The organism is Petropleomorpha daqingensis (assembly GCF_013408985.1).
Taxonomy (GTDB): domain Bacteria; phylum Actinomycetota; class Actinomycetes; order Mycobacteriales; family Geodermatophilaceae; genus Petropleomorpha; species Petropleomorpha daqingensis.
In genome coordinates this window covers 1,298,024-1,351,686 of record NZ_JACBZT010000001.1, presented here as the reverse complement: position 1 = coordinate 1,351,686, position 53,663 = coordinate 1,298,024, and the positions used below count along the sequence as shown (strand labels likewise).

The 53,663-nt window shown below is 74.6% G+C and carries 63 protein-coding genes and 4 tRNA genes (2 of these 67 running past the window's edge); 29 read left to right on the top strand and 38 right to left on the bottom strand.

Annotated elements, in window-relative coordinates:
• The 3 genes in view from GGQ55_RS06715 to mftG are tightly spaced (each overlapping or abutting the next) and all read left to right on the top strand, a layout consistent with a single transcriptional unit that may run on beyond the window.
• Positions 1-755: the 3' portion of an MBL fold metallo-hydrolase gene (locus tag GGQ55_RS06715; protein ID WP_179715687.1), read on the top strand. The gene continues 112 nt to the left of window position 1, outside the view; 755 of the gene's 867 nt are visible here — the last part of the coding sequence; its start codon lies off the left edge, out of view; it ends in the stop codon at positions 753-755.
• Positions 752-2,053: a class I adenylate-forming enzyme family protein gene (locus GGQ55_RS06710; protein WP_179715686.1), complete on the top strand. Its 1,302-nt coding sequence runs from the start codon at positions 752-754 to the stop codon at positions 2,051-2,053. The genes GGQ55_RS06715 and GGQ55_RS06710 overlap by 4 nt, the downstream gene beginning before the upstream one ends.
• Positions 2,046-3,491 (top strand): mycofactocin dehydrogenase MftG, encoded by a 1,446-nt coding sequence (mftG, locus tag GGQ55_RS06705; RefSeq protein ID WP_179715685.1) that lies wholly within the window; start codon positions 2,046-2,048, stop codon positions 3,489-3,491. The genes GGQ55_RS06710 and mftG overlap by 8 nt, the downstream gene beginning before the upstream one ends.
• Before the next feature lie 2 nt (positions 3,492-3,493).
• Here the strand turns inward: mftG and GGQ55_RS06700 are convergent, their stop codons facing one another.
• From GGQ55_RS06700 to GGQ55_RS06690, 3 genes are all read right to left on the bottom strand, one after another.
• Complete coding sequence (locus GGQ55_RS06700) at positions 3,494-5,581, bottom strand: transglycosylase domain-containing protein (RefSeq protein ID WP_366488876.1); 2,088 nt, start codon at positions 5,579-5,581, stop codon at positions 3,494-3,496.
• A 222-nt stretch (positions 5,582-5,803) separates the two neighbouring features.
• Positions 5,804-6,013, bottom strand: coding sequence for a hypothetical protein (locus GGQ55_RS06695; protein ID WP_179715684.1), 210 nt, complete (start codon positions 6,011-6,013; stop codon positions 5,804-5,806).
• A gap of 109 nt (positions 6,014-6,122) precedes the next feature.
• Entirely contained in the window at positions 6,123-6,758 is a 636-nt protein-coding gene (locus GGQ55_RS06690; protein ID WP_179715683.1) for a TetR/AcrR family transcriptional regulator, read from the bottom strand.
• A 55-nt stretch (positions 6,759-6,813) separates the two neighbouring features.
• On the opposite strand from GGQ55_RS06690, the gene GGQ55_RS06685 reads away from it, so the two are divergent.
• The 4 genes from GGQ55_RS06685 (at position 6,814) to GGQ55_RS06670 (ending at position 9,367) form a co-directional block, all read left to right on the top strand.
• The gene (locus tag GGQ55_RS06685) at positions 6,814-7,884 is read left to right on the top strand and encodes an ABC-2 transporter permease (protein ID WP_179715682.1); all 1,071 of its coding nucleotides are present in this window, start codon (positions 6,814-6,816) and stop codon (positions 7,882-7,884) included.
• 20 nt (positions 7,885-7,904) lie between these two features.
• On the top strand, positions 7,905-8,441 hold the full coding sequence (locus GGQ55_RS06680) for a phosphodiesterase (protein ID WP_179715681.1): 537 nt from the start codon (positions 7,905-7,907) through the stop codon (positions 8,439-8,441).
• Positions 8,438-8,854, top strand: a complete 417-nt coding sequence (locus tag GGQ55_RS06675; RefSeq protein WP_179715680.1) for a helix-turn-helix transcriptional regulator — start codon at positions 8,438-8,440, stop codon at positions 8,852-8,854. Before GGQ55_RS06680 ends, GGQ55_RS06675 begins: the two co-directional genes overlap by 4 nt.
• 84 nt (positions 8,855-8,938) lie before the next feature.
• Positions 8,939-9,367 (top strand): VOC family protein, encoded by a 429-nt coding sequence (locus GGQ55_RS06670; RefSeq protein WP_179715679.1) that lies wholly within the window; start codon positions 8,939-8,941, stop codon positions 9,365-9,367.
• Between the two features lie 9 nt (positions 9,368-9,376).
• On the opposite strand, the gene GGQ55_RS06665 is transcribed toward GGQ55_RS06670, so the two are convergent.
• Positions 9,377-11,989, bottom strand: coding sequence for an ATP-binding protein (locus tag GGQ55_RS06665; protein ID WP_179715678.1), 2,613 nt, complete (start codon positions 11,987-11,989; stop codon positions 9,377-9,379).
• 161 nt (positions 11,990-12,150) lie between these two features.
• Between GGQ55_RS06665 and GGQ55_RS06660 the strand changes: the two genes are divergently transcribed.
• The 3 genes from GGQ55_RS06660 (at position 12,151) to GGQ55_RS06650 (ending at position 15,917) form a co-directional block, all read left to right on the top strand.
• Positions 12,151-13,029 (top strand): hypothetical protein, encoded by an 879-nt coding sequence (locus GGQ55_RS06660; protein WP_179715677.1) that lies wholly within the window; start codon positions 12,151-12,153, stop codon positions 13,027-13,029.
• Positions 13,026-14,726, top strand: a complete 1,701-nt coding sequence (locus tag GGQ55_RS06655; RefSeq protein ID WP_179715676.1) for an NAD(P)/FAD-dependent oxidoreductase — start codon at positions 13,026-13,028, stop codon at positions 14,724-14,726. The genes GGQ55_RS06660 and GGQ55_RS06655 overlap by 4 nt, the downstream gene beginning before the upstream one ends.
• 162 nt (positions 14,727-14,888) lie before the next feature.
• A complete protein-coding gene (locus GGQ55_RS06650; protein ID WP_366488875.1) occupies positions 14,889-15,917 on the top strand; it encodes a glycosyltransferase in 1,029 nt (342 codons plus the stop codon).
• Here the strand turns inward: GGQ55_RS06650 and GGQ55_RS06645 are convergent.
• The 8 genes from GGQ55_RS06645 to GGQ55_RS06610 all read right to left on the bottom strand — a co-directional run bounded on the left by GGQ55_RS06645 (position 15,881) and on the right by GGQ55_RS06610 (position 21,880).
• A complete protein-coding gene (locus GGQ55_RS06645; RefSeq protein WP_179715675.1) occupies positions 15,881-16,105 on the bottom strand; it encodes a ferredoxin in 225 nt (74 codons plus the stop codon). The two genes, GGQ55_RS06650 and GGQ55_RS06645, sit on opposite strands and share 37 nt — an antisense overlap.
• Entirely contained in the window at positions 16,102-17,304 is a 1,203-nt protein-coding gene (locus tag GGQ55_RS06640; RefSeq protein ID WP_179715674.1) for an NADH-ubiquinone oxidoreductase-F iron-sulfur binding region domain-containing protein, read from the bottom strand. The genes GGQ55_RS06645 and GGQ55_RS06640 overlap by 4 nt, the downstream gene beginning before the upstream one ends.
• 4 nt (positions 17,305-17,308) lie before the next feature.
• A complete protein-coding gene (locus GGQ55_RS06635; protein WP_179715673.1) occupies positions 17,309-17,923 on the bottom strand; it encodes a ferric reductase-like transmembrane domain-containing protein in 615 nt (204 codons plus the stop codon).
• Entirely contained in the window at positions 17,920-18,849 is a 930-nt protein-coding gene (locus tag GGQ55_RS06630) for an FAD:protein FMN transferase (RefSeq protein ID WP_179715672.1), read from the bottom strand. Before GGQ55_RS06630 ends, GGQ55_RS06635 begins: the two co-directional genes overlap by 4 nt.
• Positions 18,846-19,157, bottom strand: a complete 312-nt coding sequence (locus GGQ55_RS06625) for a hypothetical protein (protein WP_179715671.1) — start codon at positions 19,155-19,157, stop codon at positions 18,846-18,848. The genes GGQ55_RS06630 and GGQ55_RS06625 overlap by 4 nt, the downstream gene beginning before the upstream one ends.
• Positions 19,158-19,242: 85 nt before the next feature.
• Entirely contained in the window at positions 19,243-20,739 is a 1,497-nt protein-coding gene (locus GGQ55_RS06620; protein WP_179715670.1) for a sensor histidine kinase, read from the bottom strand.
• 44 nt (positions 20,740-20,783) lie between these two features.
• Positions 20,784-21,530: a response regulator transcription factor gene (locus GGQ55_RS06615; protein WP_179715669.1), complete on the bottom strand. Its 747-nt coding sequence runs from the start codon at positions 21,528-21,530 to the stop codon at positions 20,784-20,786.
• A 71-nt stretch (positions 21,531-21,601) separates the two neighbouring features.
• Positions 21,602-21,880, bottom strand: a complete 279-nt coding sequence (locus GGQ55_RS06610) for a hypothetical protein (protein WP_218859190.1) — start codon at positions 21,878-21,880, stop codon at positions 21,602-21,604.
• A gap of 134 nt (positions 21,881-22,014) precedes the next feature.
• Here GGQ55_RS06610 and GGQ55_RS06605 point away from each other — a divergent pair, with 134 nt between their 5' ends.
• Positions 22,015-22,302, top strand: coding sequence for a hypothetical protein (locus GGQ55_RS06605; protein WP_179715668.1), 288 nt, complete (start codon positions 22,015-22,017; stop codon positions 22,300-22,302).
• Between the two features lie 42 nt (positions 22,303-22,344).
• Here the strand turns inward: GGQ55_RS06605 and GGQ55_RS06600 are convergent.
• The 3 genes from GGQ55_RS06600 to GGQ55_RS06590 all read right to left on the bottom strand — a co-directional run bounded on the left by GGQ55_RS06600 (position 22,345) and on the right by GGQ55_RS06590 (position 22,604).
• A tRNA-Phe gene (locus GGQ55_RS06600) sits at positions 22,345-22,418 on the bottom strand.
• Positions 22,419-22,442: 24 nt separating this feature from the next.
• A tRNA-Asp gene (locus tag GGQ55_RS06595) sits at positions 22,443-22,516 on the bottom strand.
• Between the two features lie 15 nt (positions 22,517-22,531).
• Positions 22,532-22,604: transfer RNA gene (locus GGQ55_RS06590), tRNA-Glu, on the bottom strand.
• 143 nt (positions 22,605-22,747) lie between these two features.
• On the opposite strand from GGQ55_RS06590, the gene GGQ55_RS06585 reads away from it, so the two are divergent.
• Positions 22,748-23,374, top strand: coding sequence for an AMIN-like domain-containing (lipo)protein (locus GGQ55_RS06585; protein ID WP_179715667.1), 627 nt, complete (start codon positions 22,748-22,750; stop codon positions 23,372-23,374).
• Here the strand turns inward: GGQ55_RS06585 and GGQ55_RS06580 are convergent.
• Together GGQ55_RS06580 and GGQ55_RS06575 are read right to left on the bottom strand one after the other, a co-directional pair.
• Entirely contained in the window at positions 23,371-23,703 is a 333-nt protein-coding gene (locus GGQ55_RS06580; RefSeq protein WP_179715666.1) for a hypothetical protein, read from the bottom strand. The genes GGQ55_RS06585 and GGQ55_RS06580 overlap by 4 nt on opposite strands.
• A gap of 40 nt (positions 23,704-23,743) precedes the next feature.
• Positions 23,744-24,244: a GtrA family protein gene (locus GGQ55_RS06575; protein WP_179715665.1), complete on the bottom strand. Its 501-nt coding sequence runs from the start codon at positions 24,242-24,244 to the stop codon at positions 23,744-23,746.
• Between the two features lie 175 nt (positions 24,245-24,419).
• Between GGQ55_RS06575 and GGQ55_RS06570 the strand changes: the two genes are divergently transcribed.
• Both GGQ55_RS06570 and GGQ55_RS06565 read left to right on the top strand, forming a co-directional pair.
• Entirely contained in the window at positions 24,420-25,301 is an 882-nt protein-coding gene (locus GGQ55_RS06570; protein WP_179715664.1) for a Rieske (2Fe-2S) protein, read from the top strand.
• 36 nt (positions 25,302-25,337) lie between these two features.
• Positions 25,338-26,195 carry a hypothetical protein gene (locus GGQ55_RS06565; protein WP_179715663.1) on the top strand — a complete coding sequence of 286 codons (858 nt, stop codon included), beginning with the start codon at positions 25,338-25,340 and terminating at the stop codon, positions 26,193-26,195.
• 166 nt (positions 26,196-26,361) lie between these two features.
• On the opposite strand, the gene GGQ55_RS06560 is transcribed toward GGQ55_RS06565, so the two are convergent.
• Positions 26,362-26,853, bottom strand: coding sequence for a hypothetical protein (locus tag GGQ55_RS06560; RefSeq protein ID WP_179715662.1), 492 nt, complete (start codon positions 26,851-26,853; stop codon positions 26,362-26,364).
• A gap of 24 nt (positions 26,854-26,877) precedes the next feature.
• Positions 26,878-28,134, bottom strand: coding sequence for an MFS transporter (locus GGQ55_RS06555; RefSeq protein WP_179715661.1), 1,257 nt, complete (start codon positions 28,132-28,134; stop codon positions 26,878-26,880).
• An 84-nt stretch (positions 28,135-28,218) separates the two neighbouring features.
• Between GGQ55_RS06555 and GGQ55_RS06550 the strand changes: the two genes are divergently transcribed.
• From GGQ55_RS06550 to GGQ55_RS06525, 6 genes are all read left to right on the top strand, one after another.
• Positions 28,219-28,294 (top strand) — tRNA-Lys (locus GGQ55_RS06550).
• Between the two features lie 146 nt (positions 28,295-28,440).
• Positions 28,441-29,070 (top strand): class I SAM-dependent methyltransferase, encoded by a 630-nt coding sequence (locus GGQ55_RS06545; protein WP_179715660.1) that lies wholly within the window; start codon positions 28,441-28,443, stop codon positions 29,068-29,070.
• Positions 29,071-29,216: 146 nt separating this feature from the next.
• Positions 29,217-29,576, top strand: a complete 360-nt coding sequence (locus tag GGQ55_RS06540) for an MmcQ/YjbR family DNA-binding protein (protein ID WP_179715659.1) — start codon at positions 29,217-29,219, stop codon at positions 29,574-29,576.
• A gap of 67 nt (positions 29,577-29,643) precedes the next feature.
• Complete coding sequence (locus GGQ55_RS06535; protein WP_179715658.1) at positions 29,644-30,318, top strand: hypothetical protein; 675 nt, start codon at positions 29,644-29,646, stop codon at positions 30,316-30,318.
• Between the two features lie 12 nt (positions 30,319-30,330).
• Positions 30,331-30,882 carry a DUF6529 family protein gene (locus tag GGQ55_RS06530; RefSeq protein ID WP_179715657.1) on the top strand — a complete coding sequence of 184 codons (552 nt, stop codon included), beginning with the start codon at positions 30,331-30,333 and terminating at the stop codon, positions 30,880-30,882.
• 47 nt (positions 30,883-30,929) lie between these two features.
• Positions 30,930-31,319, top strand: coding sequence for a Rieske (2Fe-2S) protein (locus tag GGQ55_RS06525; protein ID WP_218859189.1), 390 nt, complete (start codon positions 30,930-30,932; stop codon positions 31,317-31,319).
• On the opposite strand, the gene GGQ55_RS06520 is transcribed toward GGQ55_RS06525, so the two are convergent.
• Positions 31,316-31,663 (bottom strand): ArsR/SmtB family transcription factor, encoded by a 348-nt coding sequence (locus GGQ55_RS06520; RefSeq protein ID WP_366488869.1) that lies wholly within the window; start codon positions 31,661-31,663, stop codon positions 31,316-31,318. The genes GGQ55_RS06525 and GGQ55_RS06520 overlap by 4 nt on opposite strands.
• A gap of 67 nt (positions 31,664-31,730) precedes the next feature.
• On the opposite strand from GGQ55_RS06520, the gene GGQ55_RS06515 reads away from it, so the two are divergent.
• Positions 31,731-33,683 carry a heavy metal translocating P-type ATPase gene (locus tag GGQ55_RS06515; RefSeq protein WP_366488867.1) on the top strand — a complete coding sequence of 651 codons (1,953 nt, stop codon included), beginning with the start codon at positions 31,731-31,733 and terminating at the stop codon, positions 33,681-33,683.
• A gap of 11 nt (positions 33,684-33,694) precedes the next feature.
• Here GGQ55_RS06515 and GGQ55_RS06510 read toward each other — a convergent pair whose 3' ends face one another.
• A complete protein-coding gene (locus GGQ55_RS06510) occupies positions 33,695-34,231 on the bottom strand; it encodes a hypothetical protein (protein WP_179715653.1) in 537 nt (178 codons plus the stop codon).
• Between the two features lie 39 nt (positions 34,232-34,270).
• Positions 34,271-34,717: a cupin domain-containing protein gene (locus tag GGQ55_RS06505; RefSeq protein ID WP_179715652.1), complete on the bottom strand. Its 447-nt coding sequence runs from the start codon at positions 34,715-34,717 to the stop codon at positions 34,271-34,273.
• A gap of 78 nt (positions 34,718-34,795) precedes the next feature.
• On the opposite strand from GGQ55_RS06505, the gene GGQ55_RS06500 reads away from it, so the two are divergent.
• Together GGQ55_RS06500 and GGQ55_RS06495 are read left to right on the top strand one after the other, a co-directional pair.
• A complete protein-coding gene (locus tag GGQ55_RS06500) occupies positions 34,796-35,377 on the top strand; it encodes a DinB family protein (protein WP_179715651.1) in 582 nt (193 codons plus the stop codon).
• Positions 35,378-35,660: 283 nt separating this feature from the next.
• Complete coding sequence (locus GGQ55_RS06495) at positions 35,661-36,275, top strand: hypothetical protein (RefSeq protein ID WP_179715650.1); 615 nt, start codon at positions 35,661-35,663, stop codon at positions 36,273-36,275.
• 1 nt (position 36,276) lies between these two features.
• Here GGQ55_RS06495 and GGQ55_RS06490 read toward each other — a convergent pair whose 3' ends face one another.
• From GGQ55_RS06490 to GGQ55_RS06475, 4 genes are all read right to left on the bottom strand, one after another.
• Positions 36,277-36,672, bottom strand: coding sequence for an arsenate reductase ArsC (locus GGQ55_RS06490; RefSeq protein ID WP_179715649.1), 396 nt, complete (start codon positions 36,670-36,672; stop codon positions 36,277-36,279).
• Positions 36,669-37,358 (bottom strand): aquaporin, encoded by a 690-nt coding sequence (locus tag GGQ55_RS06485; protein WP_179715648.1) that lies wholly within the window; start codon positions 37,356-37,358, stop codon positions 36,669-36,671. Before GGQ55_RS06485 ends, GGQ55_RS06490 begins: the two co-directional genes overlap by 4 nt.
• A complete protein-coding gene (locus GGQ55_RS06480) occupies positions 37,349-37,648 on the bottom strand; it encodes an ArsR/SmtB family transcription factor (protein WP_218859188.1) in 300 nt (99 codons plus the stop codon). The genes GGQ55_RS06485 and GGQ55_RS06480 overlap by 10 nt, the downstream gene beginning before the upstream one ends.
• Positions 37,649-37,717: 69 nt before the next feature.
• Positions 37,718-38,068, bottom strand: coding sequence for a metalloregulator ArsR/SmtB family transcription factor (locus GGQ55_RS06475; protein WP_366488864.1), 351 nt, complete (start codon positions 38,066-38,068; stop codon positions 37,718-37,720).
• Positions 38,069-38,155: 87 nt separating this feature from the next.
• Here GGQ55_RS06475 and GGQ55_RS06470 point away from each other — a divergent pair, with 87 nt between their 5' ends.
• From GGQ55_RS06470 to GGQ55_RS06455, 4 genes are read left to right on the top strand one after another with little or no spacing between them, the layout of a single operon-like run.
• Positions 38,156-38,596: an ArsI/CadI family heavy metal resistance metalloenzyme gene (locus GGQ55_RS06470; protein WP_179715646.1), complete on the top strand. Its 441-nt coding sequence runs from the start codon at positions 38,156-38,158 to the stop codon at positions 38,594-38,596.
• Positions 38,593-38,796, top strand: coding sequence for a hypothetical protein (locus tag GGQ55_RS06465; protein WP_179715645.1), 204 nt, complete (start codon positions 38,593-38,595; stop codon positions 38,794-38,796). Before GGQ55_RS06470 ends, GGQ55_RS06465 begins: the two co-directional genes overlap by 4 nt.
• Complete coding sequence (locus tag GGQ55_RS06460; protein ID WP_218859186.1) at positions 38,778-39,251, top strand: GNAT family N-acetyltransferase; 474 nt, start codon at positions 38,778-38,780, stop codon at positions 39,249-39,251. The genes GGQ55_RS06465 and GGQ55_RS06460 overlap by 19 nt, the downstream gene beginning before the upstream one ends.
• A 35-nt stretch (positions 39,252-39,286) precedes the next feature.
• On the top strand, positions 39,287-39,718 hold the full coding sequence (locus GGQ55_RS06455; RefSeq protein WP_179715644.1) for a MerR family transcriptional regulator: 432 nt from the start codon (positions 39,287-39,289) through the stop codon (positions 39,716-39,718).
• A gap of 91 nt (positions 39,719-39,809) precedes the next feature.
• Here GGQ55_RS06455 and GGQ55_RS06450 read toward each other — a convergent pair whose 3' ends face one another.
• The 4 genes from GGQ55_RS06450 to GGQ55_RS06435 form a co-directional block, all read right to left on the bottom strand.
• Positions 39,810-40,259: a DUF4383 domain-containing protein gene (locus GGQ55_RS06450; RefSeq protein ID WP_179715643.1), complete on the bottom strand. Its 450-nt coding sequence runs from the start codon at positions 40,257-40,259 to the stop codon at positions 39,810-39,812.
• A 69-nt stretch (positions 40,260-40,328) separates the two neighbouring features.
• Positions 40,329-42,695: a putative bifunctional diguanylate cyclase/phosphodiesterase gene (locus GGQ55_RS06445; RefSeq protein ID WP_179715642.1), complete on the bottom strand. Its 2,367-nt coding sequence runs from the start codon at positions 42,693-42,695 to the stop codon at positions 40,329-40,331.
• Positions 42,696-42,802: 107 nt separating this feature from the next.
• Entirely contained in the window at positions 42,803-43,231 is a 429-nt protein-coding gene (locus tag GGQ55_RS06440) for an STAS domain-containing protein (protein ID WP_179715641.1), read from the bottom strand.
• Between the two features lie 87 nt (positions 43,232-43,318).
• Complete coding sequence (locus GGQ55_RS06435) at positions 43,319-43,720, bottom strand: VOC family protein (protein WP_179715640.1); 402 nt, start codon at positions 43,718-43,720, stop codon at positions 43,319-43,321.
• A 57-nt stretch (positions 43,721-43,777) separates the two neighbouring features.
• On the opposite strand from GGQ55_RS06435, the gene GGQ55_RS06430 reads away from it, so the two are divergent.
• On the top strand, positions 43,778-44,278 hold the full coding sequence (locus GGQ55_RS06430; protein ID WP_218859185.1) for a DinB family protein: 501 nt from the start codon (positions 43,778-43,780) through the stop codon (positions 44,276-44,278).
• The gene (locus GGQ55_RS06425) at positions 44,278-45,039 is read left to right on the top strand and encodes a putative protein N(5)-glutamine methyltransferase (RefSeq protein WP_366488860.1); all 762 of its coding nucleotides are present in this window, start codon (positions 44,278-44,280) and stop codon (positions 45,037-45,039) included. The genes GGQ55_RS06430 and GGQ55_RS06425 overlap by 1 nt, the downstream gene beginning before the upstream one ends.
• Here GGQ55_RS06425 and GGQ55_RS06420 read toward each other — a convergent pair.
• The 8 genes from GGQ55_RS06420 to GGQ55_RS06385 form a co-directional block, all read right to left on the bottom strand.
• Complete coding sequence (locus GGQ55_RS06420) at positions 45,021-46,121, bottom strand: alkaline phosphatase family protein (RefSeq protein ID WP_179715639.1); 1,101 nt, start codon at positions 46,119-46,121, stop codon at positions 45,021-45,023. The two genes, GGQ55_RS06425 and GGQ55_RS06420, sit on opposite strands and share 19 nt — an antisense overlap.
• The gene (locus GGQ55_RS06415; protein ID WP_179722358.1) at positions 46,118-47,380 is read right to left on the bottom strand and encodes an alkaline phosphatase family protein; all 1,263 of its coding nucleotides are present in this window, start codon (positions 47,378-47,380) and stop codon (positions 46,118-46,120) included. The genes GGQ55_RS06420 and GGQ55_RS06415 overlap by 4 nt, the downstream gene beginning before the upstream one ends.
• Positions 47,381-47,453: 73 nt before the next feature.
• Complete coding sequence (gene phaZ, locus GGQ55_RS06410; RefSeq protein ID WP_179715638.1) at positions 47,454-48,293, bottom strand: poly(3-hydroxyalkanoate) depolymerase; 840 nt, start codon at positions 48,291-48,293, stop codon at positions 47,454-47,456.
• Positions 48,277-50,094 (bottom strand): PHA/PHB synthase family protein, encoded by a 1,818-nt coding sequence (locus GGQ55_RS06405; RefSeq protein ID WP_179715637.1) that lies wholly within the window; start codon positions 50,092-50,094, stop codon positions 48,277-48,279. The genes phaZ and GGQ55_RS06405 overlap by 17 nt, the downstream gene beginning before the upstream one ends.
• 37 nt (positions 50,095-50,131) lie before the next feature.
• Positions 50,132-50,767, bottom strand: coding sequence for a phosphatase PAP2 family protein (locus GGQ55_RS06400; RefSeq protein ID WP_179715636.1), 636 nt, complete (start codon positions 50,765-50,767; stop codon positions 50,132-50,134).
• On the bottom strand, positions 50,764-51,855 hold the full coding sequence (locus tag GGQ55_RS06395) for a lysylphosphatidylglycerol synthase transmembrane domain-containing protein (RefSeq protein ID WP_179715635.1): 1,092 nt from the start codon (positions 51,853-51,855) through the stop codon (positions 50,764-50,766). The genes GGQ55_RS06400 and GGQ55_RS06395 overlap by 4 nt, the downstream gene beginning before the upstream one ends.
• Positions 51,852-52,424 (bottom strand): hypothetical protein, encoded by a 573-nt coding sequence (locus GGQ55_RS06390; protein WP_179715634.1) that lies wholly within the window; start codon positions 52,422-52,424, stop codon positions 51,852-51,854. Before GGQ55_RS06390 ends, GGQ55_RS06395 begins: the two co-directional genes overlap by 4 nt.
• Positions 52,421-53,663: the 3' portion of a phosphatase PAP2 family protein gene (locus tag GGQ55_RS06385; protein WP_179715633.1), read on the bottom strand. The gene runs 455 nt beyond the window's last position; the window shows 1,243 of its 1,698 coding nt (coding positions 456-1,698); its start codon lies beyond the right edge, outside the window; it ends in the stop codon at positions 52,421-52,423. Before GGQ55_RS06385 ends, GGQ55_RS06390 begins: the two co-directional genes overlap by 4 nt.

Sequence of the window (53,663 nt, the reverse complement as noted above, 5' to 3'; positions counted from 1 at the left end):
CGGGCATGACCCTCGACGGCACCAACACCTACGTGGTCGGCGCGCCGGGCAGCGGGCAGGCCGTGCTCGTCGATCCCGGTCCGGACGACGCGGCGCACCTCGCGGCGGTCGAGGCGGCCCTCGCGGCGCGCGAGGCCCGCTGCGTCGCCGTCCTGGTCACCCACCACCACGGCGACCACGCCGAGGCGGCGCAGCCGTGGGGCGCGCACTTCGACGCGCAGGTGGCCGCCGCCCGTTCCGACGTCGCCGGGGCCCGCGGCCGCCTGCTGGAGCCGGGGGAGCGGCTGGCGCTGGCCGGCACGGCGGTGGACGTCGTCCCGACGCCGGGGCACACCGGTGACCACCTGGCCTTCCGGCTGGAGTCCGGCGCCGTCCTGGTCGGCGACCACGTCCTCGGGCGCGGCACCTCGGTGGTCACCCACCCCGAGGGGGACGTCGTCGCGTACCTGGAGTCGCTGCGCCGCGTGCACGACCTCGGCCCGAGCGCCCTCTACTGCGGCCACGGTCCCGAGCTGACCGAGGACCCGGCCGCCGTGCTCGAGTTCTACCTCGCGCACCGGGCCTACCGCGAGGAGCAGATCCTCGCCGCTCTCGGCGACGGCTCCGGCACCGTCGACGAGCTGGTGGCGACGATCTACGCGGCCTATCCCCGCGAGGTGTGGCCAGCCGCGTCCCAGTCGACCCGCGCGACGCTGGCGAAGCTGGTCGCCGAGGGCCGGGTCGAGGACGACGGCGCGGCGGTCCGCCGGGCATGACCGTCGTCCGCGCCGCCGACAGCCTGCGCGACCAGCGCCGGGCCGCCGCGGCACTGGCCGCCGGCGGCCTGCGGACCGGCGACCGCGTCCTGCTGAGCGCGGCCGGGTCGCCCGCGCTGCTGGCCGTGGTGCTCGGCGCGCTGCGCACCGGGGTCGTGCCCGTCGTCCTCGACCCGGGCCTGCCGCCCGGCGAGCGGGCCGACCTCGTCGAGGACGCCGACCCGGCCCTCGACCTCGGCGGGGACCCGGAGCGGCTGCTCGCGGGCGACGCCGAGGCCGACCTCGCCGACGTGCCGCTGGCCCGGCCGATGCACTACACCTCGGGCACGACCGGCCGGCGCAAGGGCGTCTGGTCCGGCGTCCTGGGCGAGGACGACGCCCGCGCCCTGGCCGGTGAGGAGCTGGAGCTCTGGGGCTTCGAGCCGGGCGACCGGCACCTGGTGCTCTCCCCGCTGCACCACTCCGCGCCGCTGCGCTTCGCCACGCACACGCTGCTGGCCGGCGGCGACGTCGTCCTGCCCGGGCCGTTCGACGCCGACCGGGCCGCGGCGGCGATCGCGGCGCACCGGCCGACCACCGCCTTCGCCGTCCCCACCCACCTGCAGCGGCTGCTGGGCCGCGGGATCGACTGGTCGTCGTTCCGGCTGCTCGCGCACGCCGGGGCGCCCTGCCCCGAACCGCTCAAGCGCGCGGTGCTCGACGCGCTGCCGGCCGACTCGGTGGTCGAGTTCTACGGCTCCACCGAGGCGCAGTTCACCGTCTGCCCGGCCGCCGAGTGGCTGGCCCGGCCCGGCTCGGTCGGCCGGGCGCGCCCGGGCAGGGAGATGTCCGCCGACGAGCGCGGCCAGCTGTGGTGCGCCGTGCCGCGGTGGGCGCGTTTCGAGTACTGGCGGGCGCCGGAGAAGACGGCGGCGGCCTGGCGCGGCGACCGGATCACCGTCGGCGACCTGGGCCGGGTGGACGACGACGGATTCGTCTGGCTCGACGGCCGCCGGGAGGACCTCGTCATCTCCGGCGGGGTGAACGTCTACCCCGCCGAGGTGGAGGCGGTGCTCGACGCGCACCCCGGCGTGGTGGAGAGCGCGGTCTTCGGCGTCCCCGACGAGCGCTGGGGCCAGCGGGTGGTCGCCGCCTACGTGGGCTCCGTGGTCTCCGCGGAGCTGGGGGACTGGGCTCGCGAGCGGCTGGCCGCCGCCAAGCGGCCCAAGGAGCTGCGCCCGGTCGAGGAGCTGCCCCGCACCTCCACCGGCAAGGTGCGCCGGCTCGACCTGCCGGCCGTGCTGGGCCTCGATGGCTGACGCCGAGGTCGTGGTCGTCGGCGCGGGCTCGGCCGGCTGCCCGCTCGCCGCCCGCCTCGCCGAGGCCGGCCGCCGGGTGCTGCTGCTCGAGGCCGGCGGCGACGTGCCGGCTGATCTGCGCGACGCCGGGTCGATGGCGCCCGTCCCGGGCTCCCCCGCGACCTGGGACGTGACGGCGGTGCTGCCCGAGGGGCGGTCGGTGCGGGTGCCGCGCGGCCGGGTCCTCGGCGGGTCCAGCGCGATCAACGGCGGCTACTTCGTCCGCGCGACGCCGGCCGACTGCGCCGGCTGGGCCGCGGCCGGCAACGACCTCTGGTCGTACGAGGCGGTGCTGCCCGCGTTCCGGCGGCTGGAGGACGACCGCGATGTCGGCGGCCGCCCCGGTCACGGCACGGGCGGGCCGGTGCCGGTGCAGCGGCCGGCGCAGGGCTCGGCGGTCGTCGACGCGTTCGCCGCCGCCGTCGACGCGCTCGGCTTCCCCGCCGAGCCGGACAAGAACGCCGGCGGCGAGCCCGGCTGGGGGCCGATCCCCATGAACGTGGCGGGCGGCCTGCGGGTCGACGCCGCGACCGCGTACCTGCGACCGCAGCCGGGACTGACCGTGCGCAGCGGCGTGCAGGTGCGGCGGGTGCTCGTCGAGCGCGGCCGGGCGGTGGGCGTGGCGACCGACGACGGCGTCGTCCGGGCCGACGAGGTGGTGCTCGCCGCGGGCGCCGTCGGCTCACCGCACCTGCTGCTGCTCTCCGGCATCGGGCCGGCGGCCCTGCTCCGCGCCGCCGGTCTCCCCGTCGTCGTCGACCTGCCCGGGGTCGGCACCGACGTCAGCGACCACCCCGACGTCTACCTGCCCTGGACGCCGTCCCGGCCGCTGCCCGCCGACGGCGGCCCCCTGCACAGCGCGCTGAACACCGGCGACCTCGAGCTGCAGCCGTGGCTGACGCCGTTCCCACCGGTCGGCACGGGCGACGACCTGGTGCTGCGGGTCGCGCTGCAGGCGGAGGAGAGCCGCGGCCGGCTGGTCCTGGACCCCGCCCACCCCACCGCGCTGCCGCGGATCGAGCAGCGCTACCTCACCGAGGAGGCCGACCGCCGCCGGCTGCGGGAGGGCGTCCGGCTGGCCGTCGAGCTGCTGCGGTCTGCACCGTTGGCACCGCTGGTCGCCCGCCGCGGCGGTCCGCCGGACGACGTCCTGACCGACGACGGCGCGCTGGACGACTGGCTGCGGCGCTCGATCGGCACCGCCGTGCACCTGGCCGGCAGCGCCCGGATGGGGCCCGACGGCGACGCCGGTGCGGTGGTCGACCAGCGCCTGCGGGTGCGCGGCGTCGAGGGGCTGCGCGTCGTCGACACCTCGGTGCTGCCGTGGACGCCCTCCCGCGGGCCGGCCGCGACCGCGGTGATGCTCGGCGAGCGCGCCGCCGAGCTGGTGCTCGGCTGAGCTCAGCGGCCGGGACGCTGCCGTCCGAACGGCGGGAACGGCCCGAACTGCGGCGGGCCCGGGGAGGAGACCACCGGCGGCGGTGCCGGCGGCGCGAGCTCCAGGCCCGCGGGCGGGAAGGGGTCGTCGGGGCCGGCCGAGATGATCGGCGCCATCGCGTCGTGCCAGATCTGCGCGGCGTACCCGCCGCCGTAGGTGCCGACGTCCTGGTTGTGCTTGGGGTTGAGCACCATGACGCTCGCCGTGAGGTGCGGCGTGTAGCCGATGAAGGCGATCGAGTAGCGGTTCTGGCTGGTGCCCGTCTTGCCGGCGATCTGGTGGCCCGGGATCCGGGCGCGCGTGCCGGTGCCGATCGGCAGGCCGACGTCGCCGGTCAGGATCTGGTTGAGCGTCGTGGCCACCGCCGGCGGCATCGCCCCGGGCGTGCAGTGGTCGCCGACGTCGACCGAGCGCCCGTCCACCTGCAGCCGCTTCCCCGTGGCGTCGAGGATCTCGGTCACCGGCGTCGGGTCGCACTGCGTTCCGCTCGCCGCCATCGTCGAGTAGGCGCTGGCCAGCGCGAGCGGGCTGGTGGCCTCGGCGCCGAGGGTGAACGAGCCGCGGTTCTCCGCGACCACCTGGTCGGCGACCGGATCGAGGGAGAACAGCCCCATCCGCTGGGCCATCCGCACCGGCCCCTCGACGCTGCCCAGCTGGTCCTCCAGCGCGACGAAGTAGGTGTTCGACGACCGGATCAGCGCCTCCACCATCGTCAGCGTCGGCGGGTACCGGCCGGCGTTCTGCACGGTGTAGGGCGCCAAGCCGTCCTTGTAGACGCGCGAGGTGTACGGGTCGCTGGTCGTGATCGTGTTCCACGGCGGGATGCCCCGCTCGAGCGCGGAGGCGGCCACGAACACCTTGTAGGTCGACCCGGCGCCCTGGCTGGCCGCGACGTTGAGGTTGACCGACTCCTGCGCCGGGTCGGTCACGTCGTAGCCGAAGCGCCGGTTGACGCTCATCGCCAGCACGTGCCCGGTGCCGGGCTCCACCGAGGTGAAGATCGCGGCCAGCGGCGCGCCCATCGGCTGGGTCTTGACGACGGCGGCGTCCCCGGAGGTCTGGATGTCCGGCCGCAGCGTCGTCCGGATGGTCAGCCCGCCGGTCTGCAGCACCTGCTGGGAGATGCCCAGCGCCTGGGTCAGGTGCTTCTGCAGGAAGTCGCAGAAGAACCCGCCGAGGACGGCGCCGACGCAGCCGTTCGGCGGGGGCGGGGTCGGCGCGGTCGTCATCGGCTGGGCGGTCAGGCTGGCCAGGTCGGCGTCGGACAGGTGGCCCTGCGCGTGCATGCGCTCGAGCACCTGGTTGCGCCGCACGGTCGCGCGGACCGGGTCGGTGATCGGGTTGTCGGCGGTCGGCGTCTGCACCAGCCCGGCCAGCGTGGCAGCCTGGAGCACGTCGAGGTCGGCGGCGGCGACGCCGAAGTAGCGCCGGGCGGCGGCCTCGACCCCGTAGGCGCCCTCGCCGAAGTAGACGAGGTTGAGGTAGCGGGTGAGGATCTCGTCCTTCGTGTACCGCTCCTCCATCGCCAGGGCCAGCCGCGCCTCCCGGAGCTTGCGGCCGACGCTCTGCTCGGTCGCGGCCTGCCGGTCCTCGGCCGTCTCCGCCGCCTGCAGCAGGGTCTGCTTGACCAGCTGCTGGGTGATCGTCGAGCCGCCCTCCCGCACGCCCCCGGCGAGCAGGTTGGAGACCAGCGCCCGCGCGGTGCCCTCCAGGTCGATGCCGTGGTGCTCGTAGAACCGCGCGTCCTCGATGTCGACCAGGGCCTGCTTCACCACCGGCGCGATCCGGTCCGACGACACGGGGGTCCGGTTCTGCCGGTAGAAGTACGTCAGCAGCGAGCCGTCCGCGGCCAGGACGACGGTGTTGCCGGTCAGCACCGAGTCGCCGAGAGCCGACGGCAGCGGGGTGAGCAGGTTCGCCGACGAGCGGGCGACCAACCCCGAGCCGACGACCCACGGGCTGACCATCGCCGCGATGAGCACGCCGGCGAGGGGGACGGCGACGAACAGCAGCAGGAAGGCCCGCAGCCGGGGGTGGCGCCGGTCGGACACCGCGGACCCCGCTTCCCCCCGGGGCTGCCCGTGACACCGGGCCCCGGCGCAGGTCGTCACTTCCGGTTCCGGACGGTCCCGGAGCCCCCGTGGCTGTGATCATGGCCGAGCGCGGGTCCTCCCGGAAGGGAGTCCTGCGCCGTGCGATCGGTTCGGGGCGTGACGAGGCCGGTCTGTCCCGGCGGCGCGCTCCTCGCAGCCGCCGGGACGCCGGAGCTCAGCTCACCGGATCGCGCGGATCTCGGTGCTCGTGGTGGACAGCGGCGACCACGCGTCGGGGTGCGGGCGGCCGGCGTCGGCGACCCAGGAGGGGTACTGCTGCGTGGTGTTGCCGCCGGTCGTGGACGGGCGGGCGCTCAGCGCGACGATGACGGCCAACAGCACGATGAGTCCGACGAGCACCCCACCGATGACCAGAAGCGTCGAGAGCATGTACTCAACGTAATGACCGGACTGTTCCGTGTCACCGGGCTGACCTGGGCAGATGTCTCCGAACCCGACCCGCTCGATTGCGCAGAATTCGACGGTTGACAGTCTCAAGTCACGAGTCGGTCTCGGCAGGATCCGTCGCCGAGCCGACCAGGGCGCCGAGCACGCGGGCCGCCAGGCCGGGCGGTACCGAGCCGGGATCGGCGAGCTCCTCGAAGGCCAGCCCGTGCGCCAGGGCGATCACGACGAGTGCGAGCGCCTCGGCGGTCCAGCCCGGGTCCTCCGGCAGGCCGGCGAGGAAGGCGGCCGCCGCGGCCACCACCTGGGCGCGCAGCCGCCGCCGCGACTCGGCGAACGCCGCCGCCACCGACGGGTCGCGGACGGCGCGCTGCCAGAACTCCACGGCCAGCAGCTGAGTCCGGGGGTCCGGGCGGGCGAGGTCGGCGCTGACGGCGGCCAGCGCCTCGGGCACGGTGCGGGCCGCGGCGAGGGTCTGCTCGACGTCGGCGACCCGGGCGGCCACCTGCGCCTCGAGCAGGGCCAGGAAGAGCTCGTCCTTGCTGGCGAAGTTCGAGTAGACGGCGCCCTTCGTGAAACCGGCTGCCGCGGCGACCTGGTCGAGCGTCGCGGCGGCCAGGCCGCGCTCGGCGACCACGGTCGCTGCGGCGTCGAGGATCCGGGTGCGGACCTCCGGGCGACGCGGGCGGGGCGTGCGCGAGGTCACCTTCGGCGGGGTTGTGCCGGTCACGGCCAGGAGCATACTGGTCGGTATCGGATACCAGTCAGTATCGAGGGGGACGACGATGGCGAGCACCACGGCCGCGGACGAGACCACGACGCCGCGCACCGGGCGCCAGGAGGCGCCGCGGCGCGAGCTGCTCCCGGGCGTGACCCGGCGTTCGGCGCTCCTCGTGGTCGGCGTGCTCCTGCTCCAGCTCGGTTTCGTGCTCAGCTACGTGGGCGCTTTCCACGCGCCGACGCCGCGGGAGATCCCGGTGGCCGTCGTCGCGCCCGCCGGTGCGCCGGCCGGCACCGCGCAGCAGGTGGCCCGGCAGCTGGACGCCCTGGACGGCGACCCGCTCGACGCACGGGTCGCGGCCGACGAGAGCGCCGCCCGTGCCCAGCTCGCCGACCGCGAGGTGGACGGCGTCCTGCTGCTCGGCACGGGCACGCAGGACACGCTGCTGGTCGCCGGCGCGGAGGGCGGCGCGGTCAGCTCGGCGCTGACGTCGCTGTTCACGCAAGTCGACGCGGCGCAGCAGCGGACGCTGGTTCCCGAGGACGCGATCCCGGCCGCGAGCGGGGACGCGCGCGGGCTCTCGGCGTTCTACCTTGCCGTCGGCTGGGTCGTCGGCGGCTACCTGGTCGCGGCGATCATCGGCGTCAGCAACGGCTCGGTGCCGCGGACCCGGGCGCGAACCGCCGTCCGCCTGGGCGCGCTGGCCGTCTACGCGCTGGTCTCCGGCATCGGCGGGGCGGTGCTCACCGGTCCGGTGCTGGGCGTGTTCTCCGGGCACTTCTGGGCCCTCGCGGGTTTCGGCGCGCTCGTCGTCTTCGCCGTCGGCGCGATCACGATGGCCCTGCAGGTGTGGACCGGGCTGATCGGCATCGGGCTGGCGATCCTGCTCTTCGTCGTCCTCGGCAACCCGAGCGCCGGCGGTGCCTACCCGGCACCATTGCTGCCCCCGTTCTGGGCGGCGATCGGCCCGTGGCTGCCGCCGGGCGCGGCCACCGGTGCGGTGCGCGGCATCGTCTACTTCGCCGGGGCCGGCGCGGGCTGGGCGGTGCTCGTCCTCGCGGTCTACGGCGTCGTCGGGCTGGCGGCCACGCTCGCCGGCGCGGGCCGCCGCGGCGCGGTTCCCGCGACCGCCTGAGCGCGGACACAATGGCCGGCGTGCTGGTCGACGGCGTCCTCGAGCGCGGCACCGGCCACGCGCCGTTCGGGGTGCCGTGGCTCGACGAGCCGGCGCGGGACGACGTCGTCGTCCGGATCTCCCGCAGCGCCGGGCTGCCGGCGCCGCTGCCCGACGTGTTCGGCCTCGCGGTGCGGATCCCCGACGGCCCGGTGGACCTGCTGCTGTGGGCCACGCCGATCGGGCCCGTGGTGCGGTTCGTGCCGGTGCCACGTCGGGACGCCGCCACGGCGTACACGTCGATCATGGGCTACCGGTCCGACGCCGGGACCCTGCGGCTGGCGGCGCTGCCCGACGACGGCAGCGCCCGCCGGTTCACCATGGCGGCCGCCCGCGGCCAGGGCCCGTGGCGGCCGTTCGGCCGGCTGGTTCTCGGTGCGGCGCGGGAGCCGGTCGATCCCGGTGTCCGCTTCGACGCCGTCGGCAACCCGCCGCACGGTCTCGTGCCCGACGGCCCGCTGGCGCGGTTCCGGGCACGCGCGTACGCCGCCGCGCGCCGCGGCCGCGCCGCGTCGTGACGGCGGGCGGGGACCTGCTGCGTCACCTGCGCCGGGCCCGTGACCACGTCGACCGCCGCTATGCCGAACCGCTCGACCTCGACCGCCTGGCCGCGGTCGCCGGCGTCTCGAAGTACCACTTCGTCCGCTGCTTCGAGGCGACCTACGGCGAGACGCCGATCCGGTACCTGACCCGCCGCCGGATCGAGCGGGCCCAGGATCTGCTGCGGCACGCCAACCTCACGGTCACCGAGATCTGCACCGCCGTGGGTTTCGCCAGCCTCGGCTCGTTCTCCTCGCGGTTCCGGCAGATGGTGGGGGAGAGCCCGACCGCCTACCGCGACCGGTGGGCCGCGCGCGGCGGCGCGCACGTCCCCGGCTGCTTCCTGTTCATGCGCGGCGTCCTCGACCCGACCGAGACCGGCCCGGCCTGACGCCGAAGTGGCGCAGTTGGCGGTGCGGCGGATCGAGCAATCTGAGAGAAGCCTGCGTCCGGCTCGCGGCCCTACCGTCGGCGCATGATCACGAACGTCTCGCTCATCACGCTGTACTGCCTCGACCAGGACGTCGCCCGCGACTTCTACGTCGACGTCCTCGGCTTCACCCCGCGCACCGACATCACGATGGGCGAGGGCTTCCGCTGGGTCACCGTCGGCCACCCCAGCCAGCCGGAGCTGGAGATCACCCTCATGACCCCCGGACCGCCGCTCGACGAGGAGGCGGCCGCGTTCACCCGCCGGCAGCTGGAGAAGGGCACCTCGGGCGGGCTCGGCCTGCACGTCGACGACTGCCGGAAGACGTTCGAGGAGCTCTCCGCCAAGGGTGTGCAGTTCCTGCAGGAGCCCTCCGACCGCCCGTACGGCGTCGAGGCGGTCATGCGCGACAACTCGGGCAACTGGCTGGTGCTGGTCGAGCGGCGCGACTTCTCGCCCGAGGACTTCGCCTAGGAGGGCAGCTCACGACGACGAGGTCTCCAGCCGGCCCGTGACCGCGGCGAGGCCTTGCTCCAGCGTCGTCCACGGGCCGGCGGCGGCGCCGGCGGACCGCTCGCGCCGGTCGTCGTCCTCGCCCAGGACCCGGCGCACGGTGGCGTCGAGCTGGTCGGCGAGCGGCTGCAGCAGCGGCCAGATGACCACCCCCAGCTCGGCGCGGGCGGCATCGGCGGCGCCGATCAGCCGGGCCGCGGTGCGGGCGTCACGGCGGCCCAGGGCGAGCGCCGCGAGCAGGTCGAGGCAGTACGCGAGCCCCTCCTGGTCGCGGATCTCCCGGTGCAGCCCGGCCGACTCGACCAGCCTTTCCTGCGCGCCGGTCAGGTCGTCGGCCAGCAGCGCGTCGAGACCGAGCTGGTCGAGCAGCGTTGCCATGAGGTGCTCGTCGCCGATGCCCCGGGCCAGGCCCAGCGCCTCCTCGTGGGTGCGCGCGGCCTTCGGCAGGTCGCCGGACAGCAGCGCCACGTTGCCCAGCGGCACGAGCGCGTAGGCGACCGACCAGTCGTCGCCGCTGCGCCGCAGCGCGTCGACCGCCTCGGCGAGCAGCGCCGGCTGCTCGGGGTCCTCCGGTGGCCGGGTCATGCCGAGCATCACGAGGCCGTGCCCGAGCAGCCAGGCGTCGTCCCGGGCGCGGGCGTCGGCGACCACCTCCGCGATGAACGGGGCGGCCTCCTCGATCGAGCCGTGGGCGACCCGGGTGGCACCGCGGGCCCAGCGCAGCAGCCCGGCCAGGTCCGGCGGCAGCGCGGCGGCCGACGGCAGCGCGGCGGTGCGCTCCGCCGACTCCGCCATCGGCGCGAGCAGCCCGCGGGCCCACCACCAGCGGGCCAGCGGCGCGGCGATCCGGACGGCGAGCTCCGCCTCGTCGTGCGCGATCGCCCAGTGCAACGCGACCTGCAGATCGACGGTCTCGGCGTCCAGCCGCACCCGCCAGAACCGGTGCTCCGGACCGGACAGCCCGGCCCCGGCCAGCGCGCTGATCGTGGCCAGGTGCTCGGCCAGCCGCTCCCGGGTCGCGTCCTCCTCGCCGCGCTCGCGCAGCCGCTCCGCGGCGAAGGCGCGGACCAGCTCGAGCATGCGGAACCGCGGCTCGCCCTCGCCGCCGGCGCGGGAGGTGACCAGGCTGTGACCGACCAGGACCGACAGCGACTCCAGGACGTCGACGTCGCCGTCCACCGACCCGACCGCCTCGGCGGTGTCGAGGGCGCAGCCGTCGGCGCACACCGACAGGCGGGCCAGCAGCGCGCGCTCGGGCTCGCCGAGCAGGTCGTAGCTCCAGGCCACGGTCGCGCGCAGGGTTCGTTGCCGGTCCGGGGCGTCGACGTCCGAGCCGGTGAGGTCCAGCGCCCGGTCCAGCCGGCGCAGCAGCATCGTGGGCGGCAGCGTGCGGACCCGGGCGGCGGCGAGCTCGATCGCCAGCGGCAGCCCGTCGAGGCGCCGCACCACCTCGGCGACCGCCCCGGCCGTGGCGTCGGTGACGTCGAAGCCCGGATCGGCGCGCCGGGCGCGGGCCTCGAACAGCTGCACGGCGGGGCTGGAGAGCACGCGGTCGACGGCGCGCTCGCCGGGCGACGGCATCGCCAGCGGCTCCAGCGGCACGTCCTGCTCGCCACGCAGGCCGAGCAGGGTGCGGCTGGTGACCAGCAGCTGGGTGCCGGGGCAACGGGTGAGCAGGGCCGCGAGGTCCGGCGCCGCGCCGAGCACCTGCTCGACGTTGTCGAGCACCAGCAGCGCCCGCCGCCCGGACAACCGGTCGCCGACGAGCTCCAGCAGCGGCCGCCGCCCCTCCGGGGTCACGCCGAGCACGCCGGAGACGGTGGCGGGCACCTGCTCCGGGTCGCGGACCGGCGCCAGGTCGACCCACCACACGCCGTCCCGGTCGGGCACCATCGCCTCGGCTGCGGCCAGCGCCAGCCGGGTCTTGCCCATGCCGCCCGGGCCGGTGAGCGTGACCATCCGGACCGTCTGGTCGCGCAGCAGGCCGGTCACCATCGCGAGCTCGTCGCGGCGGTCGACCAGCGGTGCCGGCGGGGTGGGCAGCCATCCGGCCGCGAGCCCGGGCGGGTGCCGCACGGGCGCGGCGAACCGTTCGGTGAGCAGGACGGCGAGGTCGTCGGACACCAGCTCGGCGAGGTGCTCGGGATCGCGGTAGGGCGTGGTCGAGACCCCGCCCTCGCTCCAGATCCGCTCGATGAGCGCGGACAGGCGCGGCTCGCGGCCCGGGGCGTCGCGGCGGACGTACATCAGCCGCGGCATGCCGGCCGACAGGTTGAACTCGTCCTCCAGGCCGGAGATGTCCATCGTCGGCGCGACCCAGCCGTAGCGCTCCCCGTAGACGCCGACGAAGACGTCGCTCTGCGTCAGGTACGCCCGGTAGAGGTCGCGCGGCGGGTGCGGGCGCGCGCCGAGCTCGAACAGCACGGGGGTCAGCCGCAGCCGGGTGATGGCGTCGCGGACGGCGCGGCGCTCGGCGGCGAGCTCCTCCATCGTCGAGGAGATGAACACGCGCAGCCGCCGGTCCGGGGTGCTGATCAGGGTGTCCGCCGGCGCTCCGACCCCCTCGGTCGCAGGAGCGGCCACCCGCGCACCTCCCACCCGGGCCGCCGGTCGCGGGGCACGGCCGGAGGAAGGGCAGTCTAGAAGAATGGAGTGACTACAAAACCCGTTGGCAGCGCCCCGGGACGGTGGTTCCCTGGACCCGCTCGACAAGTCGCACGGGGGTCCGACGAGCGGGAGCTGACGTGCACACCGCCACCCCCACCCGCGTCCGGTCGCACCGCATCCGCCGAGTGCTGCCCAGCATGCGCGCGCTGCTCGTGGTCTTCAGCGTCCTGACGGCCCTCGCCGTCGGCGCGCTGTACGTCCTGGCCGAGCGGACGCAGGACGTCTTCGCCTGGACCATCCAGCCGCCGCTGACCGCGGCGTTCCTCGGCGCGGGGTACGCCGCCGGGTTCGTCCTGGTGGTGCTGTCCCTGCGCGACCCGGTGTGGGCGCACAGCCGCGTCGCCGTCCTGACGATCCTGGTGTTCGTCGTGCTGACGACGATCGCGACGCTGATCCACATCGACCGCTTCCACTTCATGGACGAGTTCGCCGACAGCGGGTTCCTCGCCAAGGCGGCGGCCTGGTTCTGGCTCGGCGTCTACATCGTCGTGCCGGTGCTGATGCTGGCGCTGATCCTGCCGCAGGAACGCTCGCGCGGGATCGACCCGCCACCGCGGCACCCGGTGCCGGTGTGGCTGCGGCTGGCCCTGGCCGCCGAGTCGCTCGTCCTGAGCCTCACCGGCGCGGCGCTCTACGTCGTCCCGGCGACGTCGGAACGGCTCTGGCCGTGGACGCTCACCCCGCTGACCGCCCGGGTGGTCGCCGCCTGGCTGCTCGCGTTCGGTCTGGCCACCGCGCTCGCCGCGTTCTCCGGCGACCTGCGCCGGCTGCGCACCGCCGCGATCGCCTACACCGTCTTCGGGCTCATGGTCATCGGTGCGGAGATCCGGTTCCGCTCGACGATGGACTGGGACGACCCGCCGACCATCACCTTCGCGCTGATGACCGTCGCCGTCGTCCTCACCGGAGCGGCCGGCTGGTGGCTGGCCCCGGCGCCGCGGCGGTTCCGCCGGTGAGCGGCGGTCAGCGGGCCGCGCTCGTCGTCCTGACCCGGGACGACGCGATCCGCGAACGGATGGCCCGGGAACTGCACCGCCGCTACGACCGCGACTACGCCGTCGTCGTCGGGGCCGACGCCGAGGAGGTCCACACCGGGCTGGCCGAGGCCGGGAACCTGCCGGTGGCCGTGCTGTTCGGCGTCCTGGGCGAGGCCGACCCCGACGGGCTGGACCGGCTGCGCGAGCTGCACGTCGGCTGCCAGGGCTCCCTCGCGGTCGCCGCCTACCGCTGGGGTGCCTTCGAGACGGCGGGTGCGGTCTTCGAGGGGATCACCCTCGGCCAGCTCGACCGGCACGTCGCCGCGCCGGAGCAGGAAGGGGACGAGGAGTTCCACCTGCAGGTCAGCGAGATGCTCGAGGAGTGGACGAACCGCCAGGGCGGCGGCTTCGAGGCGGTGCGGATCATCGGCGACCGCTGGTCCGAGCGGGCCCAGCACCTGCGGGACACCTTCACCCGCAACAAGATCCCGATCGGCTTCCACGACGTCGACTCCGCTGCGGGGCGGGCGATGCTGGCCGACCTCGCGCTGGAGTCGCCGCGGCTGCCGGTGGTCGTGCTGCGGTTCCGTCCGGGGCGGCCGGTGCTGCAGAACCCGAGCGACCTCGACATCGCCAATGCGTTCGGGCTGCTCACGCCGCTGGACCCGGAACTCACCTGGGACGTCGTGGTCGTCGGTGCGGGGCCGGCCGGGCTCGGTGCTGCGGTGTACGCCGCGTCCGAGGGCCTGTCCACCCTGGTGCTGGAGCCCGAGGCGGTCGGCGGGCAGGCCGGCACCAGCTCGATGATCCGCAACTACGCCGGCTTCCCGAACGGGATCAGCGGCAACAACCTGGCCTTCCACGCTTACCAGCAGGCCTGGCAGTTCGGCGCCACCTTCCACTTCATGCGGTCGGCGACCGGCCTGACCACCGAGGGGGAGCTGCACCGGGTGGCGCTCAGCGACGGCAACACGGTGCTCACCCGCAGCGTCGTCGTCGCGACGGGCGCGAGCTGGCGGCGGCTGGGTGTCCCGGAGCTGGAGGAGCTGACCGGTCGCGGGGTGTTCTACGGCGCGGCGATCGCCGAGGCGCCGGCCATGCGCGGCCGGCACGTGTTCGTGGTGGGCGGGGGCAACTCCGCCGGTCAGGCCGCGGTCTACCTGTCCCGCTACGCCGACCGGGTCACGGTGCTCATCCGGCGGGCCGACCTCTCCGAGACCATGTCGGACTACCTCATCCGCGAGCTCGACGCGCTGCCCACCATCGACGTCCGCGGCCGCACGCAGGTGGTCGGCGGCAGCGGCGGTGACTTCCTCGAGAAGGTGGTCGTCCGGCACCTGGACACCGGCGAGGAGACCGTCGAGGACGGCGTGCTGTTCGTGCTCATCGGCAGCGAGCCGCGCACCGGCTGGGTGGCCGGCACCCTGGCCCAGGACCGCTGGGGCTTCCTGCTCACCGGGCACGACCTGATCGACGCCGAGGACCCCCCTGCGCCGGCCTGGCCCCTGGACCGCGCCCCCGCGATGCTCGAGACCAGCACGCCGGGCGTGTTCGCCGCCGGCGACGTCCGCGGCGGCTCGGTCAAGCGGGTGGCCTCGGCGGTGGGGGAGGGCGCGCTGGTGGTCACCCTCGTGCACGCGCACCTCGCCGACCTGCGGGCGCACGCGACCACCTGAGCGGCTGTGATCCGTCACCCGAAGGAGTCCCCTCGGGGTTCGGTGCGCAGACCGAGGGGTAGGCCGAACCAGATCGGCTCGTAACCCCCGTGCCGACGCCGAACCGTCGACCGGCACCGCCTCCTGCGGAGCAGCGCTCGACCGCAGGAGGAGTGTCCGCACGTGTCCGTCGCAGGGTCCGCCGAGCCGGCGCCGCCGATCCGGGTGGCCGCCGTCCCGCACGCCGATGCCTACGTCGAGGCCGTGCGGCCTGCGGGCGTGGTCGCGGTCGGCCCGGACACCGAGCCGAGCCCGTGGCTGGACGCCGCCTACCTGACCGCGCACGCGGGCGAGATCGACGTCCTGCACGTGCACGGCGGGTACGGCCACCTGCCGGTCGCCGCGCTGGAGTGCTGGACCGAGACGGTCCGCCGGCTGGGCATCCCGCTGGTGCTCACCGTGCACCAGCTGCGCGAGCCGGCGCAGCGCACCCGCACCCTCCACGACGCGCACCTGGCCGCGCTCGCCGCGACGGCCGAGGTGGTGCTGACCCTCACGCCGGGCGCCGCCGACGAGATCGCCGAGCGGTACGGGCGGACGGCGATCGTCGTGGCGCACCCGTCGGTCGCCCTCCCGGACGCGGACGTCGGCAGCGAGCGCGGGCTGGTCGGCCTGGTGCTGCGCTGCACCTCCCCGGCGGTGCCCGACCCCGCGGCCCTGGTGCGTGCCGCGCTGTCCGGCGCGCTGGACGGCGGCGGCCGGCTCCGGGTGCTGCTCGGGATGCCCGGCGACCCGGACGACACCGTGCCCGGCATCACCGCGCTGGCCCGCTCCGGCGCGCTGGAGCTGGTCGTGCCCGGTGCCGGCGACGCCGCCTGGGCCGCGGAGCTGCAGCAGCTGCACGTCGCCGTCCTGGCCGAGCGCTGCGGCACCCACTCCCGCGATCTCGAGGTCTGCCGCGACGTCGGCACGCGGGTGGTGGCGCCCAGCTGCGGCTGGTTCTCCGACCAGTGGTCCGACGTCGTCCCCTACCTGAACGACGAGGCGCGCGGCTTCGACGCGGTCTCGCTCACCGGCGCCGTGTCCGCCGCCCTGGCCCGGTCCATGCCGCGCCCGGCCGACCGCACCTGGCGCGACGAGCAGCGGGCCGCGGTCCGGTTCGTGCACGCGCAGGTCTACGCGTCGGTCGCGGCCGACCGCGCCGCCGTCTGAACCAGCCGCAGCGCCCGGGTCGGGCACGTGGCCGCCACCGAGCGGGCCCGGCGCAGCAGCTCGCGCGGCAGCTCGCCGTCGGCGAGCAGCGGATAGCCCCACTCGTCGAGCGCGATCGCCTCGGGCAGCAGCTCCGCGCACAGCCCGTGACCGGTGCAGGCGATGGGGTCCACTGCGAGACGGGTCACCGCACGGCTCCCGGCACGGGGAGGAAGGGCCGGGTCGTCGTCGCGCTGCACCGGCCGGAGGCGTGCAGCCGCACCTCGGGGGCGAATACGCCGAGCGCGCTCGCCACCAGGCGCACGGTGCCGTCGGGGTGCCGGCACGCGCCGCGGTCGGGCAGCAGGCCGCACCAGCGCCAGATGTCGGTGAGCAGCTGGGGCGGTGGGGTGGCGGCGCGGGCGAGCACGGCCAGGGCGGCGGCGATGCGGGGCAGGCCGTTCAGGCACGGGCCGCACTGGCCGGCCGAGGAGGCGGCCAGATAGCCGACGACGCGGGCGGTCTCCCTCAGCCCGCAGCGGTCGGCGGGCAGGGCGGCCAGCACGCCGGCGCCCAGCGCGGCGCCCACCGGTTCGAGCCCGGCCCGGTCGAGGGGCAGGCCCCGCGCGACGGCGGCCGGCAGCCACGTGCCGTGGTAGCCGCCGACCAGCACGGCGCGCACGTGGCTGTCCAGGGGCAGGACGTCGCCGAGCGGCGCTCCCAGCGGGATCTCCAGCACGTCGGTCCAGGGCGTGCGGTTGCGCTGGAACCGCCGCGTGACCAGCGTCCTCCCGGAGGTCTCCCGATCGCCCCTGGCCATCAGCGCCAGCCGGGCCAGGGTCTCCACGTTCTGCACGAGCGTGGGCCGGCCGTCGACGCCGCGCTCGCGGACGGGCACCAGCTTCGACCGGGGCAGCGGCGGGTCACCGTCGATGTCGGCGACGAGGGCGGACTCCTCGCCGGAGAGGAACTCCGCGGCGGCGGGGTGCAGTCGCACCGCCGCGCCGTCGGGTCGCTCGGCCAGCCGGGCGGCCAGCCCGGGGAGGAGGTGCTCCGGCGCGGCCAGGACGACGTCGGTGGCCCCGAGTCCTCGGGCCACCAGCGACAGCCCGTCCAGCACGAGGTGCGGGGCCCGGGACAGCAGGACGGCGTCCTTGGCCGCGGCCGGCTCGCCCTCGGCGCCGTTGCCGACGAGCACGGGGGAGCGGCGGGTCGCGACCGCGGCGTCGGCCACCGAGCGCAGCTTGACCGCGGTCGGGAAGCCGGCACCCCCGCGGCCGGTCAGCTCGGCGGCCGCCGCCAGCTCCACCGGGTCGGCCCCGGGCAGCGGGCCGAAGGTCGCCCGGTGCTCGGGCAGGCCGGGGCCCGGGGCGTCGAAGAGGCCGTGGGTCGAGAGCACGGTGGTCATCCGCTCACCGGTTCCGGAAGACGGCGACGCGGGCGCCGCGACGGAGGGCGGCGGAGCTGCTGGCCAGCGCGGCCGGTGCCCGCTCGACCGCGGGGGAGGTGCGCCCGACCCAGGCGACGGCGGAGGTGCCGCCGACGACGGCGGCGCAGCCGAGCGCGAGGACGAGCGGCCATCCGGAGCCGAGGTCGGTGCCGGTCATCAGGCCGTGCACGAAGGCGAGCGGCCAGAGCAGGTACGAGGTCCAGTGCACGGCCCGCCACAGCCGGAACGGGATCCGGCCGCGGAGCAGGCTGCTCGCGATGACCACGGCCATCAGCTCGACCGCGAGCGCGCCCAGCCCGATGCCGGCCGGCCGCCAGCCCGACGTGAACGGCACGACGGCGGCGACCACCGGGATGCTCACGTACGAGTCGACGACCGCGGTGACCACGTGCACGACGAGCAGCAGCGCGGAGATCAGCGAGACGCTGCGATGCAGGGCCACCGCGCCGAAGCGGGGCAGTCCGGGCAGCCGGCGCTGCCGCTGCACCACGACCCCGAGCACGATCGTCGCGGTCATCAGGACCAGCGAGACGAGTCCGGTGGCCCGGATCAGGTACCAGAACGCGATCGAGGTCATGCCGCCTGCTCCTGGGGCCAGCCCCCGCTGGTGACGACCTGCCCGTCGACGGTGACCAGCCGGACCGGCACCCCGATCCGGTGCAACCACGGCCAGACGGCGTGCCCGCGCACGATCGCGGCGGTGCTCACGGTGTTCGCGTCGACGCAGCTGCCCGCGGCCACCGAGACGGTGCGCCAGGCGGGCGCCGCCGGCAGTCCGGTGCGCGGGTCGAGCAGGTGGTGCAGCTCGGTGCCGCCGCGGCGCCAGCGGCGGGCGCGGGTCGAGGAGGTGGCCAGGCCGCCGTCGGCGATCGTCACCGTGGTGCTCGGCCCGGACGGCGGTGCGTCGGGGTCGCCCGTCACGTCCTCCACCCGGATCCGCCAGCCGCCGGCCGGCGCGCTCCCCGCGACGGCGATGTCACCGCCGAGGGAGACCAGGCACCCGGCACCGGTGCGGCGGGCGATGACCGCGGCCGCCGTGTCGGCGGTCCAGGCCTTCGCGGTGGCACCCAGGTCGAGCCGGACGCCGTCCGGCACCCGCACGCGACCGGCCGTCCGGTCGAGCTCGACCGAGTTCCAGCCCGGGGCCGGGACAGCGACGACGACGCCGTCCACCGGGCGGAGCAGCCGGACGTCGCGGTCGTAGCCGAGCCCGGCGAGCGCGGCGCCGACCGTCGGGTCGACGTCGCCGTCGGTGAGCCGCGCCGCGCGCAGCGCGGTGGCGAGCAGTTCGGCGAGCAGCGGGCTGACGTCGGTCCAGCTGCCGGCCGCGTCGTCCAGCGCGGTGAGCTCGGAGTCCGGGCGGAACCGGCTGCAGGCCAGGTCGACGTCGGCCAGGTGGCCGGTCAGGACGGCGCGCGCCTCGTCCAGCGCGGCGGGGTCGGTGACCGCCAGGCGGACCCGGCAGCTCCAGGCCTCCCAGTCGGCGGTGGCCACGGTGCTCACGACCCACCGCTCGAGGCGTGCCCGGAGCCGCCGAACGAGCGGGCCGGGGGCGCGGCCGGCGGCTGCACGCCGTTTTGCGGGTCGGACGGCGCCACGCTGCCACCGCCGTCGTCGTCGCCGGTGGTGGCGCCGTCGTCGGTGTTCTGCTGGACGGGGGTGGTCGTCTGCTGGGCGCTGGCCTGGTCGGCCGAGAACAACGCGAGCGCGGTCGCGCCCGTCCCCACCACGGCGCCTCCGGCCACGCAGGCGGTGACCAGGCGGACGCGCCGCCGGCCGTTGCGCCGCTCGGCGAAGGGGTCCTGGGTCACGGGTACCTCCTCGGGATCTCACCGAGAACGGTGCCCGGGAAGGCTGCCGGGGCGCCGTGCCGGACCTATGCGGTCGCTGTGAGCCTCAGGGGAGCGGCGCGTCGTCGGTGTCGACGGACTCGGCCTCGGGCCGGCCGAACACCGCGCCGGGCAGCCGCACGGTGAACTCGGTCCGACCCGGCCGGCTGTGCACGGCCACCGTGCCGTCGTGCGCCGCGACGACGGCGGCCACGATCGCCAGGCCCAGACCCGTGCTGCCCGCCGCGCGGGAGCGCGAGGCGTCACCGCGGGCGAACCGCTCGAACACCTGCTTCTGCTGCTGCAGCGGGATGCCCGGCCCGTCGTCGATCACCTGCAGGACGGCGGTGCCGCCTTCCACGGTCAGGCGAGCGGTCGCCGTCGTCCCCTCCGGGGTGTGCGTGCGGACGTTGGCGAGCAGGTTGGCGACCACCTGGTGCAGCCGCGCGGCGTCGCCGGACAGCAGGACGGCGACCGGCGGGACGTCGGCCGCCCAGTGGTGGCCCGGGCCGGCGACCCGGGCGTCGCTCACCGCGTCGACCACGAGCACGGTCAGGTCCACCTCGCCGAGCTCGAGGTCGCGCCCGGCGTCCAGCCGGGCGAGCAGCAGCAGGTCGTCGACCAGCGCGGACATGCGCAGCGACTCGGCCTCGACCCGGCGCAGCATGTGCGCGACGTCCTCGTCGGTCGGCGGGCGGCCGTCGGTCTGCTGGCGGTGGAAGAACTCGGCGTACCCGCGGATCGACGCCAGCGGCGTGCGCAGCTCGTGGCTGGCGTCGGCGACGAACTGGCGCACCTGCGTCTCGGAGGCCTGCCGGGCGTGCAGCGACTCCTCGACGTGGTCGAGCAGCCGGTTGAGCGCCGTCCCGACGCGGCCGACCTCGGTGCGGGGGTCGGTGTCGGTCTCGGGCACCCGCTCGGCCAGCGTGACCTCACCGCTGGCCAGCGGCAGCTCGGTGACGCGCGTGGCGGTCGCGGCGACGTGCTCGAGCGGGCGAAGGGTCCGCCGGATGACGAGGACCCCGGCGACGGCCGCGGCCAGCAGCCCGGCCAGCCCGGCGATCACCTCGACGGTGACGAGGTTGGAGACCGCGTCGAAGGAGCGGCCCAGCGGCAGGCCGGTGATCACGACGCCGCCGTCCGGCCCGTGGCTGGCCACGACGCGGTAGTGGCCGAGGTCCTCGCCCAGGTCGACGGTGTGCGCCTCCCCGTCGGTCGGCACGTGCGCGACGACGAGGCACTGGGCGTCGCTCAGGTAGTGGTACCCGCCGCCCTCGGTGAGCACGGCCCCCTGGGCCCGGCCGTCGGCGACGGTGCGCACGACCAGCGTGCCGGCTCCCTGCCCGCGCACGGCCAGCGGGTCGTTGTCACCGGAGGGCGGCGGTCCCTCGTCGTCGTGGTCGTAGCCGCCCACCGCCGAGGAGCTGCGGGCCAGCGCCGAGGTCAGCTGGGAGTCGACCTGGCTGATCAGCTCGTGCCGGAGGGCCGCGGTGGACACGACACCGACCAGCACGAGGACGACGCCGAGCGGTACGAGGAAGGTCCACAGCAGACGCGCCCGCAACGACAGTCGTTGCGGGCGCTTCCGCCACACGGTGCCTCCACGGGTCAACTGCTGGCCGGCTTGATCATGTACCCGGCGCCGCGCAGCGTGTGGATCATCGGCTCGCGGCCACGGTCGATCTTGCGCCGCAGGTAGGAGATGTACAGCTCGACGACGTTGCCCTGGCCGCCGAAGTCGTACTGCCACACCCGGTCGAGGATCTGGGCCTTGGACAGCACGCGGCGGGGGTTGCGCATCAGGTAGCGCAGCAGCTCGAACTCGGTCGCGGTCAGCCGGATCTCGTCGCCGCCGCGGGTCACCTCGTGGCTGGCCTCGTCGAGGGTGAGGTCGCCGACGACCAGCAGACCGTCGTCGGCCACGGCGCGGTTGGTCCGCCGCAGCAGGCCGCGCAGCCGGGCGGCGACCTCCTCGAGGCTGAACGGCTTGGTCACGTAGTCGTCGCCGCCGGCGGTGAGCCCGGCGATGCGGTCGGCCACGCCGTCGCGCGCGGTCAGGAAGATGACCGGCAGCAGGGGCGAGTCGGCGCGCAGCCGGCGCAGCACGTCGAGCCCCTCCATGTCGGGCAGCATGACGTCGAGGATCACCGCGTCGGGCCGGAACTCCCGGGCCACCCGCACCGCCTCGATCCCGTTGGACGCGGTCCGCACGTCCCAGCCCTCGTACCGCAGCGCCATCGACAGCAGCTCGGTGATCGAGAACTCGTCGTCGACCGCCAGCACCCGCAGCGGGCTGCCGTCGGGCCGGGTGAGCGGGGCACGCCCCGGGGCGCCGGTGGGAACGGTTTGCGTCATGGGGCCCACTGTGGGACCGGTTCCTGTGGATTGTCTGAGAGTCGTCCCGACGTTCCCTGCCATTCCGCCCGTCAGGAGCCGCCGCTGGAGGCGTGTGCGGAGCCGGTGTCCGACGAGGCGGTCGGCGCCTGCGTCGCGGTGCTGATCGAGCCGTCGTCGGACGTGCTCGACGAGCCGGTGCCGGACACCGCTGCGGCGGCGGACGTGCTGCCCTGGTCGGCCAGGCCGAGAGCCACCGCGCCGGTGCCGAGGGCCGCTGCGGCGGCGAGCGAGGCGGTGACCGCGCGCACGCGGCGGCGCCCGCGCCGGCGCTCGTCGAACGGGTCGGGCTGCGATGCGGTGGGGGTCATGCCAGCGAGCGTCGCGCCGGGGCGTCGGAGCCGTCCATGACCGGCCTGTGGCGTTCTTGTAGGCGCTGTCATCCGGATGGGGGAGTCGGGGAGCCGTCCGCGCGATACGGGGGGAAACTGGTCGATGACGTTCCGTGAGGCTTTTCGTCGACGGCGAGGGGGGCCACATGCTCGACAACAGCGCCAACGTGGTGCAGACCAGCAACGGTCTGCTGCAGGTCTCCGAGGAGGAGAAGGGCAGCGCCAACCCGGTCATCCACCACCTGTCGGTCTACAAGACGCGGGCACGGATGCTCAGCGACGACCGAGTGGAGAAGAAGGCGCGCGAGTTGCACGCGGCCAACAGCTACACCGACTGGGCGGCCCTGTCCGACGACGACAAGGAGCTGTGGCGGCACATGGCCCGCCTCGAGCTCTGCTGAGCTCTCGGCGCGGCGGTCCCTCGGACCGGCGGAAGAAGAGGGTGGGCAGGGGCGGGGTCGAACCGCCGACCTCTCGCTTTTCAGGCGAGCGCTCGTACCGACTGAGCTACCTGCCCCGACCGGTGCGGAACACCGGAGAGCGACCCTGACGGGACTCGAACCCGCGACCTCCGCCGTGACAGGGCGGCGCGCTAACCAACTGCGCTACAGGGCCTTGCTGGTCGTGCTGTGCCCCCAACGGGGTTCGAACCCGTGCTACCGCCTTGAAAGGGCGGCGTCCTGGACCGCTAGACGATGGGGGCTCGTGTTCGCCGGGGGCAGCGAGAACGATACATGGCCTCCGCGGCGTTCCCGACACCACCCCGCGGACACGGGACATACGGCCCTCTCCGTCCGGTTCTCCGGCCCCTGCCGTCGGGCGCGCGGGATTGCCACGATGTGCCCCGTGAGCCGTGCCCTCCCGCTGACCGCCGTCCTGCTCGCCGCAGTCCTCGTGGCCGGCTGCAGTTCTTCCGACGACGGCGGCTCGGGCAGCGCGTCGGGCACGTCCACGACCTCGTCGTCGTCCTCGTCGTCCTCGTCGGATGGGACAGACGGGGGAGACGGCAGCGGCAGCTCCGACGCGCCGCCGTTCCCTGCGAACACCGACCCGGACACCGCCCAGGCGTCGCCCGGCGCGCAGGTGACCGTGAGCGACATCCGCACCGGCCGGCAGAACGGCTTCGACCGCGTGGTGTTCGAGGTCGGCGGCAGCGGGACGCCCGGCTGGGACGTGCGCTACGTCGACGCGCCCACCTCGCAGGCCAGCGGCGAGCCGGTGGAGGTCGGGGGCTCGGCGGCGCTCCAGGTGGCGATCACGGGCGTCGGCCTGCCCGCCGACACCGGCGTCGCGCAGTACGCCGGACCGAACCCTCTGCCGGGTGCGGGTACGACGACGGTCACCGAGGTGGTCTTCGACACCACCTTCGAGGGCACGACGACGGCGTTCGTGGGGACGACGGGGCGGACCCCCTTCCGCGTCTACGCGCTCAGCAACCCGACCCGGGTCGTGCTGGAGGTCCGCGACGCCTAACCGAGGGAGGCCGTGAGCTTCACCGAGTTGTCCGTGACCTCGGTGCACTCCAGCGTCAGCGGCCCGGCGTCCACGCTCTCGCCCTGCGCGCAGGAGACCTCGTTGCCGCCGACGCGCAACGTCGCCCGGCCGTTGCTCACCCCGCCGAAGGCGAGCGTGGTGTTCAGGACGTCGGCCTTGGCGCCGTCGCCGGAGAGCGTGACCGAGCACGACGTGCCCGAGCACGAGACGCTGTCGGACGTGACGTTGCAGGCGGCCAGCGGGGCCAGCAGCAGCCCGCCGGCGAGGACGGTTCCGGCGAGGCGCACGGGGCGGGTCGTCGACGTCATGGCCGGAGGGTAGGGGCCGGCGACCCCGGGCGAGCGGAGCTCAGGCGTGGTCGGGGGTGCGCGCGCCGAAGACCCAGCGCAGCGCGGCGAACCGGATCAACCCGATCGCACCGGTCACCACCGCCACGACCGCGAGGTCGGCCAGCGAGCCGTCGTCGCCGGCGAAGGAGTCGAACCACCCCAGGGCCAGCGCCGTGGCCACCATGCCGACGAGGGCCAGGCCGCCGCCCTCCCACTGGGCGGCGAACCAGCTGACCCGCTCGCCGGCGTGGAAGGTCAGCCGCCGGTGCAGCTCGTTGGCCAGCATGCTGGAGGCCACCGCGCCGGCCACGTTCGCGGGCTGGTCGCCGAACCCGTCGAGCAGGACGTAGAGCAGCGCGTACAGCAGGCTCGAGACGCCGCCCACCAGCACGAAGCGGGTGAACTGGGCGCCCGCGTCGTCGGCCCGCAGCCGCTCGGCCAGCCGGCTTCCCGAGGACCGGACCTGCTCGGACGTCGGCACGTCGGCCGCCTCGGGGCGGCGGAGCAGTGCGCACGTCATCTCGGGTCACTCCAGGTGCATCGTGTAGTTGACTTCAGCAACTACGTATATCCATCGGCCACGGGGGACGATTCCCGGAGCCGATGTGGGAAGCCTCACGTACAGGTATGACGGTTCTGTGGGCCGCCACTGAGCGGTGGCGTCGGCGCACGTCGCCAGGGGTAGGGGGCGGGGCATGAGCCTGATGGGATTCCTCGACCGGATCGCCGACGTGCCGACGTTCGACAAGGCCATCGAGCCGGTGCGCCGAGGGGTCCTGGCGGCGCTGCGGCCGCCGGCGGTCAAGGACTTCCTGCACGGCACGTGGCTGGGCCACCCGCTGCACCCGGTGCTCGTCCAGGTGCCGGTGGGCAGCTGGCTGTCGGCGGGGGTGCTCGACGCCGTCCCGCCGCTGCGGCCGGCGGCCACCGCGATGATCGGCACCGGCGTCCTGGCCTCCGTGCCGGCCGCGCTGGCCGGCGCGGCCGACTGGTCGGAGCAGGAGCCCGGGGTGCGCCGGGTGGGCGCGTTGCACGCTGTGCTCAACGTCACGGCCCTCGGTCTTTATGTCGGATCCCTGGTTGCCAGGGGGAAGGGGCGCGGCGGGCTGGGCCGGGTGCTGTCGTACGCCGGTCTGGGACTGGCGACGGCCTCGGCGTCGATCGGTGGCCACATGTCCTACGCGCAGTCCTCGGGTGCCTCGCACGCCGCGACGGCGGCCCGGGCCCTGCAGCACGACTGGATGGACCTCGGCCCGCTCGACGACCTCCCGGAGGGGCGGCCCGCGCTGCGCACCGGCACCGGCGGCAGCGCCGACGTGCCGCTGGCCGTCGTCCGCCGGGGGGTGCGGGTCGACGTCTTCGTCGGGGCCTGCGCGCACCTGTCCGGGCCGCTGCAGGAGGGCACGATCGAGCAGGTCCGGGGCGCGGACTGCCTGGTCTGCCCCTGGCACGGGTCGGCGTTCGACCTCGACGACGGTGAGCCGCGGCGCGGCCCGGCAGCCGTCCCCCAGGAGAAGCTCGAGGTGCGGATGCAGGCCGGGCACGTGCTCGCCCGGCTGTCCTCGCGCCACCAGTAGCCGGACCGTGACCGTCGCGGCCTAGGCTGCGCCGCCATGAGGCGGGCGGCGATCGTGCTGGTGGCGGCGCTGACGGCCGCCTGCGGGTCGTCGTCCACGCCGTCGTCCTCGTCGTCCTCGGCCGCCCCGACGACGGCGACCCTGTCGACCGGGCCGGCGGTGCCGCCGGTGCCGGGCATCGAGGCCGAGGCCGTGCGGCTGCGCACCGACGAGGCGCTCGGCGGCCAGGTGCAGACCCGGGTGACCGATACCGGCGACGCGCCGTTCACCGTCACCTCGGTCGCCCTGGACTCACCGGGTTTCGCCCCCCTCCCGCCCCGTGCCGAGACGGCGAGCTACCAGCCGGGGCAGGTCATCGACCTGCCCACCCCGTTCGGCGCCGCGGTCTGCGACACCGCGGCACAGCCCGCGGCCGCGCTGCTGACCGTCCTCCGGCCCGACGGGACGACGGAGCAGGTGCGGGTGCCGCTGTCGGCCGACGTCCTCGACCTGATCCACGAGCAGACCTGTGCCGCCGAGGCGGTGCTCGCCGTGGCCGACATCGAGGTCGGCGACCTGCACGACGACGGCAAGGGCAGCACCGGCACGCTGACGCTGACCCGGCAGAGCGGGTCGCAGGCGGTGACGGTGACGCGGCTGGGACGCAGCGTGGTGCTCGCCCCGACGGTCGCCGACCTGCCGCTGCGGCTGGCCTCCGGAGCGGGGAGCGCGTCGTCGGCGATCTCGTTCACCCCGGCGACCTGCGACGCGCACGCGCTGGCCGAGACGAAGAAGCCGTACGTGTTCGTGCTCGGGGTGACGCTGGACGACGGCGACGAGGTGGCGCTGGACCTGCCGCTCGACCAGGGGGACAAGGACGCGCTCGCGGCGATGGTGCAGCGCGTCTGCGGCTGACCGCGGAACAGGGCCGGCCCGGCCTCCCGGGGGGAACGGGGGCCGGGCCGGGGTCTGTGCACGGGCTGTGCCCGAGTCGTGATGACGCTACGTAATCACCGCACGTCCGCGGCATCCCCTGAACGGGTGGACTCTTCCGATCCGGTGACGGGGCGTGGCGGCGGTCTCAGCCCCGCTGGGCGCGTTCGACCGCCGACTGCTGGCGATCGGCCGCGGCGGAACTGCGGTCCCGCTGGGCGGCGCGGCGGTCCTGCCCGGCGGCCTCCCGGTCGTGTTCCGCGGCGTCGCGGTCGGCGGCGTCGGCGGCGCGATCGGCCGCGCGGGCCTTGCGGTCGGCGGCCTCCAGACGGCGGTCGCTCTCGGCCTGCTCCTCGTAGGAGGTGCGCATCTCCTCGTCGACGGCTGCTTGCTCCGTCGTCTCCTCGACCGACCGGTCGACGGGTCGGCCCGCGACCCGGGTCGCCCACGCCGCGTGTTCCTCGTCCCGCTGCGCGCCCGCGGCGGCCCGCTGCGTCGCCGCCGCTGCCCGCTGCGTGGCGTCGGCCACCCGTCGGTCGGCGGCCTCGTCCCGGCGCTGGGCCGCCTCGTCGCGCTCGTAGGCGGCGTCATCGCGCTGCTGGGCTGCGTCGTCCCGGCTTCGTGGCTGCTGGACCGGCACTGTGTGCCTCCGACGTGGACGTGGCTACGGCGTGCTGCTGACGATCATCCTCGCCTCGTTCCCGGGTCGTGTCCGGGCCGTGGTCCGGCGTAGGAGCAGGGGCGTCGTCCACAGCAGGAGGCCGGCGACGACGAGCGCGGTGCGGGGTCCGGTCAGCCCGGCCAGCAGCCCCCACAGCGCGGTGAGCACCGCGATGGCGGCGCTGCTGCTGACCGACCAGGCGGACAGGGTCCGCGCGATCCGGTCGGTCGGCGTCTGCTCGAGCCGGTAGGTGGCGAGCACCGGGTTGAAGATCGCGCAGCAGGTGATCAGGCCGAACTCGACCGCGATGACCAGGACCAGCCCGGCCGTGCCCGGCTGGACGAACGCGAGGCCGAGCGGCCAGCACGCGCGGAGGGTGCCCGCGACGGTCAGCACGCGCTGCCGGCCGAAGCGTCCGACGAGCCGGCGGGCGAGCCGCGAGCCGACGAGCCCGCCGAGGCAGGGGACGGCGAACGCGAGGCCGTACTGCCAGGGCGGGAAGCCGAGCCGGCCGAGCATCAGGACGGCGATCAGCGGCTCGCCCGCCATGATCCAGCCGTTGACCAGCAGCGTGTTGAGGAACAGCGGGCGCAGTCGCGGGTGGCCCAGGATGTGCCGCCAGCCGTCGAGCAGGTCGCCGGCCCGCAGGCGGGACGCCGCAGCGCGCACCGGCGGGGCCGGCTCGGTGCGTCCGATCGCGCGGATGCCCAGGGCCGAGAGCAGGTAGCTCACCGCGTCGGCCAGGATCGTCGTCACCGGCCCGAACAGGCCGATCGCGGCCCCGCCGAGGGGCGGCCCGAGCACGGTCGCGGTCCAGGTCGTCGCCTCGAACCGGCTGTTGGCGACCAGCAGGTCCTCCGGCCGGACCAGCGCCTTCAGGTGCGCGCCGCTGGCGGCGTTGAAGGCGATCTTGGCGGCGGCCACGACGACGGCGACGACGAGGAGCTGCGCGAAGCCGAGCCGGCCGAGCGCGAACGCCGCGGGGACGCTGGCCAGCGCGGCGAACCGGACGAGGTCCATCGCGATCATCACGGGCCGCTTGCGGTGGAACTCGACCCACGGGCCCAGCGGCACCGCCACCAGGGCGCCGACCGCGAGCCCGGCCGCGGCCAGGGCGGACACCTCGACCGGACCGGCGTGCAGCACCAGGACGGCGATCAGCGAGAACGCGCCGAGCCCGACGCCCGAGCCGTACGCGCTGACCGCGTAGGCCGCCCAGAGCCAGGCGAACGGCCGTCCCAACGACCGCCCCGATGCCATGTCCTGCATGTAACCGGCTGCCAGGGACAACTCCGACGACCACGGCGTCGGCGCGCCGCCGGGCGGTAGCCTCGCCGTCGGTAGGGGCCTCTAGCTCAATTGGCAGAGCAGCGGACTTTTAATCCGCGGGTTGTGGGTTCGATCCCCACGGGGCCCACCACGCTGACCTCGTCCTTCGTTGTTCACTTGTGGGTGGCCCAGAGTGGGCCGTCACTGGATGGCGGAGTTCCGCGCCCCGGGCCCCGCGCCGAGCCTTCAGCACGCGGCTACCTTCCACCGCTGCCGATGGACCGACATGATGCGCCGATGGGTCTCGCGCAACAGTTCGGCCATCCCCGAGGGTTGCTCGGCGCCGTCGTCGGTCGTGGCATGGCCAGAGGAAACGCGGAACTCAGCAGATGGGTCGTGCAGCAGGCGAAAGACCGTCAGGACGGTGCGGTCCGACGCGTGGCCGAGCTCGGCCCGGGACCAGGGATTGGCCTCCATGAACTGCTCGCGCAGTTCGACGAGGCGCACGTCTGGGGCGTCGACCTGTCGTCGGTCATGCTGGCCCAATCGAGGAAGCGGAATCAGTCCGCGGTTGCAACCGGCCGGTTGACCCTGCTCGAGGGCGGTACCTCGGAGTTGCGCGCCAGTGAACCTGCTGACCTGGTGATGGCCAATCATGTCGTCTACTTCTGGCGGGATCCGGTCGCTGAGATGGCACGCATTCGCGGCTATCTGCGAGCCGGGGGCCTCCTGGCGCTGGGCTATCAGCTGAAGCAGAACATGCCTGCGATGGCGCAGAAGCGGTTTCCACCGGCTGGGCATCAGCTCTACGAGACGGTGGACGAGCTGACCGCGCTGGTGACCACCGCTGGCTTTGGCTCCCTCTCCCACGCCGTCAAAGGTCCGGCGCAGGCGCCCGAAGGTCGGGTCGTGCTCGCAGTCGCTTGACGCGGCAGCGAGGTCCACCGCCCACCATCACCCGTCGGCCGGATCGGCGGATGGCGCGCCACCGTCGGCCGGGGAACGCGACCAGCGATGACTCCAGCCGGCCGGCGCAGTCGATCCTGCGTGCGCGCCGCAGGAGGAGATCTGGCATGGCGGTGATCGAGGACGTCCGGTCGCTGGGCAGCGAGCTGGAGCGCTCGTACCCGGTGTACGTGCGCGGCAGGCTGAAGTTCCGCGTCAAGCAGATCGTCTACGTGGCGTTCTCCCTGGACGAGACCGTGATGGGCTTCGCGTTCCCCAAGGAGGAGCGGGAGACGTTGGTCCGGAGCGAACCGCAGAAGTTCCAGATGCCGTCCGCGTCGGATCTGCGCTTCCACTGGGTCCACGCCGACCTGGCCGCACTGGACCCGACCGAAGCCCGTGAGCTCGTCGTCGACGCGTGGCGCATGGTGGTCCCCAAGAAGGTCTCCGGCGCCTACGACCTCATCCATCCCACGGGCCCGGGCTGAAGCGGCCCTCGATCCCGGCGAGAGGGAGCACAATCCCGGCTGTCCGCGCCACCGGGAGGGCGCCATGGTGAACCGAGGACCCCTCGTCACCCTGCTCGCCGTGTTCGGACTGGCGCTCGTCCTGCTCGCGGTCAACTACACCCGGCAGCCGGAGCCGGCCGGTCAGGCAGCGGTGTCGTCGGGCACCACCACCAGCGCACCCACCTCCTCGCCGCCCGCGACGACGACCTCCGCGCCCACCACGACCCCGGCCGCCACGCCGTTCCCCGCGCAGGTCGTCTACGCGGGCCACACGGCCGGAGGCGAGGCGTCGGTCGCCGTCGCGGTCAAGGACGACCAGGCACTGGCCTACGTGTGCGACGGCACGACGCTCGAGGCGTGGTTGCGGGGCTCGGCCGCCAACGGCGAGCTGGCGCTGCAGGGCAACGGCGGTGCGACTCTGACGGGAGCGCTCGCGAACGGCCAACTTGCCGGAACGCTGACCGTGGGTCCGCTCTCCGTGGGGTTCGCCGCCGCGCCCGTCGATGCGCCCGCGGGCCTGTACCGCGCGAACGCCACCAACGGCGGCCTGCTGGACAAGATCGGCTGGATCGTCCAACCCGACGGCAGCACCGTGGGCCTGCGCAACCGCGGTGGTTCGGTCGAACCGGCCCCCGCGTTCGACCCGCAGGCCACGACGGTGGTCGTCGACGGCAACCAGGTACCGGTCGAGCGGGTGGCCGGCGACTCGGGCGAGGGCTGAGAGGGGGCCGCGATGGCCGACGTCCGGACGCCGACGACGACGCGCACCCTGCGGCGGATCCTGCTGGCGGTGGCGATCGGCTCGCTGGTCGCGGTCGCCCTGGGCGTGTACGGAGGACTGCACCAGGCCGCCGGTTACTCGATCGACATCGGCGGCTTCTCCAGCACCCAGTCCGTCAAGAGCTGGCTCACGACCCTCGCCGTGCTGCTCGGCGTCGTCCAGCTGATCTCGGCGATGATGATCTACGGGCGCATCCCCGGCCCGACCTGGGCGGGCACGCTGCACCGCTGGTCCGGCAGGCTGGCGGTGCTGTGCGTCGTCCCGGTGGTGGTGCACTGCCTGTACGCCCTCGGCTTCCAGACCTACGAGCCACGCGTGCTGATCCACGCGCTGCTCGGTTGCTTCTTCTTCGGCGCCTTCACCGCGAAGATGCTCCTGCTCACCTACAAGGACCTGCCGGGATGGGTTCTGCCGGTGGCCGGGGGCGCGCTGTTCTGCGGCCTGGTCGGTCTCTGGCTGACCTCCTCGTTCTGGTTCTTCACCACGTCCGGGTTCACGTTCTGACGGAGCGCAGCCGCATGGCCCATCACGAGGTCGGTCGACGAGCATTCGTGGCGGGGACCGGTGCGCTCGTCCTGGGAACCACCGCGTGCAGCACCTATGGCACGCCGACAGCCCGGACGAGCGCGCCCTCCGGTGGCGACGGGAACGGTGGCGCGCCGCTGGCCAAGACGGACGACATCCCCGTCGGCGGCGGAAAGATCTTCCCCGACCAGCAGGTGGTGGTGACCGAACCCGCCGACGGGGAGTTCAAGGCGTTCAGCGCGGTCTGCACCCACCAGGGCTGCCTCGTCGACGCCGTCAGCGGAGGCACGATCAACTGCCCGTGCCACGGCAGCCGGTACAAGATCACCGACGGTTCGGTCGTGCGGGGCCCTGCCACCCGGCCGCTCGCGCCGAAGTCCGTCGTCGTCCAGGGCGACTCCCTCGTCGTGAGCTAGGACGCCGCCGGGTGCGAGGCGGTCCGGCCAGCCTGGTGGTCGGCGTGCGAGAGGGCCTGGCGGACGAGTTCGCCGATGTGGTGGTCGGCCAGGGCGTAGAAGATGAACGTCCCCTCGCGCCGGTTGGTGACCAGCCCGGCCAGCCGCAGCTTGGAGAGGTGCTGGCTGACCGCGGTCGGGGTCGTGCCGGCCAGCTCGGCGAGGCAGGCGACGGACGTCTCGCCCTGCATGAGCGCCCACAGGATGTTCAGCCGGGTGGGGTCGGCGAGCATGCGCAGCGCGTCGGCGGCCCGCCGGACGTCGTCGGGGGCCGGCATCTCGAAGCCATCGATCCCGCCGTGCACGGGCGCAGCATATCCGCGCGGTCGACCATCTCAGTACCTTCGCACCTGCGCAGGTACTGTCGGTCGGGTGACGACCTCGGCGACCTCCGCTCCGGCGACCAGGACGGCTGCGCCGGACTCCGGCTCCCGTTCGAGGATCTGGTCCCTGTCCGAGGTCCGGTGGGCGGGCGCCGCGCTGGTGCTGTTCGTGCTCGGCGGCGCAGCCCAGCTGGTCGCCGCTCCCGCGCCGGTGTGGTGGGCGCTGTACCTGGCCTGCTACGCCGTCGGCGGGTGGGAGCCGGCGTGGGCGGGGGTGCAGGCGCTGCGCGAGCGGTCGCTGGACGTCGACCTGCTGATGATCGTGGCGGCGATCGGCGCGGCGGCGATCGGTCAGGTCTTCGACGGCGCCCTCCTCGTCGTCATCTTCGCCACCTCGGGCGCGCTCGAGGCCGTGGCCACCCGGCGAACCGAGGACGCCGTCCGGGGACTGACCGATCTCGCACCCGAGCAGGCGACGCTCCTCGCGTCGGGCGGGGCAGCACGCTCGGTCCCGGTGCTCGACCTGGAGGTGGGGGACCGCGTGCTGGTCCGCCCGGGGGAGTGGCTACCGGCCGACGGCGTGGTCGTGGACGGCGCCTCGGAGGTCGACCAGGCGTCGATCACCGGCGAGCCGCTGCCGGTGGACAAGCGGCCCGGCGACGACGTGTTCGCCGGCACGGGCAACGGCACCGGCGCGCTCACCGTCGAGGTGCGCCGGCCGGCCACCGGCAGCGTCATCGCCCGCATCGCGGCCATGGTCGAGGAGGCCTCGGCGACCAAGGCGCGGACCCAGCTGTTCGTGGAGAAGGTCGAGCAGCGCTACTCCATCGGCGTCGTCGTCGCCACGCTCGCCGTCTTCGCCGTGCCGCTGCTCCTGGGCGACGACCTGCGCGGCGCCCTCCTGCGCGCGATGACGTTCATGATCGTCGCCTCCCCGTGCGCGGTGGTCCTCGCGACCATGCCTCCGCTCCTGTCGGCGATCGCCAACGCCGGCCGCCACGGCGTCCTGGTCAAGTCCGCCGTCGTCATGGAACGGCTCGGCACGGTCACCGCCGTCGCGCTGGACAAGACCGGCACGCTGACCACCGGCGCACCCGAGGTGGTCGCCGTCCGGCCGCTGACCGGCGGCCCGTGCACCGAGGAGGACCTGCTCGCTCTCGCCGCCGCGGCCGAGGCGCCCAGCGAGCACCCCATCGGCCGGGCGGTCGTCACCGCGGCTCGCGAGCGCGGCCTCGAGCTGCTGCCCGCGTCCGGCTTCCGCGCCCGGGTCGGCACCGGGGTCACGGCCACCGTGGCGGGCTGGACGGTCCGGGTCGGTTCTCCGGTGTCGGGTGCTGCGACCGGGTGCCCCGGGATTGCCGCGATCGTCGACGGCGAACAGGCGAACGGGAACACCGCCGTCGTGGTCAGCCTCGACGAGCGCCCGGTCGGGGTGCTCGCCGTCGCCGACCGGCTCCGTCCGGAGAGCGCCGCTGCCGTCGCCGCCCTGCGGGAGTGCACCGGCAGCGAGCCGGTCCTGCTCACCGGTGACCACCGGCGCGCCGCGCTGGCGCTCGCCGGGCGGGCCGGGATCCGGGACCTGCGGGCCGACCAGCTGCCGGAGGACAAGGTCGAGGCTGTCCGCGAGCTGCAGGACGCCGGTCACCGGGTGCTCCTCGCCGGCGACGGCGTCAACGACGCACCCGCGCTCGCCACCGCGGACGTCGGGATCGCGATGGGCGGCATCGGCTCCGACCTCGCGCTGTCCAGCGCCGATGTGGTCGTCGTCCGCGACGACCTGGGTGCCATCCCGGCGGCCGTCCGGTTGTCCCGCCGGGCGCGGCGGCTCGTCGTCCAGAACCTCGTGCTCGCCGCGACCGTGATCGGTGTGCTCGTCGCCTGGGACCTGATCGGCGACCTCCCGCTCCCCCTCGGCGTCGCCGGGCACGAGGGGTCCACGATCCTGGTCGCCCTCAACGGGTTGCGACTGCTGCGGCGCGCGGAGTGGCAGCCCGCCCGGTAGGTCCCGAGCCGTCACGTCCGGGCGAAGGTGACGTCCCACGCCACCGACGTGGCGCCGCAGTCGAAGCTCTGCACCGTGGACTCCGAGTACCGGCCCACCAGCCGGCCGTCCTGCTCGGCCAGGTCGAGGTGCCACAGCCCGCTCGTCGGGTTCCCCGTGCAGGTGGGCCCGACGTCGGCCCGGACGGGTCCGGCGGCCCGGTAGCGGCCGTCCTGGAACCGCAGGGGCGGGTGGCCCTCGCCCCGCTCGACGGGGGTCACGGTGCAGGGGTCCTGCGGGCAGCTGATCATGAGGGTCAGCGTCAGCGTGCGGGGACAGCCCTCGTCGAATCCGGCGCAGTCGGTCAGCGTCCCCTCGCCGGACCACTGCCCGGCCAGCTCGGACCTCGGGATCGCGGCGCCCGTCGACGCCGTGGCGCTCGGCTGCGGGACGGCGTCCGGCCGGTCGTCGGGCACGACGAGCGCGGCGACCACGACGGCGACGACGGCGGCCAGCGCCAGCACGAGCCCGGCGAGGACCCACGGGCGTGCCCGGCTGCTCGGCCTCACCGGCTCACCTCCCGGGCACGGGCGGGGACGGCGGTGCGATCAGGCGAGGCGGAACTCGTCGCCGAACGCGCTGACCGCCTCGAGCATCTGCAGCCCGCTCGGGGCCCAGTCGTTGTCGCGGGCGCACTCCCACATCGAGCAGTACAGCTCGCCGGTCCGCAGCGCCGGCGACGTCCGCCACCGGAAGACCGCGCCGTCGTCGCCGGCCCACATCTGGTGGGCGACGCCGGGCTCGACGCTGAACTCCTCCCCGACGCCGGCGGTGAACGCCTCGCCGCCGCGCCGGACCTCCAGGCTGCCGGCGAGCACCGCGAAGTGCTCGGTCTGCGACGGGTGCACGTGGCGCGCCGGGCGCGTGCTGTTCGGCGGGTAGGTCGCCTCGACCTCGACGTGCTCGCCGTCCGTCGAGGTCGCCGTCGCGACGAAGACCGTCTTCGTGCCGGCGACGGGGTTGACCAGCTCGGTGCCGACCTCGGGCGTCGTCATGGGGGGAGTACACCGCTGATCGCGGCGCGCGTCGATATCCCTTTGTGCGCCGGTCCGCGGGGCGCCGACGATGCCGTCATGGCCTCGACCCGGCGCGCCGACATGTTCACCGCGTACGGCAGACCCTCGGACGACGACCCGCGCGAGCACGGCCCGCGGCTGGGCGACGAGCGCACCACGCTGGCCGAGGCGCTGCGCCGGCAGCGGCTCACGCTGGAGCTCAAGTGCGCCGGCCTCGACGCCGACGCCCTGGCGCGGCGCGCCGTCGAGCCCTCGACGCTGTCGCTGCTCGGGCTGGTGCGGCACCTTGCCGAGGTGGAGCGGGCGACGTTCCGGCGGCTGCTGGCGGGGCAGGACGCGCCCCGGCTGTACTGCACCGAGACCGACCGGGACGGTGACTTCGACGGTGCCGTCGCCGATCCGGAGGTCGTCGCGGAGGCGTGGGCGACCTGGCGCGCGGAGGTCGACTTCGCCGTCCGGTTCGTGGCCGGGTCGCCGGACCTCGACCTCACCGCCGACGACGCCGCGAACGAGCACGGCAGCGGTGGCGGGCCGATGTCGTTGCGCGAGGCGCTGGTCGGGATGATCGAGGAGTACGCCCGGCACATGGGCCACGCCGACCTGCTGCGCGAGCGGATCGACGGCCGCCTGGGCCAGTGACGGCGACACACGGCCGCTCCGGGGTCATCGACCACTTCCGGAGCGTCCGCACGCTCGACACGGGCGGAACTTGTCGACATGTGACCGGCGCAGAAGACAGGTCATCACCCCCTATCGGCAGCTCCGCAACGATTCGGGAACGCGCACCACGGCGCCTGTCGCGACGGGCCTCCGCCGGACCTGCCGACCTCTAACTTCTCTCCTACCGCGCGCCAAGGACGGCGCGGCGGTGCCGTCGCACTTCCCCGGCGACGGTGCTTTTCACGGAAGAGGTGCGTGCCACGTGAGTGGTGGTCTGTCCAGCGGCGATGTGCTCCTCGGCAGCGTCAACTGCCAGGGCTGGTGGCTGGTCGTCGACGGTGACGAGGGGCCTGGTCGGATCGTCGCCGGCCCGTTCGCCGATCGTGCGGACGCCGTCTGGGCGGCCGGCGAGTGCGAGCCCGGCGCGCAGCCCGTCTTCGGGTACCGCCGCGCCGACGGTGGGCTGAACCGCCGTCCCTCGCCGCAGGAGTGGTCCTGGCTGGAGCACCTCGCCGAGCAGCTCGACCGGCTGCCCGACGACTGGGACACCGTGATCACGGACGACGACCCGCTGACCTCCCTGGTCGTCGAGGTCACCGCGGCCCTGGCCGAGGCCGGGCTGCCGATGCACGACGCGTCCGGCGAGGGCCGCGAGCTCGGCGGGGCCTGCCTGACCCCGGAGCCCAGCCTGAGCGGCATCGTCGTCACCTGGCGCCAGCACGACCGGATGAGCGTCGACCAGGTGCACGGCGCGAGCGCGGACTTCGTCGTCCAGCAGGTGATGAACCGCGCCCTGGGTGACGTGCTCGTGGCTCGCGGGTTCGCGGTCGACGGCGTCCCCTTCGGCTCCGGCAACGTCGTCCGCCGGGCCGCCTGAGCTACCCGAGGTCGGCGAGCAGCCGACGCACCCGGGCGTCGACGTCGTCGACGATCCGCCGCACCGTCTCGAGGTCCTGACCGGCAGGGTCCTCGACCGGCCAGTCCTCGTACCGCTTGCCGGGGAAGACCGGGCAGGTCTCGCCGCACCCCATGGTGACGACGACGTCGCTGCCCTCGACCAGGTCGCGGTCGAGCAGCGTGGGCACGTGGTCGTCCACCGCCAGCCCGCGCTCGGCGAGCACCTGGGCGACGACCGGGTTGACGCCCGCGCCCGGCTCGGAGCCCGCGGACCGGACGTCGACGCGTCCGTCGGCGTAGTGCCGGGCCAGCGCCTGCGCGGCGACCGACCGGCCGGAGTTGTGGACGCAGGCGAACAGGACGCTCGGTCGGCTCATCGCGACTCCTCGACGGGGACGGCGTGCGGGTACAGCAGGGCGACGGCACCGACGCCGAGCGCCGCTCCGATCAGCTGCATGACGACGAAGACGGCGACGGAGGACGGCGCGATGCCGGCGAAGGTGTCCGACAGGGTGCGGGCGACGGCGACCATCGGGTTGGCGAAGCTCGTGGAGCTCGACCACCAGTAGGCGGCGGCGATGTAGGCGCCGACGGCGAACGGGGCCACGCCGCCGCGACCGGCGCGGGTCAGCCCGAAGACCAGCACGACCAGCCCGAACGTGGCGAGGACCTCCGAGAGCCACAACCCGCCGCCGGAGCGCTCGTGCCCGGAGATGCTGATCGCGGGCAGGCTGAACATCAGGTTGGCCGCGATCGCACCGACGACGCCACCGGCGAGCTGGGCGGGCAGGTAGGCGGCCACCTGGCGGGTCGACACGCCACCGAAGGCGCGGCCGGCCAGGGTCACCACCGGGTTGAAGTGGCCGCCGGAGACGGGCCCGAACGCGAGGATCAGGGCGACCAGGCCGGCGCCGGTGACCAGGGCGTTCTCCAGCAGCTGCAGCCCGGTGTCGGTGGGGGAGAGCTGCTGCGCGGCGATACCCGAGCCGATGACGACGGCGACCAGCCCGGCCGAGCCGAGGAACTCGGCCAGCGCCTGCCGCGCGAGGAGCGTCAGCCGCACGGCCGTCGTCCCCGCTCCGGCCGGGTCCCGCGCTCGGCCAGGTCGCGGTAGTGCGCCGCTACCGCGGCGAGGGCCTCCGGGCGGAGCCGGTAGTAGGTGTAGCGCCCGACCGGCTCGGTCTGCACGAGCCCGGCGTGGCGCAGCACACGGAGGTGGTTGCTCACGTTCGTCTGCCGGGCACCGGTCAGCTCGACGAGATGGCAGGTGCACAGCTCCTCGTCCGCGAGCAGCTCGACGATCCGGGCTCGCATCGGGTCGGCCAGCACGCGGACCAACTCATCAGTCGACACTGATGTCAGCACGCAGTGATGAGACCCGAGGCGGATCCGCCCGGTCAAGCGAACTCCGGGTGAATCCCCTCAGCGGGTGGCGAGCGCGCCGCGCAAGGCCTCCAGGGCGGCCGGCACGACGCCGTACCAGATGTTGCGCCCGCGCCGTTCGCTCGTGGCCAGGCCGGCGTCCACCAGCACCTTGAGGTGGTGCGACACCGTCGGTTGGCTCTTGCCGACCGGCGCCACGAGGTCGCACGCGCAGACGGCGCCGTCCTCGGCGGTGGCGAGCAGCGAGACCAGGCGCAGCCGCACGGGGTCGGCGAGCGCCGCGAACTGACGGGCCAGCGTCTGCGCGTCGGGCTCGGACAGGACCTCGCTCGCGAGGGGAGCGCAGCAGACCTGGACGTCCGGCTGTTCGAGGAGGGGTAGCTCGCGCACAGATAGATATTGACAGACATCGATACGTTGGTGCAACCTCTCGTATCGACAGTGATCGATGGATCACTGCGGAGAAGGAGGTCCACCGTGTCCCGCATCCAGCTCGCGCTCAACGTCGACGACGTCGAGGCCGCGACCGCGTTCTACGCCACGCTCTTCGGCACCGAGCCGGCCAAGACCCGCCCCGGCTACGCGAACTTCGCGATCGCCGACCCGCCGCTGAAGCTCGTGCTGCTGGAGAACCCCGGCCAGGGCGGCACCCTCAACCACCTCGGCATCGAGGTCGGCTCCACGGACGACGTCGACGCCGAGCAGACCCGGCTGGCCGCGCACGGCCTCGCGTCGGTCGACGAGCGCGGCACCACGTGCTGCTACGCGAAGCAGGACAAGTTCTGGGTGGAGGGGACCCCGAGCGGCGAGCGCTGGGAGGTCTACACGGTCCTCGCCGACAGCAAGACCTTCTTCGGAGCCCAGGACTCCGGCCCGGCGTGCTGCTCCACCTCGTCCGAGGCCGGAGCTCGGCCGTGAGCTCGCTGTACACGGACCTGGTGATCGTCGACGAGCGCAGCACCGGCCTGCAGCGGCGGGCCGAGCGCGCGCGGCTCGCCGGGCTCGCCCGCTGCTGCCGGCCGAGCGCGTGGGCCCGTACCGCCCGTCGAGCGGCAGCCGCGCTCTCCCGACCGCGCGGCGGTCAGGTCGCCGCGACGTCGTGCTGCGCGACGGCATGACCGGCGGCGCCGATCCGGGTGTGACGATTCGACCGGCGACCCAGGGCGACCTGGCCTCGGTCCGCCGGCTGATCGCCGACGCCGCTCTGCCCCTCGACGGTCTCGACGCCGTCGCCGTCCTGCTGGTCGCGGAGTCCGACGACGCCGTCGTCGGGACGGTCGCGCTCGAGCGGTACGTCGACGGCGCGGGAACGGTGTTCCTGCTGCGCTCGGCGGCCGTGACTGCCCAGCACCGCGGGTGGGGGATCGGAGCCGCGCTCACCGCAGCGGCTCTGGACCGGGTCGACGCGGAACGGGCCCCGGTGGCGTTGCTGACCGAGACCGCCGACGGCTGGTTTCCGCGGTTCGGCTTCCGTCCGGTCGCGCGCGACGAGCTGCCCGAGGCGCTGGCGGCCTCGGCCGAGCTCCGCGGCGCCTGCCCCGACAGCGCTCGTGCCCTGCTCCGACGGGCTTGACCTTGGACCGCGGTCCAAGGCCTAGCGTCCCGGCCATGACAGCTCCGCCGCTGCACGGCCGCACGGTGGCCGAGCTCGCCGCGGCCGTCGGCGTGCGGTCCGACACCGTGCGCTACTACGAGCGGTCGGGCCTGCTGAAGCCGCCGCGGCGCACGTCAGCGGGCTACCGCAGCTACGACGACGGCGCGGTCGACCGCCTGCGGTTCATCCGGGGCGCCCAGCGCCTCGGCCTGAGGCTGGCCGACATCCGCACGCTGCTGGAGATCCGCGACACCGGCACGTGCCCGTGCGAGCCGGCCGGCGACCTGCTGCGCCGCCGGCTGGGCGAGGTCGACGCCGAGATCGGCCGGCTGCTCGCCCTGCGCGCGGAGATGGCGGCGATGGCCGAGGCCCTCCCGGCCGCGAACTGCCCACCGCCGTCCCCCGGCACCTGGTGCCCGCCCGCGGAGGGAGGTGAGCGAACGTGACCGACTGCTGCGACCCCGACTGCCGCGACGAGACCTGCGACTGCGGCTGCTGACCCGCGGAGTACGAGCTACCGGGCCCGGGACCGGTGGCTCAGTGCGCCGCGGCGGGCTCGCGCTCGGCCGGGGTGCCGGCGGCCAGCGAGCCGAAGTAGAGGGAGAGCGTGGCCGTCGCCAGGTGCAGGAAGTTGTCCGGGTCGGCGAGGCCGGACATGCCCAGGATGCCCATGCCGTCGAAGGCCCCGAGCACGGTCACCAGGCCGAGCACCACGCCGAGGACGAGGTTCACCGCCTTGGCCGGGCGGTGGTGCGGGGCGGCGGCCAGCCAGGCGAGGCCCATCGCCAGGTGGATGACGTTGTGCGCCGGGTTCACGCTGAACACCAGCAGCTTGTCGTGGTGCATCCCCGCGAAGTCGGAGAAGCCGGTCACCGCGAAGCCGGCCACGCCGACCGCGAGGTAGACCAGCCCGAACACCAGGGCGAACCGCTGGGCCGGCGTCCAGTCGCGCAGACCGGGGCGGGCGGTGATCGACTGTGCCGACATGCTGGTCTCCCTGGACTGGGACGGTGCGTCCGTCTCGATGTACGGATATCGGCCGGGGGGAGCCGGACTTCAGACGAACGGCCGCGCGAACTGCCCGGCCCGTTCGGCGAGCAGCTCGGTCAGCGCGTCGGAGGGCAGCGGCCGGGCGAAGAAGTAGCCCTGCCCGTACTGGCACGCGAGTTCCTGCAGCGTGCTGACCTGCTCCTCCTGCTCGATGCCCTCGGCGACCAGCTGCAGGTGCAGGGCGTGCCCGAGCTTGCTGATGGCCGACACCATCACCGGCTGGGCCGGTCCGTCGTCCGGACCGGTCTTCCCGATCCGGTCCACGAAGGACTTGTCGATCTTGAGGATGTCGACCGGGAGGTCCTCCAGGTAGGACAGCGACGAGTAGCCGGTGCCGAAGTCGTCGACCGCCAGCCGGACGCCGAGTGCCCGCAGCTCGAGCAGCGCGCGCATCGTCGCCGGCAGGTCCACGAGCAGCAGGCTCTCGGTGATCTCCAGGACCAGGTGTGCCGGGTCCAGCCCCGATTCCTCCAGAGCGTCCCGGACGGAGGCGACCAGGCCGGGCTCGTCCAGCTCGCGGGCAGAGAGGTTGACGCTGACCGTCATCGGCGGCTCGCTCGGGAAGGCGTCGTGCCACGCACGCATCTGCCGGCAGGCCTCGCGCAGCACGAAGCGGCCGATCGGGACGATGAGCCCGGTGCTCTCGGCGAGCGGGATGAAGTCCAGCGGCGGCACCAGGCCGCGCTCGGGGTGCTGCCAGCGGACGAGGGCCTCGACCCCGGCCAGCCGGCCGCTGGCCAGCTCCACGGTGGGCTGGTAGTGCACGGTGAACTCGCCCCGCTCGACCGCGCGGGCCAGCTCGGCCTTCATCTGCAGCTGGCCGATGATCGCCGAGTCCATGTCGGGGGCGAAGACGGCGGAGCGGCCCTTGCCCGCCTCCTTGGCCGCGTACATGGCGACGTCGGCGTGCCGGAGCAGCTCGTCGGAGTCGTGCAGCCCGGCGGCGCCGACCGCGATGCCGACCGAGGCGCTGATCCGCACGTCGGACCCGACGGCGGGGAAGGGCTCGGCCAGGACGGCCAGCAGCCGCTCGGCCGTCGTCTCCGCGCGGTCGGCGCCGGCGTCCTCCAGCAGGACGGCGAACTCGTCACCGCCCAGACGCGCGACCGTGTCGCCGGGCCGCAGCACGCGGCGCAGCCGGTCGGCGACGGCGGTGAGCAGGGCGTCGCCGGCGCCGTGGCCGGCGCCGTCGTTGACCGCCTTGAAGTCGTCGAGGTCGACGAACAGCACCGCGACCGGCGTCTCGCCGCGGTCGGTGCGGGCCAGGGCGTGCTCCAGCCGGTCGGTGAACAGGGCCCGGTTGGCCAGCCCGGTGAGCGCGTCGTGGAAGGCGTTGTGCTGCAGCTGCGCCTCGAGCCGCTTCTGGGCGGTCACATCGCGCGTGGTGACGACGACGGAGCGCACGTCCGGGTCGGCGAGCAGGTTGGTGTGGATGCTGTGCACGTGCCGCCAGCTGCCGTCGCGGTGACGCATCCGCACGTCGGAGGTCGGGTCCTCGCGCTCCCCGGACACCGCGTCGTCGTGGGCGGCCAGCAGCGCCAGCCGGTCGTCGGGGTGCACCAGGTCGACCAGCCGCGTGCCGGTCAGCTCGTCGGGGGCCCAGCCGAGCAGCCGGGCGACCGACGGCGTCTGGTAGGCGATGCCGAGGTCGGCATCGGTCAGCGACAGGACGTCGGAGGAGTTGTGCACCAGCGCGCGGAAGCGGGCCTCGCTGCGCGCCTTCGCCTGGGCCACGCCGAGCTCGCCGGAGCGGCGCGCGGCCTCGAACCGGCGGAACAGCAGGCCGGCCACGACAGCGGCGAACACCATCATGAACAGGGTCTCGAAGTCGGCGACCCGCCCGGCGGAGGCGTTGGCGGCGCGGTGGCGGGCCGCGGCGTGGTCCACGGCCTCGTTCAGGGCCCGCGCGGCGGGCAGGAGGTCGGCGACGGCCGCGGTACGGGCGGCGTCGGGGTCCCCGCTGGTCAACGTGGTGCGCACCGTCTCGGCGGCCCGCTGGTAGGCGGTGACGGCGGCGGTCACCCGCGCGTCCTCGGGAGTGCCGTCGCTCGCGGCGGCGACCGCCGCGGTGGCGTCGTCGACCGTGGCCGCGGCGGCGGCGAGGCCGGCGTCCGGGCCCGCGTCGGCCAGGCCGCGCCACAGCAGCGCGTCCTGCGTGGCGGCAGCGGCGTCGAGCTCGGCCAGGAGCGCGTCGGCGCGGGAGCGCGCATCGGCCTGGTGGCGCAGCGCGACGACGCTGAACCCCATGCCCAGCGCGATGTTGAAGGCCAGCACCACGGCGGCCCAGCGCTTGACGAGGGCGCGCCACGAGGGCCGGGCGGCGCCGGTCGGCGTCCCCGGGGCGTCCTCGGGTCGTTCGGGGCCACCGGCCACCGCGCGCTCCTCTTCCCTCTCGGGTGGGCGGCTCGCGTGCCGCCCCGCGAAGGGAATCGGATGACAGGCCGGGTTGCTGAAGAACCGGCCTCACCCGCTCGGGGGAGTCAGCCGCGTCCCGGTGACCGGCGGGGGCCGCCCACCGGAGCCCGTCGGGCCGGCCGCCGCGCGCCGTCCTCGTCGGGGACGACGAGCTGCGCCAGCCCGGCCAGCTCCAGGGGCAGCTGCGCGCGCCGCTGCCCGCCCGTGCGGACTACCAGCCGCGTGCCGCGGGACAGGCACCGGCGGCGCACCCGCACCAGGACGGCGATCCCGGCCGCCCCGAGGTAGGTGACCTCCTCGAGGTCCACGACCACCGTGCGCACCCTGCGCCGCGCCACCTGCCCGTCCAGGCAGGCCTCCAGCAGCGGGGCGGTGTACGCGTCGACCTCGCCCCGCACCGCCACGACGACGCGGCCGCGCTCGTCGGCCGGTGAGCTGGTCACCGACAGCAGTTCTTCGGGGACGACGGTGGCGGGCGGGATCGGGACGGGCACGGGCACACACTCCCTCCGAGCACTGACGTTCTCCCCGTACCGGGCCAACGGGGGCGCTGGCGTGCCGGTTCCGCCCCCGGCGTGTCGTCAGCTCGCGGGCGACAGGGTCTGCGCGACCTCCCAGACGTGCCCGCCCGGGTCGGTGAACGTGGCGGTCCGCTGCTCCCACGGCCGGTCCACCGGGCCGTTCAGCAGCGCGACGCCGTGCTCGGCCAACTGGGCGCAGACGGCGTCGGTGTCGGCGACCCAGACGGTGAGCTGCATCCGCCGACCGGCATCCGTACCGCCCACCGGCGCCGGCTCGATCAGCTCGTGCGCCGCGTCGGCCCGCAGCACGTTGATCACCGTGCCGCCGAAGCGGAACGCGGCGGAGGCGTCGTCCTCGAACAGCAGCGGCAGGCCGAAGACGTCGCGGTAGAAGGCCGCCGTCCGGGCCAGGTCCTCGGTGAACAGGGTGATGGCCCCCAGGCCGTCCAGCGCAGCGATCACTTCTCGCACCTTTCCAGGTCTTTAGGCTCGTCAACGACTTCCTGGAGTGGAGGACCGGTGCCGACACCGAAACCGATCGACGAGAAGGGCGCGCTGCTCGCTTTTCTGCGCGGGCAGCGCGAGCACGTGCTCGGCGCGCTGGAGGGGCTCGGCGAGGAGGACCTGCGCCGGGCGGTGCTGCCGACCGGCTGGTCGTGCCTGGGCCTGGTGCACCACCTGGCCGTCGACGTCGAGCGGTTCTGGTTCCGCGCCGTCCTCGCCGGTGAGCAGGTCAGGCTGTTCGAGGAGGACGGCGGCTGGCAGGTGCCCGAGGGGATGCGCGCCGCCGACGTGCTCGACCTCTACCGCGACGAGGCCGCCCGCTCCGACGCCCTGATCGAGGAGCACGCGATCGAGGACGGCCCGGCCTGGTGGCCCGAGGAACTGTTCCCGGGTCTGCCGGTGCGCGACGTCCGCCGCCTGGTCCTCGCGGTGATCACCGAGACGGCGACCCACGCCGGGCACCTCGACGCCGTCCGGGAGCTGATCGACGGGCGCACCTGGCTCGTGCTCACCTAGTGGACCTGGTCGAGCGGCTGCGCGCGGCCGGCTGCGTGTTCGCCGAGGACGAGGCCGCCCTGCTGCGGGAGCAGGCGGCCGACCCGGTGGAGCTCGAGGCGCTCACGGCCCGCCGCGTCGCCGGCGAGCCCCTGGAGCACGTCCTCGGCTGGGCCGCGTTCCGAGGCCTGCGCGTCGCCGTCGACCCCGGCGTCTTCGTGCCGAGGCGGCGCACCGAGTTCCTCGTCGACCTCGCGGCGGAGCGCACGGGGCCGGGTGCCGTCGTCCTCGACCTCTGCTGCGGCTCCGGCGCGCTGGGCGCGGCCCTGGCCGCGGAACGGCCCGGGATCGAGCTGGTGGCCGCCGACCTCGACCCGGCCGCCGTCCGCTGCGCCCGCCGCAACCTCGAGCCGGTGGGCGGCCGGGTGTTCGAGGGGGACCTGTTCGTCCCGCTGCCCGCCGGGCTGCGCGGGCGGGTCGACGTCCTGCTGGTCAACGTGCCGTACGTGCCGACCGGCGAGATCGCGCTGATGCCGCCGGAGGCGCGGCTGCACGAGGCGGCGATCGCCCTCGACGGCGGAACCGACGGGCTCGACGTGCTGCGCCGCGTGGCCGCGCAGGCCGGCGACTGGCTCGCTCCCGGCGGCGTGCTGCTCACCGAGACCGGCGAGGAGCAGGCGGCGGCCGCCGTGCAGGTGCTCACCGCCGCCGGGTTCGCCGCGCAGGCGCGCAGCGACGACGACGGTGCCACCGTCGTCGTCGCTCAGACCCCGGCCGTGTAGACGTCGAGCCCGAACCGGTTGACGGTGCCTGCGTAGCCGAGCTTCGGCAGCCCGAACAACTCCTCGACCGACGCCAGCAGGCTGTAGTGGTTGTACGGCGTGGTGGACCAGGTGCCCGGCCGCACGAACGGCGAGATCACCAGCGCGCCGACCCGGCCGCCGCCGAGCCCGGTGATGCCGGGCAGCGGCGTGTTGGGTGCCGGCCCCTCGCCGCAGCAGGCGGCGGAGTCGGACTCCGGGCCGTCGGACTCGTCGAAGGTGATCACCAGGACGCCGTCGCGCCGGAACGCGGGGGAGGCCAGGATCCGCGGCACCCACAGCCGGAGCCACGCGTCCGCGCTCGCCAGGCCGCCGGGCCGCCCGTCGACGCACGGCGCGTCGTGCCCGTCCGAGCACAGGTTCGGCGTGATGTAGGCGAGGTTCGGCGTCGTGGCGATCGAGCCGAGGTCACCGCGCAGCGCGGACAGGTCGACGTCCCGGGCGGCGCAGTCGGGGGAGTCGGTGATCGCGCGGAAGTAGACGAACGGGTTGTGCCGGGCCGCGTACTGGTCGCCGACCTCCGCCTTCTGCGTGTCGTCCGGGGTCTCGAGGGCGGGGTGCCGGCAGGGCGTCCCCATGTCCTCCATGTACCCCTTCCACGACAGCCCGGCGGCGACCAGCTGCCCGGGCAGGGTGGGGACGTCGGCGGGGTACACGCAGCCCTGACCGACCGCCTGGCCCGGCGCCACGGTGCCGAGCTCCACGAAGCTGCTGTAGACCTGGCAGTCGCCCTGCGTCTGCGGGTTCGGCGCCTGCCCGGAGATCTGCGCCAGGTAGTTGGGCAGCGAGTTGTGCGCCGTCCCGAAGTACTGCGTGAGCAGGACGCCCTGGGCACGCAGCGTCTGCGCGAGGTACGGCGCTGCCGAGCCGGAGCCCCACGTCTCGTCGAAGCCCTTGTTCTCCAGGTTGATCACGAACACGTGCCGGGCCGGCGGCAGGTACGGCGAGGCGTTGCCGGGCCGCGCCTGCGCCGACCCCACCAGCCCGGGGACGGCGAGGACGACGACGGCCAGCAGCAGCCACCAGGGACGACGTCGGCTCATGGCAGCGGGAACCCTTCCGCGAGGGCCAGCCGGCGCAACGGCTCCCACTCCTCCGACGACTCCTGCTGCGCCACCTGGCAGGGCGCCCCGGGCGGCACCGGCCGGGTGGTGTACCGCGGCGCGGTCAGCCGCGGCGGGGAGCGGAAGTCGAGGACCTCGGCCAGGTTGCGTGCGGTGCGGTCGCGCGGGGTCAGGGGCGGCAGGCCCCACCGCCACTCGATGGTCCGCAGCACCGACGTGTGGTCGTAGACCTCGTGCGCGACCGCCCCGCGTCGGGCCCGGGGGGAGATCACCAAGGCCGGCACCCGGAACCCGCGCAGCGCGTTGGCGCGGTCGGCGTCGGGCGCCTCGGCGGGCGGGACGTGGTCGAAGAAGCCGCCCCACTCGTCGTAGTTGATCACCAGCAGCGTGCGGCCCCAGGCCGGGCTCGAGACGACCGCGTCGTAGACCTCGGCGAGGAAGGCCTGGCCGGACCGGATGTCGGCGTGCGGGTGGTCGTCGCCCGACGTCCCCGACGGCTCGTCCTCGAACCGCGGGTCGACGAAGGCGACCTCGGGCAGCGTCCCGGCGGCGCAGTCGGCGAGGAACTGCGCGTACGGCCGCGAGATGCCGAGGTACTTCGGGCCCCACAGCGCGGTGAACGGGATGTCGGAGAAGTAGTACGTGCCGCGCAGGCCCGCCGCGGCCAGCCGGTCCCAGATGGTCGGCAGCGTGGACAGATCGGTGGAGTTGTGGATCCGGTCGGTGCGGGCGGCGTGCTGGTAGAAGCGGTTCGGGTAGGTCTCGGCCATCGTGGCGGCGAAGTAGCGGTCGCAGACCGTCCAGTCGCGGGCGGCCTGCCGGTGGAAGTCGAGGTCGGCGCCGGTGTAGTAGCCGATGGCGAACGGGTCGTTCTCCCCGGCGCGCAGCCAGCCGTCGCACTTCCCGCGGTTGTACTCGATCCGGCCGCCCTCGTAGGAGTGGTCGGGGTCGGCGGAGGTGCAGCCCTGGAAGTCGGTCAGGTGCCACGTCTGGTGCGCCACCCCGTAGCGGTCGACGTAGCGCTGTCCGGCCTGCCGGCCGTCGGCGCCCGGTACCCAGCCGAGGAAGTGGTCGAAGGAGCGGTTCTCCATCATCACGACGACGACGTGGTCGATGCCGCTGCGGTCGGGCGCCGGCAGCGGGGACGGCGCGGCGTCGGCCGGGCGGGCCGACGCCGCGACCGCGACGCTGCCCAGTGCGGTCGCCCCGCCGGCGACCAGCACCTGACGGCGGGTCATGCTCACGGCAGCACCGTGGCGGACCCGGCCCGTCCCCGCATCTCGGGAACGGGGTGTTCACCGGCCGTTCAGCTCACGAGTCGAGGAAGCGCTCCACGACGGGGGCCAGGGACGGTGCCTCGGTGACCAGCGCGAGGTGGCCGCCGCGATAGAGGTGCAGCTCGGCGTCGGGGATGAACCGGGCCATCACGTGGGCGTTGACGGCCGGGATGATCGGGTCGTCGTCGCCGGCCACGATGAGCGTGGGGGTGCGGATCAGCCGGAGGAACGGCAGGCTGCTCCACCCCGCCGCGGCGGCGAGCTGGTAGTAGTAGCCGCGCTTGGGGCCCAGCCGGGTCTGCGCGTGCAGCGCCCGGGCCGCCCGCTCCGGATGGGTGCGCATCGTCCCGCCGTAGATGTCCCCGGCGATCGACCTCGCGTACTCGGGATCGCGGTGCCGGCGCGGGGTCAGCATCCGGGCCAGCACCCGCGGGTGCGCGGGCACCATGAGCGAGCCCGTGCCGGTCGCGGCCAGCACGAGCCTGCGGACCCGCCGCCGGTGCTGGACGGCGAAGTGCTGGGCCAGCCCGCCGCCCCAGGAGAAGCCCAGGACGTCGACCTCGTCGTGGTGGCCGAGCTGGTCGAGCATCCGCGCGACCACCGGCGAGAAGGTGGCCAGCACGTAGGGCACCACCGGCCGCGGCGAGCCGCCCACGCCCGGGACGTCGAAGCGGATCACCGTGCGCCGCGGGTGCAGCGCGTCGACGAACGGCTGCAGCACCTCCAGGCTGGCGCCGATGCCGTTGAGCAGGAGCAGCGGCGGGGTGCCGGGGTCGCTGCCCTCGCGGACCGAGACGCGCAGGATGCGGCCGCCCGCGGTGACCCGCTGGACGGTCTCCCGCGGCCGGCGGGGGCGGCTACTCGTCGAAGACATACGTCCCCGGTGCGTCGCCGAGCACCTCGAGGTCGCCGCCGAGGGTCTCCGGTGCGGGGATCTCCTCCCCCGAGCGCTCGCCGAGCCAGGCCATGTAGTCCGGCCACCACGAGCCCTTGGTCGTCTCCGCCTGCGCCAGCCACTCGTCGGGGCTCGCCGGCGTGGAGGGGGCCACCTGGAACGTGGACTTCGGGTTGGTCGGCGGGTTCACCAGCGAGGCGATGTGCCCGTTCGTGGACAGGATGAACCGGCTCTCGCCGCCGAGCAGCTGAGTGGTCCGGTAGCAGGACTGCCACGGGCAGAGGTGGTCGGCGATGCCGGCGGTGACGTAGGTGTCGACGTCGACGGTGGAGAGGTCGACCGGGGTGCCGAGCATGGTGGCGGCACCGGGTTCGGTCAGGGCGTTGGCGAGCGCCAGGTCGATGAAGTCGCGGTGCAGCGCTGCACTCATGCGAGTGGTATCGGCGTTCCAGTACAGGATGTCGAACGCCGCGGGCGGCTTTCCCTGCAGATAGTTGTTGACCCAGTAGCTCCACACCAGGTCGTTGGGCCGCAGCCAGGCGAACACCTCCGCCAGCGAGCCGCCGTCCAGGTAGCCCTTCTTCCGCGACCGCTCCGTCGCCTCGCGGACCGCCTCCGGGTCCATCAGCGCGCCGACGGTGCCGGCCCGGGCCCAGTCGAGGACGGTGACGGCGAAGCTGGCCGCGGCGATCCGGTCGAGCCGGCCCTGCGCGGCCAGGTGGGCCAGCGTCATCGCGGTGATGATGCCGCCGGAGCAGAAGGCCTGCAGCGACGCCTGCCGGCTGCCGGTGGCCTGCTCGACGGCGTCCAGCGCGTCGAGGACGGCGCGGCCGTAGGTGGAAAGCCCCCAGTCGGCGTGCCGCTCGTCGGGGTTGCGCCACGAGATCATGAAGACCTGCTGGCCGCTGCTCACGTAGTGCTCGACGATGCTGCGGCCCGGCGCGAGGTCGGCGATGTAGAACTTGTTGATCGTCGGCGGCACCATCAGCAGCGGCACGGCGCGGACCTGCGGCGTCGTCGGCCGGTACTGGATCAGCTCGAAGACCTCGCTGCGGAAGACGACGGCGCCGGGCGTGACGGCGAGGTCCTCGCCCACGGTGAACGCGTCGGGCTCGACCATCGAGGGCACCCGCGGCGGCGAGACCAGGTCGCGGACCGCCCGCCGGACCCCCCGCACGGCGCTCTTGCCGCCGGTGTCGATGACCGCCTTCCACAGCAGCGGGTTGATCGGTGTGTTGCTCGGCGCCAGGGCGTCGACCACGTTCGTCAGCGTGAAGCGGATGCGCTCGTCGTCCTGCCAGCCGAGGTCGGCGTCGTCCACCAGCTTGGCGGCGGTCTGCGCGGTCGCGATGTGCGCCTGCATCAGCCGGTGCAGCAGCGGGTTGCCGGTCCAGGCGGGGTCGGCGAAGCGCTTGTCCTTGCGGTTCGGCTCGACCTCCGAGCGGCCCACGCCGATCCGGCCCAGCTCGCGCACCAGGTAGCGGGCCCGCTTGCCGACCACGTCGGGCTTGGCGACCAGGCCCTTTGCGAAGGCCAGCGTCGTCCGGGCGGGTGGCACGAAGCGGCGGAGGGGTCCGCGGGCGCCGTCCACCAGCACCATGTCCAGCCCCATGACCGCCTCGGCGGCCTCCGGCGTGGGCTCGGACGACGGGGCCGCCGGTGAGGTCGCCGGCCGCTCGCGGCCCTCGGTCGTCGTCGCGTCGGTGGTGCCCGCCGCTCTGCCGTTCTCCGCCTTCGGTGAGGTCCGACTGCCGCTCTTCTCGGGCGCGACCTGGGTCATCGCGGGTCTCCGTCCCCCTGGTGCAGTGTGGCCTCCGTCACTCAACCACAGCCGGTGCCGGGCGGCCGAGCAGCAGGCGCACCGCCCCGGCGACGGCCAGGCCGAGCGCGGCGCCCCCGACGACGTCCAGCGGCAGGTGCGCGGCCACCTGGACGCGGGCGAGGCAGACGAGGACGGCGAGCACGGCGCAGACCACCCGGCCGGGACGCGGCAGCCACGGCCACGCCACGACCAGCAGCGCGGTCACGACCGCCGCGTGCCCGGAGACGAAGCCCCGGCCCAGCGCCGGGGCGCCGCGGACGACGACGTCGTCGAGCAGGGCGTCCGGCCGGCCCCGGACGACGATGCCCTTCACCACCTTGGCGAGGACGTAGACCCCGGCCCCGGCGAGCAGCAGCTCGGCCGCGAGCCGCCACCGCCGGAACGCCGCGGCGACGAGCGCGGCGACCGGCACCACGAGGAAGTTGCCCAGCTGCATGACCGGCCAGACCGCGGCGATCGGCAACGGCACGGCGTCGACCACCCGGAAGACGGCGGCCTCCGCGCCGGTCACCCGGCCGCCGTAGACCGGGACGGAGACGAGCACCAGTACGAGGACGCCGGCGAGGAGCAGGACGACGTCCCGCGGGCCGCGGACGACCGACCGCGGTCGCGGCGGCGCCGTCGTCGTCACGCCGACTCCGGCACCAGCGGGGTGCGCGGCGCACCGTTCGGCGGCCGCCGCCACGACTTGTTGCGCTGCCAGAAGACGTACGTGAGCACGCCCAGCGGGATGGGCAGCACGTAGGTGAGCACGCGGAAGACCAGCACGCCGGCCGCGACCGCCGGGCGGTCGCCGCCCGCGGCGGACAGCCCGGTGATCATCGCGAGCTCGATGATCCCCAGACCGCCCGGCGTGAACGGGATCGCGGTCAGCAGCCGCGAGAAGGCGAACACCACCAGCGCCTCGACCCAGCCGACCTGGTCGGCGCCGACCCCGCAGAACCGCAGCGCGAGCAGCAGCACGAGGAACAGCGACAGGTGGCTGACCAGGGTGGCGAGGCTGATCCAGTGCCAGCGGGCGCGCAGCAGCAGCACGGTGCGGTCGCGGAACTTCGTCGTCGCGCGGTCCCAGCCCTCGACGGGCGGCCGGTGCAGGGGGCGCAGCAGCACGTTCACCACGCGGGCCATGCCGCGGCCCAGCTTCGCCGCGCTCTCCCGGCTGCGCAGCAGCAGCCACAGGGCGAGCGCGCCGGCGACCAGCCCCGCCAGCCCGAGCAGGCCGGCGAGCAGCCGCCCCGGCTCGGGGCGCGTCTGGAAGGCCAGCAGCGCGAGCGCCAGCACCGGCAGCCCGAGCTTGGCGAAGTTGTTCCAGAGCCCGGACACCAGCAGCATCACCGACGTGCGGTTGCGCGAGAACCCCCACGAGGAGTTCATCGTGTAGGTGAGGCCGACCGCGATCGCGGCCCCGCCGACCAGGGTGTTCGAGACCGCGGTCGTCGTCTCGGTGGAGACCGTCGCCTGCCGCAGGGTCAGCCCGGGCATGGTCGAGACCATGACGAACTGGTAGGTCGCCAGGTTCCAGATCGCCGCGAGCACCAGGACGCCGATCTCCACCGGGCTCATCGCCCGGATCGCGGCCCAGACGTCGGACAGGCTGGTGAACTGCGGCAGGAACCAGAAGTAGACTGCCGCGACCAGGACCAGCGAGAACAGCGGGCCGATCAGCCGCCGCCACAGCGGCTTGCGGGCGGGCCGCGCAGGGGTCTCGACGGCGGTCACGGGTCCAGCTCCAGCCGGCCGCCGCTCTCGTCGTGCACCTGCTGCTGCAGGTCGGCGCGGGCGACCACCCCGACGACCTGGGAGGCCAGCGCGAGCGCCTCGCCGGGGCTGTCGCCGGCCAGCGAGAACAGCACGGTCAGGCAGCCGCCGTCGAACACGTAGTAGCGCCGGCCGACGTAGCCGGGGCTGATCCGCTCGACGAGCTCCAGCCGGCGCATGTCCTCGCGGTCGCTGGGGATCTCGGTGGCGCCGGCGGTCGTGCAGGACTCGGTGAGGCGGACCTCGACCGCCCGGGTGCCGTCGCGGTCGGAGTCCAGCCAGAACCGGGCCTCGCCGTTGCTCGCCTCCAGGTGGTGGAAGTCCCACCCCAGCGGCAGTGCGGCGCGGATGCACGGCACCCAGGTCGCCGAGGGCACGGACTGCGCCATGAGGATCACGGCGTTGGCGGCCTCGCGGTCGTGCCCGGTCTCGCACAGCGGCGCGTTGGTGATCGCGGAGTTGGGGCCGTCGCTGGAGCACCCGGCCACGGCGAGCGCGACCAGCACGGCGCCGACGACCCCGCGCCTCACAGCGGTGACCCCGTCAGCAGCGGCACGGCGATCAGGACGGCGAGCAGCAGGACGAGCAGCGTGGCCACGGTCAGGCCCACCCGGCGCCAGCTCCACCGCTGGATGCGCACCGGCGGGAGCCGGTAGGGCAGCAGCGCGAGGAACTCCGCGTGCAGGTCGCGGCCCTGCTGGCGCAGCATCCGGCGCAGCTGGGTCGGCATCGTCAGGCCGCGGGTGGCGGCGAAGGCCTCGGCGATCTCCTCGTCGGTGAACTGCCGGACCGCCCGGTCGTACACGCGCCGGGCGTCGGTGCGCAGGCCCAGGACCAGCATCATGTTCGCGAGGTCCACCGCCTGCCGCCACGGGCTGGGCCGGACCTCGGCGAAGGCGGTGTCGATGACCACCAGCTGGCCGTCGCGGACCAGCAGGTTGGCCGGCTTGATGTCGCGGTGGGCGACACCGACCTCCCACATCCGGCGGACGATGGCCAGCCCCTGGTCGATGATCCCCTCGTCGATCTCCGCGTCCCCGATCTCGGTGGAGCCGAGGACGAACTCGTTGACGAGCAGGTACTCCCGCTCGGGGGTGATCTCGACGATGCCGAGGGGGCGGCCGACCGGCAGCCCGGCGTCGTCGAGCAGTCGCAGGACGTAGTCCTCGTACTGCACCAGCCGGCGGACGCTGTGGTACGGCTGCTCGTCCTCCAGCCGGCCGTAGAGCAGCGTGCGGCCGAGCTTGTACCAGCGGTCGGACCGCACGTGCGTCGCCGCGTACAGCTTGCCGAACACGGTGCTCTCGCCGTCCTCGGACTTCACCGTGATCTTCAGCGGCGTCGAGCCCCCGGAGCCCGAGAGGCCGAAGGGCGTCACCGAGGTGGCCAGCAGGCCCAGCTGGTCCTGCAGCGCCCGGACGATGGCGTCACCACGCGGCCCCGTCACGTCGAGGTGGGCGGCCCGGCCCCGCCGGTAGCGCACCGGGTACACGTCGTTCGGGGTCAGCAGCCGGAACGCGGCCAGCGGCAGTGCGACGCCGAGGATGACCGCCGCGGCGATGTCGGTGGGGTGGTCCTGGGCGGTGTAGAGCCGCGACACCGCGGTGACCACGAGCAGCCCGAGGACGATCCACTTGCCCTCGGTCCGGTGCCGGCCGGCGGGCACGAGCGCGTACACGGTGCTGACCAGGAAGGCCGCCAGGACCGTCATGGGCAGGGAGGGCATGGAGAACCCGGCCCACCTGCCGAGGATCTCGACCTCGAACGGC

Excerpts from the sequence above, each read along its gene's own strand:
- GGQ55_RS06635 (WP_179715673.1), bottom strand. The coding sequence starts at position 17,923 with ATGACCTCGATCGCGTTCTGGTACCTGATCCGGGCCACCGGACTCGTC.
- GGQ55_RS06500 (WP_179715651.1), top strand. The coding sequence starts at position 34,796 with ATGGCCTCGACCCGGCGCGCCGACATGTTCACCGCGTACGGCAGACCC.
- GGQ55_RS06450 (WP_179715643.1), bottom strand. The coding sequence starts at position 40,259 with ATGTCGGCACAGTCGATCACCGCCCGCCCCGGTCTGCGCGACTGGACG.
- GGQ55_RS06490 (WP_179715649.1), bottom strand. The coding sequence starts at position 36,672 with ATGAGCCGACCGAGCGTCCTGTTCGCCTGCGTCCACAACTCCGGCCGG.
- GGQ55_RS06530 (WP_179715657.1), top strand. The coding sequence starts at position 30,331 with ATGGCCGACGTCCGGACGCCGACGACGACGCGCACCCTGCGGCGGATC.
- GGQ55_RS06610 (WP_218859190.1), bottom strand. The coding sequence starts at position 21,880 with ATGACCCCCACCGCATCGCAGCCCGACCCGTTCGACGAGCGCCGGCGC.
- GGQ55_RS06580 (WP_179715666.1), bottom strand. The coding sequence starts at position 23,703 with ATGACGTCGACGACCCGCCCCGTGCGCCTCGCCGGAACCGTCCTCGCC.
- GGQ55_RS06455 (WP_179715644.1), top strand. The coding sequence starts at position 39,287 with ATGACAGCTCCGCCGCTGCACGGCCGCACGGTGGCCGAGCTCGCCGCG.
- GGQ55_RS06540 (WP_179715659.1), top strand. The coding sequence starts at position 29,217 with ATGGCGGTGATCGAGGACGTCCGGTCGCTGGGCAGCGAGCTGGAGCGC.
- GGQ55_RS06695 (WP_179715684.1), bottom strand. The coding sequence starts at position 6,013 with ATGCTCTCGACGCTTCTGGTCATCGGTGGGGTGCTCGTCGGACTCATC.
- GGQ55_RS06405 (WP_179715637.1), bottom strand. The coding sequence starts at position 50,094 with ATGACCCAGGTCGCGCCCGAGAAGAGCGGCAGTCGGACCTCACCGAAG.
- GGQ55_RS06505 (WP_179715652.1), bottom strand. The coding sequence starts at position 34,717 with ATGACGACGCCCGAGGTCGGCACCGAGCTGGTCAACCCCGTCGCCGGC.
- GGQ55_RS06685 (WP_179715682.1), top strand. The coding sequence starts at position 6,814 with ATGGCGAGCACCACGGCCGCGGACGAGACCACGACGCCGCGCACCGGG.
- GGQ55_RS06575 (WP_179715665.1), bottom strand. The coding sequence starts at position 24,244 with ATGACGTGCGCACTGCTCCGCCGCCCCGAGGCGGCCGACGTGCCGACG.
- mftG (WP_179715685.1), top strand. The coding sequence starts at position 2,046 with ATGGCTGACGCCGAGGTCGTGGTCGTCGGCGCGGGCTCGGCCGGCTGC.
- GGQ55_RS06710 (WP_179715686.1), top strand. The coding sequence starts at position 752 with ATGACCGTCGTCCGCGCCGCCGACAGCCTGCGCGACCAGCGCCGGGCC.
- GGQ55_RS06615 (WP_179715669.1), bottom strand. The coding sequence starts at position 21,530 with ATGACGCAAACCGTTCCCACCGGCGCCCCGGGGCGTGCCCCGCTCACC.
- GGQ55_RS06565 (WP_179715663.1), top strand. The coding sequence starts at position 25,338 with ATGAGGCGGGCGGCGATCGTGCTGGTGGCGGCGCTGACGGCCGCCTGC.
- GGQ55_RS06570 (WP_179715664.1), top strand. The coding sequence starts at position 24,420 with ATGAGCCTGATGGGATTCCTCGACCGGATCGCCGACGTGCCGACGTTC.
- phaZ (WP_179715638.1), bottom strand. The coding sequence starts at position 48,293 with ATGTCTTCGACGAGTAGCCGCCCCCGCCGGCCGCGGGAGACCGTCCAG.
- GGQ55_RS06545 (WP_179715660.1), top strand. The coding sequence starts at position 28,441 with ATGGGTCTCGCGCAACAGTTCGGCCATCCCCGAGGGTTGCTCGGCGCC.
- GGQ55_RS06640 (WP_179715674.1), bottom strand. The coding sequence starts at position 17,304 with ATGACCACCGTGCTCTCGACCCACGGCCTCTTCGACGCCCCGGGCCCC.
- GGQ55_RS06415 (WP_179722358.1), bottom strand. The coding sequence starts at position 47,380 with ATGACCCGCCGTCAGGTGCTGGTCGCCGGCGGGGCGACCGCACTGGGC.
- GGQ55_RS06420 (WP_179715639.1), bottom strand. The coding sequence starts at position 46,121 with ATGAGCCGACGTCGTCCCTGGTGGCTGCTGCTGGCCGTCGTCGTCCTC.
- GGQ55_RS06670 (WP_179715679.1), top strand. The coding sequence starts at position 8,939 with ATGATCACGAACGTCTCGCTCATCACGCTGTACTGCCTCGACCAGGAC.
- GGQ55_RS06555 (WP_179715661.1), bottom strand. The coding sequence starts at position 28,134 with ATGGCATCGGGGCGGTCGTTGGGACGGCCGTTCGCCTGGCTCTGGGCG.